Here is a 57671-nt window from a genome sequence, read left to right on the forward strand (position 1 = left end):
ACTGTAGAGAGGCTGGTCAAAGATTTCCGGTCCCTTGAAGAATAACTCGCGGTGCCGATATCCCAACTGTTTCCCGAACTGCTCCAAAGCGGTAGCACTGACTCGTAACAAGCGCACTTGATAAAGACCCTTGTCGAGTCCTTCCCCATCGTGGACTTCATCTGGATTAATCAGCGAAATACGTCCTGGGGCCAGCAAATATTGATTGCCCCGATGCATAAACCGCTGTGCACCAGCATCCACTATCCCAATATGAAAATCAGTATGCACATGCCGGTCGAAGGCAAAGCCCTGATAACGGGCTCGAACCAGCTCAATACCGGCAACCGGGGTTAATAATCGATGTTCGATGGCAGGTTCCGACAAGTTCAGTAGCGCGCTTAAATATGACAATTAAATCAGTGTAACTATGAGAACTCGCTAAAGCTTGTAAAAAACTGCACCAAACTCTGCACAAAAACTTCCACTATTCAGCACCGTTATTCTGCAGTACGTTGCAATCTTGCCAAATAAAAACCATCGAACCCACTCTTTGCCGGGCTAATGGTTTCATCATCCAGCAATTGGAAATTACTATGGTTGGCCAGGAAATTATCCACTTGTTGTCGATTCTCATCGGGCATAATGGAGCAGGTGGCATACACTAGAATGCCGTCTACTTTTAGCATTCGGCTATAACTGTCGAGAATTTGTGCTTGCAACGCCTGCAACACCGGCAAACGCGCCTCAGTATCATGCCATTTGGTATCGGGGTTACGTTTCAACACCCCCAGACCGGAACATGGCACATCCAGCAACAATCTATCAGCGGACAACTTCAGACGTTTGATGGTTTTACTGGAACTGATAAGCCTGGTCTCAACATTGTGCGCGCCTGCTCGACGGGCGCGATCTTTGAGATTGTCCAGCTTCCATTGCTCAACATCCATTGCCAACAAGCGGCCCTTGCCCTGCATTTTGGCAGCCAGATGCAGAGTTTTACCGCCCGCGCCTGCGCATGCATCAATGACGCGCATTCCCGGTGTCACATCCAGCGCATCAGCAACATGTTGTGAACCGGCATCCTGCTGTTCGAACCAACCATCTTTAAAAGCTTCTGTACGAAATAGTGCCGCATCTGATGTTACTTCCAGTGCGGTAGCCACCCCCTCAACAACTGCGGTTGCGATGCCCTCTTTTGCCAGCCGGGATTGCAGCTGGCTACGCTCACATTTAAGTAGATTAGTGCGCAGATAACGCTTGGGTGCTTGTGCCAACGCGGCCCGCTCCGCAGTCCAGTCTTGCCCCAGTAAACGTTGTCCCAGTACATCCAACCAAGCCGGACAGCCATCGCGTAATGCCGCGACATTGTTGGCATGTTGTAGCCGCTGCGTCAGCACCTCTGCATTAAGGGGCGCCGCTTGTGACCAACGAGGAGGTTGTAGTTGCTGATATGCATGCCAGGCCATCAGTAAATCGGCGGCATGTTTGCCCGCTTCCGCCAGCGATACATGTGCCAGATAGCAGTAAAAATTCAGCCGCCGGATAATCTCACCCACCACCCGCGTAATTTGGGCTTGTTGGGCTGGCGCTAATTTCTGGCCTGCGAATTGCCGGGAATAAGCACGATCCAACGGCGCACCTTCGCCAATAACCTCGCGGATAACTTGCTCTGCGAGTTCACAGGCACGAATGGACAATGAGAATTCAGACATAAAACAGCCTCGGCAGCAAAAAACCGAGGGATCATAGGAGGATGTCCGGGCCTTGGCAAGCCCGGATGCAGCAGATTAGATACCGAGTTTATCAAACAAGTCTTCAGTCACTTCGCCACTGTGACTGGCACCGGCGGAATGCATCGCCAGAATATCGTCGGGATCGAGGTCATCGTCAGCTTCCACTGCTGCCAGCCCGATGAAATCTGTGTTATCCATGGCGAATTCCAGATAGAAAATATTATTATTTTCTGTGCGAAAACTAACCCGTCGGGTAATTGGTGCATCCAGATTGGCGTTAATTGAAAGCGTGATTTCCCGATTGATGGTCAGCATCTTGGGTTGACTCTGGCTAATGGAAGTCTGCAACTCTTTAGACACCAAGTTGATGAAATGGCCCAGCATCTGGTTCATCAACTCACCCATCACATTGGCAACTTCATCCGATGTGTATTTAATGGCGAGTTCATCTTCCGGCATGCCCATGCTCAATAAATAACGACGATAGATTTCCATCGCCGCGTCAGCGGAAAAGTTGATGACCACCAATCCGGAAAAACCACCGTCAAAAATAGAAAAGCAGCCGAGATCGGGTCTTAAACGGGTTTGGTTTATGCGTTGCACCATGCCGGCGTGGCTGATTTCACTGGCAGTTGTTGTTGATAAGACCTGCGCTACCGAACGACACAATTTTAATAATATATCATCCGAATTAATTACTTGTGATGGCTGCATTTTTGCTGCTCCTGCATCGCTACCAGACTCGGCTATCCTTAGAAATATCCGATTATAAAACAACTAATTATCTTTATAGATTGCATTCTAAGCTGCGACCTTTGACAAAGGCAAAGCAATTTGCTCATTAGGGCACGTTTATGGCCGAAAAATGAGCAGGATCACCTATTGAAATACCACTTGTTAAATTCCTTTTTAAAGCCTGAAACTATGCGGTATATTCGTCGCAACCTATAGAAATATAATAAAAAGGACCACATCGATGAATCTGCTACGGCAATTGACCATTTTGCAAAGATTGATTCTGATGTTAGTGATGGCCGCTATCGGAACCTTGTGTTTCGCCAGCTTCTCTATCAAAGAACAATATAGCAATCTCATCACCCAAAAATGGGCGCAAAACGACGCTTTGTTAAATTCGGCGTTATCCATTCTCGAAGCCAGCAGACTACAGGCCAGTATGGCGAATATGTCGCAGCAGGCAGCACAACAACAGGCCATTCACCTGTTTGATGGCATGCGGTTTGGTAAAGACGGCTATTACATCGTCATAGGCAGTAATGGCGATATCTTGTCAGACAGTCAATATCCCAATCTGGTAGGAACCCACATTTCAGAGCTGAAAACGGCGGATGGCGATCGCCCGTTTGCAGCGCTTATCAGCAATGCTAAAGCCAACGCTAAGGCCACCCTTACCTATAACTACCGCAACCCAGCTTCCGGACAGGAAGAAAAAAAGCTTACTGAAGCGCGCTACGATAAAACCTGGGACTGGACTGTGCTGACCGGCACCTACCTCAGTGATATCAATGACACTATGGTCACGGTATCGCTGCACTATCTGGTGATCATGTTGATCATTTCGCTGCCGATTTTTGGATTCTTTCTGGTGCTCAATAAGTCGATCACTACACCGATTAATGAAGCAATAAACGCCATGAAAGATATTGCTCAGGGTGACGGGGATCTGAGAAAAAGACTCAACAGCCCGGGGAAGGATGAAGTATCACTGCTGGCGGATGCCTTTAATGAGTTTGTTGCCAAAATCGCCAATGCCCTTGAGCAGATGAAGCCGCTGGGAGAAAATCTCAATGTCGATGCGGGACAGCTACTTAATGCTGTACAGGAATCGAATCAGAGTGCGGATCATATTCATAAAGAAATCGCCAATGTCGCAACCGCCATCAATCAGATGCTAAGCACCACAAAAGAGATGGCAAGTAATACACAACAGGCGGCAGATTCAGCGACGAGTGTCAAACAGCAGGCGTTACAGGGTAAACAGACCATGGAAAGTACGCTTCAAGGTTGCCAGACTCTGGTCAATGAACTGCAATCTTCCGCCAATTTAACGATGTCGCTCGGACATGCTTCTGAAAAGATTGGCAGCATCCTCGAAGTCATCCGTTCTATTGCCGATCAAACCAATTTACTGGCATTAAATGCAGCCATTGAAGCTGCCCGCGCTGGCGAGCACGGCCGCGGGTTTGCTGTCGTCGCCGACGAAGTTCGAGCCCTTGCAACGCGAACCCAGCAGTCCACCAATGAAATTAACACTATCATTGCTGAGATCCAAACCGGCGTGAACAACGTGATGAAGAGCAATCAAGTCACGCAAACTGAGTCAGAAGAACTGCAGCAGAATGCCCAACATGCAGATGCTGCGATGGAAAAAATTCTGCAACTGGTTGCGGCAATATCGGATATGAATACCCAATTGGCGAGTGCGACAGAGGAACAATCACTGGTCACTGAAGAGATAAATCGCAACGTCAGCAATATTTCAGAGCAGACCGAAGTCTCAGTACAAGCCAATATCAGCAACCGTCAGGCCGCAACCGACATGGGCGACATTAGCCAGCAGATGGCATTAGCACTTGGACAGTTTAAAACCTGAACGTTATGATGGGGATGTACAGGGGTGTCGTTTACCGTAATGAAGTTTATACCTAGATATTCGATGCCCCCTGAGGAACCCGCTTTTTGCGCCCGACACTGGCTATACATCCCATACTTTATAGCGTCCACAGTTTTGCCGCAGGACCCGTTGTTCCGCCGGAAGTGTTCGCTCAACAGCATTATTCCTCGCGAAAACCCGCGAGGAGTTAGCGGTAGAGGTCGACGCTAAGTTAACACTCGATAGTCCTGAGAATGACACTAACTGGCGTTGCATTGAGATAGTTGGTGCATCAGTTTATTCGGCAACCGGCATCCATGCTAACGTGGTCACAACCCTAGCGAATGCTCATGTCAGTATTTTCGCAATTTCGACATTTGATACTGACTATATTTTGCTGAAATGGGATAAGCTGGACGCCGCGCTAAAAGCACTCCGCAGTAAAGGCTATAAGGTCATTGAATATGACCGCTAACTGCGGCATGCTAACGCCTGATAACGGCGAAATTTTAAACATGAGTCTGAAGTCTATGTATGAGAAAACCGTTACCATTACTGCGCCTCATGGCATTCATACCCGACCGGCAGCGTTATTGGTAAAGGAAGCCAAACAATTTTTGTGCGATGTCATTGTGGAATGCCAGGGTAAGCAAGCCAGTGCCAAAAGTCTGTTTAAATTGCAGACGTTAGGTTTATATCATGGTATGCAGGTGCGGATTTATGCTCAGGGTGCCCAAGCTGAGCAAGCAGTTGATCGAATCGCCGAGTTGTTAATGACGCTAAATTAAGGACGGCAAATGGACATGAAAGGAATCGCGGTATCCTCCGGAATTGCCCAAGGTAAGGCCATTCTGTTTGAGCCGTTTGATAACAGTCTTGATTATCGCCTGTTACCGCTGTCCAGTATCCCGTCCGAAAAAGCCAAGGCAACCCGTGCCATTAATAAGCTGTGCCGACAGCTCAAAAGCAGTCTTTCCTCCCTCGAACCCGGCAGCGCTAACTACCAACTGGTAGAGGCCGACTTGCTGCTACTGGAAGATACTGAATTAACCAGTCAGATTAGTAGTTCAATCAATACATTACAGTTATCCGCCGGGGCGGCGGTACAACGTGTATTCTTCCATCAAGCCAGCGAGATGGAAGCCCTCGATGACCCATATCTTAGCCGCCGCGCCCAGGATGTATTGTGTTTGTCTAAGCGACTGATTGGCACTATCAATGGTGCGGGTGGGGAGCGACTACAGCAACTGCAAGAAGACAGTATCTTGCTTGCTGAAGATCTGACACCTGCAGAATTTGCGTTATTACCCCAGGCATACATCAAAGGCATCGTTCTGAAAACGGGTGGCATTACCAGTCACACCGCCATTTTGGCGCGAGCCGCGGGGATACCCGCGTTACTTTCCTGTGACTTCGATATCGCCAATATTCAGAACGGCACGCAGTTGTTCCTTGATGGCTACCAAGGACGTTTATACGTTGAACCTAATCAACAACAATTTTCGACACTGCAACAGCAGTTAGCTGAGGATCAACTCCGCCGTGGCGCGCTTGAACGCTATCGCGATGTCCCCTGCACTACGGTTGATGGCCACAGTCTCAAGCTAATGGCTAACGTTGGCAATTTGAATGACATCGCCAGATTACCGCAATCTGGTGCTGATGGTATTGGCCTGTTCCGTACAGAATTCATGCTCATGGATGCCGTCGCCATGCCCGATGAAAAAGAGCAGTTCAATTTGTACTGTGAAGCATTACAACTGCTCGCAGGTCAATGTCTGACCATCAGAACCTTGGATGTGGGTGCAGATAAGGAATTTTCCTGTATCAATCCCCAATCTGCCGAAGAAAACCCAGCGCTGGGCGTACGTGGATTACGTTATACACTGCACCATAAAGATGTGCTGCACACCCAACTACGTGCTGTATTACGCGCGGCGGCATTTGGTAACGTGCGATTAATGTTTCCTATGGTCAGTCAACCCGAAGAATTAGATGAACTGTTTACTGAAATCGAAATCTGCCGCCAGCAACTCCTATTGGAGCAAAAAGCTTTTGCCGAGCCCGAGTACGGTATTGTGGTGGAGACCCCCGCAGCAGTGATCAATCTTAAAGCGATGTTACCCAGACTGAGTTTTATCAGCATTGGCACCAATGATTTAGCGCAATACACCTTGGCAGCAGATCGCGGCAATCCGCAATTAACTGCCAATTATCCCGCTTTTTGCCCAGCGGTATTACAATTGATATCGCAGACACTGCACACAGCTAAAGCCGTTGGCGTCACCACATCGTTATGTGGAGAATTGGCAAGCGATCCCTGTATTGCCCCGCTGTTGATGGGCATGGGATTTGATGAATTGAGTGCCAATGCCGCCGCGATCGCTGAGATTAAGGCCGCCATTTGCCAGGGGCGATTTAGTGACTTTAAGCAATTGGCAGACAATGCACTGCAATGTCAGCGAATTTCTGAACTCGAAACACTGTTATCCGGTTGTCAAATATAGAAATAATTCAGTATGCTAAGGTTATATCTTCCTGAGAATGGTGGCACAGGAAGCAATGACAGCCATAACCCTTACTAAGGACAATTAATCCATGGGATTTTTAAGCCGTATTCGGCGCCTGGTATCAGGTCAACCCAACATTGAAGGCGGTATTAAAGTCTATGCCCCTATTTCTGGTGAAATAGTCCCTATAGAAAAAGTTCCCGATGTGGTGTTTTCCGAGAAAATTGTTGGTGACGGTGTCGCTATTTCACCAGCAGGCCAATATATGTTGGCACCAATAGATGGTACTGTTGGTAAAATTTTCGAAACTAATCATGCATTTAGCATTGAATCCCCGCAGGGGTTAGAGTTATTTGTGCACTTTGGCGTTGGTACTATTGAGCTACGTGGTAAAGGCTTTAAACGCTTGGCACAGGAAGGGCAACAGGTCAAAGCTGGCGATCATATTCTTGAATTTGACCTGGATTATTTACAAGGCCAGGTCAGCAGCCTGCTGACGCCTGTGGTGTTAGCCAACATGGAAGACATCCGTTTTATGGAAAAACGTCAAGGTCCGGTAACTGCCGGAAAAGACGTTATCTTCACCGTGGAACTCTGACTCCAGACATATGCCGTAACCTGAATGGTTTTTCGGTGTGGTCAGTCTGGTGAACAGCATCACAATTTTTTATACTCATCGGCAATAGTCCGCCATTCAGAATCTTTGGCTCATTATGACATCCACGCTTTATGGCATATCACCTAAGATATGCGACACGGTAAAAAAAGCCGTTACATGGCTTGATGCCAACCATCAGCAAGTAAAATTTTTTGATTACCGAGAGCAACCACTGCCAGAAGCGACCATCGACAGTTGGATTGCCGCTATCGGCTGGGAAGCGTTACTGAATAAGCGTTCCACCAGTTTCCGAGCGTTGTCTGAGTTGGACAAACAAGACTTAACTGCGGCAAAAGCTAAACAACTTATGCTGGCAAATACTACGCTAATCAAACGCCCGGTATTACAACAAGGTGATAAAGTCATGGCAGGTTTCAATGAAGTTGCATATCGGGAGTGGTTCGGTTTATGAGTAATGATGTGTTGTTACTGGCGCAACAGCTGATAGCGCGGCCATCGGTCACGCCTTTAGATGAAGGGTGCCAGCAATTATTGGCGGAGCGTTTGGATAAACTCGGCTTTATGAATGAGTCGATGGTGTTTGAGGACACCACGAATTTATGGTCACGTCGCGGCACAGAAAGTCCCGTGTTTTGTTTTGCCGGTCATACTGATGTGGTGCCTGTTGGTGATGTCAATCGTTGGCACACACCACCGTTCGACCCGGTGGTCATTGATGGATATCTGCATGGTCGTGGTGCGGCCGATATGAAAGGCTCGCTGGCAGCTATGATTGTCGCCACCGAACGATTTGTGGCTGAGCATCCAGATCACAAAGGCTCAATCGCCTACCTGATTACCAGCGATGAAGAAGGCCCGTTCATCAACGGGACCACGCGTGTTATCGATACGCTGGAAGCACGTAATGAAAAAATTACCTGGGCTTTAGTGGGAGAGCCTTCCAGTACGCATAAGCTTGGCGATATTGTCAAAAATGGTCGCCGCGGCAGTTTAACTGGGAATCTCACAGTGAAAGGTATTCAAGGCCATGTCGCCTACCCTCACCTGGCCGATAACCCCATTCATAAAGCAGCCCCTGCGCTTGCAGAACTAGCTGCAACCCAATGGGATAATGGCAATGCTTTTTTCCCACCAACCAGTTTTCAGATTGCCAATATCAACGGCGGCACCGGTGCATCTAATGTGATCCCTGGAGAATTACAGGTGATGTTTAATTTCCGCTATTCCACAGAAGTGACCGCTGATGAGCTAATTGCCAAAGTACAACATATCCTCGATGTCCATGGGCTGGATTATGACATCGGTTGGATATACAACGGATTACCCTTCCTGACCGGTGAAGGTCCGTTGCTTGAGGCCACTCACGCTGCCATTCTGGAAACCACCGGTTTACAAACCGATGCACAAACCTCCGGTGGTACTTCTGACGGGCGCTTTATTGCGCCTACCGGAGCCCAAGTGATTGAGCTAGGTCCGGTTAACGCCACCATTCATAAAGTGAATGAATGCGTCAGTGTCGCAGATCTTGAACTTCTGGCCCAGTGTTACCAACGGATCCTGGAAAAATTATTGTGCTGATATTTCCTAAAAATCGCCTGTATGGCGTTGATGACTCGGGACTGATAATGGTGCAGAGTCATGACCAACGGCGATTTTTAATGGAACCACAAGCTGCCGCTGCCTTACAAAAATTACAACAAGCCGCAGCCGCTGACGGTATAACAGTCGATATCTGTTCTGCCCACCGGAGTTTTGAACGACAACGACAAATTTGGAATGCCAAGGCCAGCGGCCAACGCCCCTTGTTAGATGTGCACTCCAAGCCGATAACGCATATTGAAACCCTGAGCGATCAAGAACTGCTACAAACCCTGCTGTTATGGTCAGCGCTGCCCGGCACCTCGCGTCATCACTGGGGAACCGATATCGATCTGTTTGATTCTCATGCATTAACGCGCGATAAGCTACAACTCATCAATGACGAATATCAGCCGGGTGGACCTTGTCATGCCATGCACCAATGGCTTGATCAGCACGCGGCTATTTTTAGTTTTTACCGTCCATTTCAAGCTGCATTGAGTGGTACCAGTGCCGAATTGTGGCATTACAGCTACTACCCAATCGCTAACGAAATGTTGCGGGCATACGATGTTAGGCAGTTGGCTGCAATACTGATTCAGCAAGAGATCAGTCTGAAGCCTGCTATTCTTGAGCAACTAGCTGAATTAGTCCGCTATTATGTGCAAACTGTTGCACCGGTACCGGATGCTGCACAAATTACCCGTTAAACTCATGCCATTAGACTGTCCGATGTATCAATGGATCGACCAGCGTCGCCGATGCTTCTGTTAATATCACTAATTATCAAGGACAGCTCGCCCTTGCCCTCTACAAAGAGCTAATAATACCAATGAGATTACTTAAACCGCTGTTTGACAATAACCGTCGCTGGGCAGAACGTATCAATAATGAAAATCCACATTTCTTTGAGACGCTGGCCAAACAGCAGACTCCAGAGTATTTGTGGATAGGCTGCGCCGATAGCCGCGTTCCCTCAAATCAAATCATTGACTTAATGCCTGGCGAAGTGTTTGTGCATCGTAATATCGCCAACTTGGTGATCCATACCGATCTCAACTGTTTGTCTGTTATCCAATATGCTGTCGATGTTCTGAAAGTGAAACATATTATGGTGGTTGGCCATTACGGCTGTGGTGGCGTTAAAGCGGCGATATCGCCTGAACGCCGCGGGTTAATTGATAACTGGCTCGGACACATTCGTGATATCTACCGGTTACACCAACAAGAACTCGATGCCCTTGAAGGTCAGGCAAAATATGATCGTCTGTGTGAACTAAATGTCATTGAGCAGGTAGCGAACGTTGTGGGGACAACCATCGTACAAGATGCCTGGGAACGCGGTCAGGAACTCGCGGTACATGGTTGGTTATACAGCATTGAAAACGGTCTGATCACCGATTTGGATGTCACTAGCGATGGTGAACTGTGGCGAGCAGAACACGCCACAAAAAAATAACATAAGTGATGGGGGACGTTAGTCCCCTTACTTTTAACTTAACAGTCTTGGATATTGCTGTTTATTTACGCAGCTGATCGGAATTTTCCTCAATAAAACATCGCAGTCTGAAGTTGTGGCCGGTATAATTCGCCAATCTAAACGGGTGCTCTTAGTGGTCACCCCGGCATTTCCGCCCGCCGCCAAAAGGCTCCGTCCGAAAATCCGGCTCCCATGTCAGCACTGGCAATTCCAAGAGCACAATTTATATCCTAGGAGATAACTTCCCATGCCCGGTTTTGAATTATTCGGTCCTGAAGAAAAGCAGGAAGTGGCAGACGTAATGGAACATGGTTTTACCTTCCGTTACAACTTTGACCAGATGCGTCATGGTCGCTGGAAGACCCGCGATATGGAGCAGTTGCTGTGTGAAAAAATGGGCGTTAAACATGCACATCTGTTATCCAGCGGTACTGCTGCTCTGCAAACTGCCTTAAATGCTGCGGGTATTGGTGCTGGTGATGAAGTCATTGTTCCCCCATTCACTTTTGTGGCCTCTGTCGAAGCGATCGCTATTGCCGGTGCGATACCAGTATTTGCCGAAATTGACGAAACCCTGTGTTTGTCACCAGAAGGAATTGAAGCCGCCATTACTCCCCGTACCAAAGCTGTTAACTTGGTGCATATGTGTGGCTCCATGGGCAAGATTGATGAGATTAAAGCCATCTGTGATAAGCACAACCTGATCCTGCTGGAAGACGCTTGCCAAGCTATTGGTGGTAGTTATCACGGCCAGGCACTAGGTTCCATTGGCGATGTTGGTTGTTATTCCTTTGACTCTGTAAAAACCATCACTTGCGGTGAAGGCGGTGCGGTCATCAGTAATAACGATGATATCTATAACAATGCCCACATGTTTTCCGATCATGGTCATGACCATATCGGAAATGACCGCGGCGCTGAAACTCATCCCATTATGGGGCTGAATTTCCGGATCAGTGAAATGAATGCTGCATTAGGTCTGGCACAGCTGCGCAAACTGGATACCATCATTGATATCCAGCGTAAAAATAAAAAATTACTGAAAGATGCTATGGCCGAGATTGCCGAAGTGACTTTCCGCGAAATTCCTGATGTTGAAGGCGATAACGCCAGCTTTTTAAGCTTTATGTTGCCAACTGAAGCTCGTACTCAGGAAATCAGCAAAAAATTGGCCGCCAATGGCGTTGACGGTTGCTTCTACTGGTATGTCAATAACTGGCACTACCTGAAAAACTGGCAGCACATCCAGCAGATGCATAGTGCTGCCGCCCTGCCGATCTCATTAATTAAAGACCGGCCCGATTACACTAAAGTATCTGTGCCAAAATCCGACGACATCATGAGCCGGACCATCTCCATGGCAATTAAACTGTCCTGGACTGATGCACAGATTGCCGAGCGCATTGCCAATATTAAAAAGGCGTTTGCCCAATAATTTATCAGGAGCAGGTAACGATGAAATTTAAGAATTTCCAAGTTGTCCCTAAAATGATTTTCGGACGTGGTTCTTTCGCTCAGTTAGACGAAGTTCTGGCTGCCGAGCGCAAACACGCTGACGATTTTGTCGTTTTCGTTGTGGACAACGTACACCAGGGCAAACCTTTAGAAAGCCGTCTGCCGCTTAAAGCACAAGACATTCTGTTATGGGTAGATGTCACTGACGAACCCACAACTGTGCAAGTAGATGGTTTGACTGAGCAGGTCCAGAAATTCTCTGCCAAACTGCCAGTGAGCGTTGTCGGTATCGGTGGTGGTGCGACCATGGACTTGGCCAAAGCCGTGTCTCTGATGCTAACTAACGAAGGTGGTTCAGCCAAATATCAGGGTTGGGATCTGATCAAAAACCCAGCTGTACATCATATTGGTATTCCAACCATTTCCGGTACTGGTGCAGAAGCTTCTCGCACTGCCGTTCTGTGTGGCCCAGAACGTAAACTGGGACTGAACTCAGATTACACGGTGTTCAATCAGATCATTATGGACTCTGAACTAATTGCCGGGGTGCCAACCGATCAATGGTTCTACACTGGTATGGATTGCTGGATCCACTGTATTGAATCGCTGGAAGGCACCTTCCTTAATGAGTTTTCTCGCGCTTACGCTGAAAAATCGTTAGATCTGTGCCGTGAAGTCTTTATCGAAGGTCATCCAAATAAAGATGACAAACTGATGATGGCATCCTTTATGGGCGGCATGAGCATTGCTTACAGCCAGGTGGGTGCTTGTCACGCAGTATCCTATGGGCTGGCCTATGTTTTAGGCTTCCACCACGGTATTGGTAACTGTATTGCCTTCAACGTACTGGACGATTTCTATCCATCTCACATGGAAGAATTCCGCAGCATGATGAAACAGCATAACATTCAGTTACCGCAAAACATCTGTAAAGATCTGCCAAATGAAACCATTGCTGCCATGGTAAAAGTGACCAAGAGCATGGGGCCATTGTGGGCAAACGTATACGGTGATAGCTGGCAGGAAAAAGTCACCGATGAAATGTTGACCAAGCTATTCCGTCGCATCTAAGCTTGGTAATCGTTACTCTTAACTTCGTCAGGGTCCGTTAAGGACCCTGACATTTATTTATAGGTATATCCATGAAAGTTACCCTGTTAATCCCTGCACGCTATGGTTCTAGCCGCTTTGCTGGCAAGCCACTGGCACCGATTAACGGCAAGCCGATGATCCAGCGTGTTTATGAACGAGCACTACTGGCCAAAGGAATCGATAATATCTATGTGGCAACGGATGACGAACGTATCAAAAAGGCTGTAGAGAGTTTTCACGGTCAGGTGATAATGACTGATCCTGATGCAGCTTCTGGTACAGACCGCATTAATGATGCCATTGCACAACTTGGACTTGCTGATGACGATTTAGTGGTCAACCTTCAGGGTGACCAGCCATTAATCGATCCCATTTCTATCGAGCAGATCGTTGATCTTTTTAAACTGCATCCAGGTGAGTTTGAAATGGCCACCCTTGCCTATCAAATCACCGACCCAAGTGAGCTAGACGATCCTAAGCACGTTAAGATGGTGTTTGATAACAATAACTTTGCATTATATTTTTCTCGGGCACGGATCCCATTCGGCCGTGATGTCAAGGAATACCCGGTATATAAACATCTGGGCGTTTACGCATATACTCGTCGTTTCGTCGAAACCTTTGCAAAGTTACCTATGGGTAAACTGGAGAGTCTCGAAAAGCTCGAACAATTGCGAGCCTTGGAATATGGTCATCCGATCAAGATAGCCATCAGCGCCTTTGATTCGCCAGAAGTCGATACACCGGAAGATATTCGACGCTGTGAACAGCGATTAGCCGTCGATTAATACGGGTTATTATCATGTCTAGCTGGGAAGTTTGGCTCATCATATTGCTGGTAATAGGCGTTGTATTCAGCAACATTGCGGTATTGAAATACAGTGCAAAATTTAAATTGCCACCTTTTGGTCAACCCCATCAGAAAGATAGCGACAAGCCTGATAGTCAAGACTCAACGCAAAAACCACCAGACAAAGAAGAACATCGAAAGTAATAAAAAAGCCTCCATGATTGGGGGCTTTTCTATCTCATAACTCACAACTTTTGCAACCCCAGCCGACATCCAATACCGGTAGAAAGTTAGCTCTGAACCTGACCTTTCAATGGCGACGGCTAGTTCTCCATTAACCGCCACCGAGTTTTTTCAACAGGCTATCTTTCAATTTATCTTTAACTTTTTCGGTTTCGTCCTTCAGTTTATTTTTAAACAACGCATCAGTATCTAAAGAATATTTGGGTTTAGCGAATGTACCGCTGATCAACAAGGGAATTTCTACCCCAGCCAACTGATCTGTTGTTTTGCCGCCCTGGCCTTTAAGGGTGCTCACCAAAGAAGTCTTTAACCGATAATCTAAGGTCTCCTGTAGCAGGTTGGCCCCGCCGGCGCCAGATAGACGAATTAACGGAGAAGACATTAGCAAATCAGGATTGTTGGCGAGCCCGTCTTTAACCGTAAAGGAACCTGTTAGACTGGTAAAATCGGTTTTCTCTTCTTCACCACTCTGGCTACTTAAATCACCTTTGAGCTTTGCCTGCGCATTTCTGATCATTAATGGAATATTGACGCCATAAAGCGCACCATCCGCAATATTAAAATTACCACTGACATCAAGATTCTTTTTAATGTTCTCCGGTATTAAACTGCGCCCGCTGCCTTTGGCATTGATGTTAGCGGTGCCGGCCAACATATCGACGTCCGCCGCATCTTTCAGTAAAGGCTGCAAATTTACTTGCTTCAGCTCACTGTCAAAGCTGTAACTCGCAAGCTTATTTCGACCATCCACTTTTGCACTTGCGGTTAGGGAGCCTTGATAAAGATCCGCCGTTAGTTTTTGTACCTCCAAGACTCCATTATGCAATTTGGTATTGATAACCCAGTTATCGGTAGTCACACCGGCCGCTTTTAATGAAGCGATGGTGAGCCTGAGGGTCATATTAACCGCTTTCATGCCATTCAAATCTGGCTCGACTGAAGTCGCTGCAACACTTGTCGCCGCAGCTGGCTGTTCAGTCGTATTGGCTTCTGCTGCTGACATCAACTTATCGAGGTCAACTGTGCCGAAAGCCAATGTTGCATCCACTTGCGGTACTTTACTTCCGTAGGAAAGATTCAATTCACCAGAACCATTAATGTCAGCCAATGCCAATTTATTCAGCACCATGGCAACTGTTTGGGTGCCAGTATTCAGTTGAATATTGGTCGTCAGATCCGCTTTTAGCTCACCTTTTGGAAGATTCACCCCAGCAAGGTTATTGTGAATAGTGAAATCTTTAAGGAATATCTGTTTCAAATCACTCGAAATTTTAAGCTGTCCCTGCCCTTCACTACTCACGGTCATATCAGGCATCTTACCGTTAAATTTATATGTAATTGGTGCAAAACTGTCCAAAGCCAAAGCCCCTACCGTTAACGATTCTAGCGTAAAAACATTTTCAGCAGCTTGCTGGCTGTCGAGCAATTTAACCTGGGCGTTACTGATATCAATACCACCGATATTAAGTCCTTTCAGCATAATATTTCCGCGCTGACTTGAAGCGTCAGCCGGTGTCTTGCCACCTTGCCCTTCATCAGATGCCATTAACCCCTCAAAGCTGGTTCGGCCATCTTTGGTGGTCTCCAAATTCAACTGCAGACCATCAAGTTTCAGTTGTGAAATTTTTACCTGTTTGCTTAGTAAGGGTAACAGATCGACATTAGCGACAATTTCATTAACAGCAACCATCTGTTTTTCGGAGAAGTTTTTTGGATTGCTGAGTGATATACCGCCGGCCTTAATGCCTATTGTGGGAAAGAAGGTCCAACTTAAATCCTGATCAATGGCCAAGGTTCTGCCAGTTTGCTTTTCTACAGCGGCAATGATTTGCGGCTTAAAATCATTCGGATCAAAGACTACCGTCAAGTAGAATACAAACCCCACTAAAATCAGCAACACCACGCCGATTATCCACTTTAATGCTTTCATTTTTCAGTCCTTTTGATTGCATCCAGTCAATTCATCTAGCCTAACAGACTTAGATCCAAAGCCGTATTACTCACGGCCAAACCATTGTCATCTGCATAAATAAACATCCCTGGCGCAACTGTCTGCTTACCGAAAACTAACGGGCAATTAACATCGCCCAGCCCTTTACGTTCGGTCTTTATAGGGACTGTACCGAGCGCCTTAATGCCTATTGGCATCGTTGACAACGCTCCGGCATCGCGGATCGCGCCATTTATTACGACACCAGCCCAACCGTTATCGGCGGCACTTTGACCGATCAAGTCCCCCATCAGCGCTTTGTCTAGCGAACCACCCCCATCAACAACTAATACTCGCCCTTGTCCCGGTCTTGCCAGCAGTTGTTTCACCATGGAGTTGTCCTCGAAACAATACACGGTGACAACTTCCCCCCAAAAAACGTGCTTACCACCATATTGCGTCAACGGCAGTGATAAAAGTTGTATCTGTTCAGGATATGTGTCGAAAAGATCCGGAAGTAAATCCAACATAATTTATGGGCCTTTTTACAATAATTTACTTTAAGATTAGCGGTGTTATTGATAGCGCTCAAGTTATAATAAACTTCATATATTGTGCTTGAGATAATAGCGAAAAATAATATACACTTTGCTTGCTACACTAATTTATCAAGTAGCACTCCACCCTGTTTCTTTGAAGTTTACCCTATTAAGAGAATTACATGAGCAAAGAGCTTGATCTGCAAAGTGCGATAGCTGCGCTTGATGAATATGGATATGAAAAAAAGCATTCAACGGATCTTGAACAGGCGAGAAACAAACAACAGATGACTCGTTATCTCAAGTCATTGGATTATAGTATTAAGCGTATGCAGTTACTGCAGGAAGCAGTTAATGAACTCGTTGATGAAATGCAACATCAACAACTCAAGAACGAAAAAGTACAAACATTCAAAACCAAAGTAATAAACCTCTCCAAAGAACTCGATATGAGTTATGACGAGGTTGTCAATTATATGGCGACCTTACAAAAATAATAAATAAAAGCCAAACGGTAGTTGCTATTAACCACAACTACTGTTTGACTTTTGTATCTTCACTACCAATATTAAAATTATATTGTTTTCACCCGCTCATATTAGAAAAATATTGGGCCGTCATTGTTATTCACCATTTTCCCACAGAATCGCTACTAATCAATTTTAAGTACAACGTATTGGAAACTGGCGTTACCAGAAGCATACGCTAGACTTAAAACCACAATAAGAACCAAGATCTTAACTACCCTTAATCTCTGGGAAGTCGGCATATCAATAATGGAAAAGTACCTTTTGCTGCTGTTTTTGGTGTTAGGCAGTGTGCTTCTTTGGATTGGTGTTTCTGCCAATCCTGCCTATGTGCTTTTGCCTACCACGCAACCGTTACGCATAGCGGTTTCCACCTCTCCACTCTCTTCACCGGTGATTATTGCCGAACGAATGGGCTTTTTCAGGGAGCAACAACTGACCGTGCAATTGCTGCCCATAAAAGGTGGCTATGACTGTTTTAATGCGCTAACACGCGGCGATGCGGATCTGGCAACAAGCTCGGAAACGGTGGTGATGTTTAACAGCTTTGCACGCAATGATTTTAGCATCATCAGTAGTTTTGCCGAATCTGATAATGATATAAAAATCATTGCTAAAGCATCGTCCGGCATACGTCAACCTGGTGATTTACTTTCTCATAAAGTGGGAATCGTATCAGGCAGTGCCAGTGAGTACTTTATGGATGCCATATTACTTATGACCGGACATCCCCAACAGCAATTACAACGCATGGATATTGCGCCTTATGACATTGGTGACGCATTAATGGCCGGTGCTGTTGACGCAATATCGGTATGGGAACCTTTTGCTTTTCAGTTACAACAGCAATATCCAACACAGGTTTTTCAGTTCAAAACCAAAGGTATTTACAGTCTGTCATTTAATCTTTTGGCATTACGCAATAGCACTGTGACCAATCTGCAACAACACATTCAGGTACTGAGAGCGCTAAATCAAGCTATTCAGTTTATTATTGAACAACCTGAGCAATCGCAACAGATTGTCTCTGACTACCTCAAAGTGCCTGTAACAGAGGTTTCAGCCTTATGGCCAGACTATCAATTTCGTTTATCGTTAGACAATACGCTCGTAAGTAATCTGCAAGCACAGGCCCGTTGGGCTATAGAAGCGCAGTTAGTGACTACCACTAACATCCCTGATTATCGTAACTATATTGACCCATCAGCGCTTAATCGCGTTATCCACAAATCACTGGTACGTAAAGAATGAGAATATCTAAACGGTTAAAGTTACTGGTGGTGTTGTGCGTGATATTGGCTTTGGCCCATGGTATCGCCTTACTTAATCAACGTACGATGATGATCCGTTCATTTGAACTGATTAATCATCTCACTGAAGTTCAGCTAAGGGTCGATCTGCTACGTTCCAATCTCTGGCTATTGCAGCAATTTCAAGATCAGAAGGCGATCAACGACACCACAAGAGCGTTGGAGAATTTACACCACCACATTGATGTAGCCTTAGCATTACCCATGGATAGCACCGAATTAAAATTGTTGAACAGCCTGAAACGTCACGAAGATAACATTGGCGTGCTGCTTAATCTTTCCCGTCAAAATTTCATTAATCAACAACCCGTTGATGCTAATGGCACGATGGTACTGACCGCCAGATACAGCGCTATTATCCAATCCATGAGTGAAGATCTATTGCGATTACAAACCCAAGTGGTCAATAAGGCGCGTCGCATGCAGGTACAACACCTGTATTTCAACGGCATCCTGCTGTCACTTATTGCTATTCTGGTGACGCTGTTTTCGTTGCAAACACTGGCCCGTTTCAAAATGCATCTAAGTACCCTGAAAAAGGGGATCAAGGACCTTGCGGCCGGTGATCTTTTCAGTAAAGTCAAAATGCCGAAAGGTGAGGAGTTTGGAGAGGTAGCCGAAGAGTTTAATCGAATGAAACAGGAATTATTGGCTGCCACGCACAAGCGCGATCAGCTGCAGAAGGAAGTTGAAGATCAGACTCAACGGCTACAGATCCAGCAGGAAAAACTGCGGCATATGGCGGAACATGATGATCTTACCGGTGTCCTTAATCGTGGAGCGGCCAACGTCCAAATTGAATTAGCCATTGAAAGATGTAAACGGCAGCAACAACAAGCGGCACTGTTGTTCATCGACTTAGACCGGTTTAAACCAATTAATGATAGCCTTGGTCATGCGGCGGGGGACGCTGTACTGAAAGAAATCGCTAAACGTTTACAACATAGCTTGCGGGCATCTGACATGATCGCCCGTTTTGGCGGTGATGAATTTATCGTGTGGCTGGAGCCTGTGCATAAATACGAAGAAATTGAATTAGTTGCCAGTAAAATTCGCAATACTGGCGTCGCAATTCCCCTGAAGGAGCAGCACTTGGATGTCGGCTTAAGCATCGGGATCAGCGTTTATCCGTCAGATGGTCACACACTCGCCGCATTACTCAATCATGCAGATTCGGCCATGTATGAAACCAAAAAGCAACGCCACCCGACAATGCCGTCGACATCAGCATCCCACGATGCCGTGCATAGATGACCTTCATACTTTTCGCGAAAATTTACGTAATCGAAAAGATAACAACAGTAGCGCTAGCAAAATATAGAGACTGGGTTCAATGATTTCAGATTTAACGGACCAATAGTAATGTATCGTCACTAACAGTACTGCGGGATAAATGCCATAGTGCAGCTGCTGCCATCGTTTACCCATCCGCCGCTGTGCGGCTTTAAACGAGGTTAAAGCTAACGCTAAAAGGATCAACCAGGCACAGGCTCCGACCACGATGTAAGGACGCTTAATGACTTCCTGCAACAGCAATTGCCAAGCGAACAGCAGGTCAAGACTGATGTATGCCAGCAAGTGCAAACAGGCGTAGCAGAATGTCCATAAACCCAGTGGTCGCCTTAGTTGCACCAGCATTCCTTGTTTGGTCCAAGCAGCCACAGGTGACACCACTAAGGTCAGCAGCAAAAGATTCAGCGCGCCCTTTCCTAAAAAATGGATGATGTATTGCACCGGATCGCCACCGGCATCATCGCGGTAAACCGCCAGAACCAATAGTGCTATGGGTAATGCAGCGGCGACATGCAATAGCACCTTTCCCCAAAATAACGCTCGGCGAGAAATACGCCACATCAGAAGTATTTCCTTAGATCCATTCCTTGATACATCGCAGCCACCTGCTCGCCATAGCCATTAAAAGGCAGTGTCGCTATACGTTTCGCGTTGAACAGCCCACCAGCGGCGATACGTCGTTCACTCGCCTGAGACCAGCGGGGATGATCTACTTCAGGATTGACATTGGCATAGAATCCATACTCATGCGGTACGAGTTGGTGCCAGCTGTTTGGCGGTTCTTTATCTACCAGACGGATCCGCACAACAGACTTGATGCTCTTAAAGCCATATTTCCAGGGCACAACTAATCTGATAGGCGCGCCACTCTGAGGCGATAACGTTTGATCATACAAACCTACAGCCAGGAACGTCAGCTCATTCATCGCTTCATCAAGCCGCAAGCCTTCAACATAAGGATAATGAATCCCCCCTCCCATTAACGGATTACGTTGACCGGGCATCTGTTCAGGATCAAACAGCGTTTCAAATGCCACATGAGAGGCTTTGCTACTTACCCCTACTTTTTTCAATAGTGCAGCTAACGGAAAGCCTACCCAAGGGATTACCATAGACCATGCTTCTACACAGCGTAAGCGATAAATACGCTGCTCCAGCGGGATTAACTTATACAAATCGTCATAATCCAGTGTCAGCGGTTTATCAACCAGCCCTTCGATATTCAGTTGCCAGGGGTTAACTTTTAGCTTTTGTGCATTCTCAAATGGATCCTGTTTACCCGTTCCAAATTCATAAAAGTTATTATGCCGGATCACTTTATCGTATGGCGTCTGCTGTTCAGCGGTCTGATAATGCGAATTTACCGTAAAGTTTAACGCCCGAGTCGCAAATAATGGCTGATCTTCACCAAACAGATCGAAGATCCCGGCTTGCACATAACCTGGCAGACTGGCACTAAGCGCACCCAGTCCCAGCATCGCTGTAATCCGCCGACGATCGCGAAATACCGCTTCAGGCGTGACCTCGTTTTCGGCGATATCCCAAGGATGCTTGCGGCGGATGCCTCTGATGAATTTTCTGTTCATGGCGTATCCGATATTTATGCATTGGTATTGATTCTGTTTGACAACTTTAGCGCTAATCAGTTGCATTCGCTACCATGTAAATACCGTTTACCATACGCCAAAGTACAAGCCTTAAGCAGCCAAGAAACCCTATAGCAGCAAGGCCTTGAAGCCTGCCCCCTATCCATGCGACCCTAGTAAATAGTTATCATTTTATAGGAATCGTTCCATGGATTTGGTCAACGAACTACTGGTCCCACAAATTCCCGTTATTTGGCTATTTGTCGCTATCTTTTGTACTGCGCTAGTCATGCTTTGGTTGTTGCGCCATGGCAGATCTCAGGCGCAAGACGCATTAGAAAATCAGTATCAGGCACAACTGCAACAGCTAACACAACAATTGCTATCCACTCAGGAACAATTACAACAACAGATCAGTGTACTGGGTAAAGCTCAAGCCCATGCTGAAAGGGTGCCACTCCTGGAACAGCAGTTAAAAGAAGCTCAGCATAAGGTGATGGAATCACAGCTCAACTTGTCAAAATCCAATGCTGTACAACAGACGCTTAGCGCACGTTTCGAGGCAGAGCGTCAAGCATTGAACGATAAACTGGCCTTGTTAGAAAGCAGTGAATCTCGGTTAAAAGTACAATTTGAGAATCTTGCCAATAAAATTTTTGATGACAAGAGTCATAAATTGCAATCGCAGAATGCCCAGCAAATGGATGGTTTTATTGCGCCATTAAAGCAGCAACTTGAAGGATTCAGACAACAGATTAGTGAATCTTATTCAAAGGAACAAGCAGAGCGATATTCGTTAAAACATCAGTTGGAAGAGCTGAAACACCTCAACCAGCGTATGAGTGAAGATGCCGTTAATTTGACTCGTGCATTAAAAGGCGACAATAAACAGCAAGGCAATTGGGGTGAAGTGATCCTGGAACGGGTGTTATCGGAGAGCGGACTGCGCGCCGGGCACGAATATGAGATCCAGCAGGACCTTAAAAATGATAATGGCAAACACTTTAAACCTGACGTGATTGTGCATCTGCCCGATAGCAAAGATGTCGTCATTGACTCCAAAATGTCATTGCTGGCTTATGAACGTTATTTTAATGCTGATACCGATGAGGAAAAGCAGTTAGCCGCCAGAGAACATGTCAACTCCATTCGCACTCATATCAAAGGCTTGGGACAAAAGGATTATCAACAATTGCATGGCTTAAAAAGCCTCGACTATGTGTTGATGTTTATTCCGCTCGAGCCAGCGTTCTTACTGGCCTTAGAACAGGATCCGCAACTGGTAAACTACGCCCTCGAAAATAATATTATGCTTGTCAGCCCGACAAATCTGTTGGTCGCACTGAGAACGATCAATAATATCTGGCGCTATGAATATCAGAACCAGCACGCACAAAAAATCGCCCGTCAGGCGGGGAAAATATACGATAAACTTTGTGGATTTCTGGAGGATATGGATAAGCTCGGACGCGCTATTTCCAGTGCGGATAAATGTTTCAGCGGGGCGATGAGTAAATTTTCCTCAGGCCGCGGTAATCTTATCCAGCAGGCACAGCAGATTAAGCAGTTGGGTGCAGAAACCAGTAAACAACTCGATCAAAAACTGCTGGATAAAGCCCTCAATAGTGACACAGAAGATGATGAAACTGTTGAACGCCTTGATGCTGTGAAAAAAGTGGTAAATGAATCCTAAGGTGAATATCACCGATTCCATGTGGTAGGGAGTGGGAAATGTTTGTGATCAGGTGCAAAAGGAGTTTGCTGACAATTTGCGTTAGCGTACTGCTGCTATTGTCATCCTGTTTGGCTGTTGCTGCTGATATTGATTATTCACAGCAACGGCAACTTTATCTGGATGCCAGAGACGCACTCAAAAATAATCAAACAGACACCTACCAAAAGCTGCGTAAGCAGCTTAGCAACTATCCACTTGCTATCTATCTCGACTTTAATGCAAATCTGGATGCGATTTTAAACATGCATGGCAAAGAAGCCTTGCGTGCGATCCAGCCATTTGCCAGTTCTCCGTTGTATGACATGTCACGTCATCGCTATCTATTGCAGACAGCAAACGACCAACGTTGGCAGGATTTTTTGATTATTTCACCAGACCTGCCACGAGCACCAGAGCTTCAATGTTATTACTACCGCGCAAAATTGGCATTGGGCGATAAAAAGCAAGCCTACAAAGGTGCCGAGGATCTTTGGTTAACCGGCCATTCACTGCCTAAAAGCTGCGATCCATTACTAAGGGCGTGGACCCATGACGGGTTTCGTACCCAAGAACTGATCTGGTCGCGCATGCTGTTGAGTTTCGACGAGGCTGAAACCGGGTTGCTTACCTTTCTGTCGCAGAAGATAACTCGTCATAAAACACAGGCTCAGTTGTTACTGGATGTCTACCGCGATCCTCGCACATTACGTCATAGCCGCTCGTTTAACGGTAAAGCGCCCATTTATGCCGATATCGTCGCCGTTGGCTTGAAACGATTGGCAACGAAAGATCTCAAACAAGCATTTTCGTTGTATGAAAAATACCAGAAAGCCGGTCGATTCAATGATGACGACAGGCACAAACTTAACCGTTATCTGGTGTGGTATGCGCTGCTTAAACGAGAAGACGATCTGAAAGATACCGTCGACACTATGCTGCCACAGTTGCACTCGGATGATCTGACCGAACGGCGTATCCGCTGGGCGCTTGCCGATCAGGACATTGACACGGTCAAAAAGCTCATACCGTTACTTAGCGATGAAGCGCGCCACGATGCGCGTTGGCAATATTGGCAACATCGTCTCGGCATGCTGGATGATGTCGCTTATAACAAAATTGCCGACCAGCGTAATTTCTATGGTTTTGCTGTTGCCAGTGAGCTGGGGAAACCGCTCAACCTGGCCCATGATCCCACCGTCAATAAAGACAATCTGCAAGCGCGTTTAGCCGATGATCCTGGGCTTGCACGAATAAATGAATTGATGGCAATGGATAAATGGCTGGATGCCAAGCCAGAGTGGATCATGTTATTACAACGTCATAACCCGCAAATGCAGGCGCAATATGGTTTGTATGCGTTACAACAAGGCTGGGAGGCGCTTGCAGTAGACGCCAGTATTTCGGCCAAGCTATGGGATGACATGACGATGCGCTTCCCCTTCCCGGCAAAGGAAAGCTTTAATAAAGCTGGCAAAAAATTTAATACTTCGGTAAATGAATTGCGCGCAATCTCACGCCGAGAAAGTGCCTATAATACTTATGCAACCTCTGGCGTAGGTGCTCGGGGTTTTATGCAGTTGATGCCCAGTACCGCAGAGCTCACAGCAAAGAAATATCAACTTCCTTATCAAGGCGTGAAAAGCTTATATCAGCCGGAAATTAATATTCCGCTGGGTAGTGCTTATTACAGCCAGTTAGTCAAAGATTTTAATGGTAATCGGATACTCGCTACCGCCGCTTATAACGCTGGGCCATACCGGGTAAAGCAATGGCTAAAGGATAGCCAAGGTAAACTCGATTTAATGACATTTGTTGAGGTAATGCCTTTTAAGGAAACGCGAGAATATGTGCAGGCAGTGTTTACTTATCGGGCTATTTACGAGAGGAAACAGCAGCAGACACCACCATTTTTCAGCAATGCTGAAAAACAATATCGTTACTGATACCGGAGCATTAATAGCGGCTTTATTGCAATTAACCTGCTGAAAAGCTTGGCACTTGGTTGAACAGCGATTACCTTGAATACTGAGACCTGCCGTTCAGTGAGGATGTTATGCAACAAGGCGTTATCGAACAAGTTCTACAACAACTGCAGCAAGTTCTGATTGGTAAACCGAGAGTGATCCGCATGGCGTTGGCCTGTATTCTCGCCCGCGGACATTTACTGATTGAAGATCTGCCGGGGATGGGAAAAACCACCCTATCCCAGGCACTGGCACAAACGCTCGGACTCAGTTACCAACGGATCCAGTTCACCAGTGATATGCTGCCTGCCGATATCCTGGGGGTCTCCATTTTCGACAAGCAACAAGCGGAATTTGTATTTCATCAAGGGCCGATTTTCCGACAAATGATCCTGGCTGATGAAATCAACCGTGCCAGTCCCAAAACCCAAAGTGCGTTACTTGAAGCAATGGCGGAACAGCAAATTACGGTCGATGGCATTACCCACTTGTTACCACGTCCCTTTTTTGTGGTGGCGACACAAAACCCCAGTGAACAATCCGGCACGTTCCCGTTACCGGAATCGCAACTGGATCGATTTATGATGCGTTTATCCATCGGTTACCCATCCGCAGACGCTGAACTTAAAATGCTTAAAGGTGGTCAAGACCACCATGGCGACTTACCACAATGTCTCAGCGCCATGGAACTGACACAACTGCAACGCCAATGCGATCAGGTGTCTGCATCTGACGCATTGCTCAGTTACATACTGGCGCTGGTGGAAGGATCGCGTGAACTCAATGAAGGCTATGGTCTTTCCCCTCGTGCGTCTAAAGCATTGCTGGCTGCGGCTAAAGCCTGGGCATTTATCCATGGCCGCCAGTATCTGGTACCGGAGGATGTACAAGCGGTATTTGTGGCGGTGGCTGAACACCGGTTACGGCAATCCAGCCAGCAACAGGGAGAGCAACTGTCTCGACGACTGCTTAACACCATTAATCCTATCAGGTAATTGCGCATGGCCAGCGCATCTTACAAATTATCTCCGTGGCTACACCGCTGGCTCAATCGACGGATCCCGGCGGCAAAACATCAGCGTCTGAGTCACCGCAGTATTTTTATATTACCCAGCGGCTTTGGTCTGATGTGGTTACTTTTATCTTTGTTACTCTTTTTATTCGGTACCAATTATCAAAACAATCTGGTGATCGGGCTTAGTTTATTGTTGGGAAGTATTTTCGTTAGCGCTATTTTGTATAGCTACCGTAATCTTGCGGGTTTGCAATTGTCCGCACTGCCGGCGCCAGATGTATACGCAGGGGAAACGGTAGCCATTCCGCTTAAGGTGACCGCTGACAGCCAGCTGTATCAAATTAATCTCAGCTATCCCGCTGGCGACGTGGTGACAGTTAAAGAGGTCACCTCACAAGGCCAAATCGCTGCGCTGCCTTTACCCACCCGTCACCGCGGTTATTTATCGCCCGGAAGACTGCTCGTCGAATCACATTACCCATTGGGTTTATGCCGCGTATGGTCATGGGTCGATATGGATAACCCCTTGTTGGTATTTCCCGCTTATCACCCCGATAAAGTGCGGTTGCATTCCATACCCGGAGGCGGAGAGGATTCACCACTGTACCAGTTCGGTATGGATGAATTTTGCGGTCTAAAATCCTGGCACCCAGGCGAATCACTTAAGCAAGTCGCCTGGAAACAATTCGCTCAGGGCCGCGGTATGCTTTCCAAAGAATTTAGCGATCCGCACGGAGATCCCGTCTGGTTGCAACTCCCGGCCAATCTGTGCGGTGAGGCGTTGGAACAGGCACTTGAGACACTCTGCTGGCAGGTCGACCAACTAGCCAAACAAAATTGCGTTAACTGGGGATTACAACTGGATAAACAACAGTTGCCACCGGCCGCAGGTGAAGCGCAGCGCATCGCCTGCTTACGCGCATTGGCTGTATATCAGCCCTTAACTATGACGGAGGCTAGCGATGAACAGCAGTGAGCATCTCAGCCGCCGAACCTTGTTGTGGTTGTTATTGACCAACATTGCCGTATTGCTGCCTTTGCATGACAAAATCACAGTTGCATCATTGGGAATATGTGGCATCTGTTTTGTCTGGCGCTTAGGGATCTATCTTGGGAAGGTCGCACGCCCACCACGCTGGCTAGTCACGGTATTGGCAGTCGCATCAGCGGCGACATTAGCCTTGGTAAGTCGTGAGTTAGGATTACTCAATACGTTGATTAATCTGCTTATTCTTGGCTATGCCTTAAAATATATTGAGGCCCGTAGACGCCGTGATGTATTGGCCATCATTCTGGCGGGTTATTTTCTCATCGCACTGACATTTATTGATCACCAGGGGATAGGCAATGTATTACTACTGTTGCCCGTCACCGCCATCAACACCCTAACATTGGTTAGTCTCTTCCGTGAAAACTGCTCACCCGCCACCCAAAGCTGGTTAACGATTAAATTACTGCTTCAAAGTATTCCTTTGACCCTTCTGCTGTTTATCGTGGTTCCCAGGTTTGCGCCGCTGTGGATGGTACCCCAGATGAAATCTGCCAGCACCGGGCTTTCAGATGAAGTGGGATTTGGCGATATTTCGCAGTTGACTCGGTCTTCCGAACTCACTTTTCGTGCCACCTTTGACGGTGCCGTTCCCAAACCCGCAGAGCGCTATTGGCGCGCAATTGTGTTAGACGATTATGATGGAAAGCACTGGCGTCAATCGTCGGCGATTAAAACATTGCAGTCCAGGGTAAATCACCTGCTACCTGAGCGCACGTTACCAGTCGAGCGGGATAACCGTCGCAACTATAAAGTGATTGCCGAACCCTCAGGCCAGCATTGGTTATTTGCGATGGGTAATGCTTTCAGCAACACGCCCGGCGTTTTCAGCATGCCGGACTATCGTCTGTATGCAAGTCGATCGCTTGAGCAGAAATTTCAATATCAGGTTACACAATACCCGAACGCCCCCTTGCAAGAACAACTCAGCGAGACCGAATATCAACGCAATCTAACGCTGCCGGCACAAATCAACCCCCGCACTCGCGCTTTGGCTCAGCAATTTACCCTTAGATATCCGCAAGCGCTGCCGCGTTTGAACGCCATGATGCAATACTTCCGTCAGCAACCATTTTTTTATACGCTGACACCGCCAGCGACAGGCCCTCAACAGCTAGACGATTTTTTGTTTGAAACGCGCGCAGGCTTTTGTGTGCATTATGCTTCGGCGTTTACTTTTATGGCTCGCGCCAGCGGCCTACCAGCACGATTAGTGACCGGCTATCAGGGCGGCGAGTTTAATCCGGAAGCTGGATATCTGAGTGTCTACCAATATATGGCACATGCCTGGAGCGAAGTATGGCTGCCTAATCGAGGGTGGAGCCGATTCGACCCAACCGCGATGATTGCCCCGCAGCGGATCATGGATGGATTTGATGCCATGTTTGCCCCTCAGGATAGTTACCTGGCGAATACGACTTTCCCAGCTATTCGTGCCAGTGCCTGGTTTAATCAATTGCGCATGCAGTTTGCCAGCCTCGATTATTACTGGACGGTATGGGTGCTGGGGTTTGATAACGACCGGCAACAACAAGTGCTAAACCAATTGCTCGGTGAAGTTACCGCCACGCGAATCGCTTTGTTGGTATTAGGCGTGATGACAGCAGTGTTCACGATAATTGGCTACAGCGCCGGACTGCTATATCTGCCACAACGGCGCAGTCAATTAGATCGCGACTTTAGCAGCATCTGTCGCGTTGCCGCTCGCAAAGGTATTGTACGACCAATAGGTTGTGGGCCGGTGGATTTTATCACCCTGTTAACCAAACACTGGCCCGCATTACACCAGCCATTAATTGTTTGGGGCGATTTATATCTGCAACTCAAGTACGCTGAATTAACGACTAAAAAACAACGAAAACTCAGCCGACAGTTTCATCGGCAAAGCCATAAATTGTGGTTAGCGTTACTGCGTACGACACCTGAGCTAAAGGAGCGTACCCCACAAACGGGGACTATCTGACAACGTTCAGATCACAGAGATAACAACCGTAAAGAACAATAGTGGCACATTACACATCCGCTATTTAGAATAGCGCCATCCGCCACTGAAGGCTTATTGATCAGGAATCGCATGTTTAAACTGATCCAATCTAACAAAATGGAGTTGCTGTCGGCTGCACTGGCCGATCAGTTGCGTATGCCCGTCTCTGGTCAATCGCCGCTACAGCAAGAACAGATCCTCGTACAAAGCCCCGGTATGTCAACCTGGCTACGACTGGAGATCGCCAAGCATAACGGTATCGCTGCAGCGCTGAAATTTCCGCTACCGTCTAGCTTCATCTGGGATTTGTGCCACGCCCTACTGCCTGATGTTCCCAAAGAAAATGCCTTTACCAAAGAAGCAATGACCTGGAAATTACTGAGTTTGTTGCCGCGCCTGCTTGCCGATCCTGTATACCTGCCACTGCAACGCTATTTGGGTGATGACCACCAGTTATTGCCATTAAAACAGTTCCAGCTAGCAGCGCGTATCGCAGATATTTTTGACCAATATCTGGTATATCGACCCGACTGGATCGCAGCATGGGAAACTGGCGAGCTCCCCTTTGCATTATCTGAAGAACAACAATGGCAACCAGCACTATGGCGACAACTGGTAACCCATAATCAACAACTAGGCCTTAGTGGCTATCACCGCGCCAATCTGCATCATGCGTTGTTATCTACGCTTAAAGACGACAGCATCGCATTACCACAATTGCCGGCGAGATTATTTGTATTCGGCATTTCTTCGATGCCGCCACAGATGTTATCCGTGCTACAGGCCCTCGGGCATCGCCTGGATGTTACCGTATTTAATCTCAGCCCCTGCCAGCATTATTGGGGTGATATTGTGAATCCCAAAACTCGTGCCCGCATTAATCTTGCGTACGGTGATAAACGGCAACTTCCCGAAAACTGGCAAGATAGCTTAATTGTGGGTAACCCCCTCTTGGCGAATAACGGCAAATTGGGCCGCGATCTATTGGATCTCTTGCTCGAATTACCTTCGGAAGATATTCAATTAGGTGATGATCTGTTTTATCCGGTAGGTGATGGCTGTCTGTTACAAGGGATCCAGCAAGACATTCTCGAAATGGAAACCCGGGGACAATTACTCGGTCCTGACAGTGAAATATATCTGTCATTAGCTGGTCGGCGCATCATCGCCACTGACGATGACTCGCTGACTTTGCGTAGCTGTCATTCACCACTGCGTGAAGTAGAAACCCTACATGATCATCTGCAATGGATGCTGGCGCGCCATCCAGAACTCGCCCCTAAAGATATTGTGGTAATGATGCCGGACGTAGCAGCGTATGCCCCCTACATTGATGCGGTATTCGCGCGACGTGACGGCCAATATTTCATCCCTTACGCTATCGCCGATCGGGGTGCCAGTCAGGAATCACCGTTGATCAGCAGCTTTTTAACGCTGCTGGATATTAATAACAGCCGCTTTGCCTTGACGGAAGTCCTGACACTGCTGGAATTACCCGCAACGCTCAAGGCTTTTGGCCTTGATGATGAGTCATTACAACAAATCCGGCTGTGGTTAGAACAAGCCAAGGTGCGATGGGGTCGCAGCGGAAGCCAACGTCAGCAACAGCAAGTTCCCGCATTCGAGCAAAACTCCTGGGCGGAAGGATTACGCCGACTGATCTTGGGCTATGCGCTGGAAGATGATGGTGAGCTATTTAATGGTCATTTACCAGTGGCCGGGGTTGAAGGTCAGGCAGCCTTGGCTCTCGGTAAATTATTGAATTTTATTGAGGCATTGGATCAAGTCGCAGACCGGTTGGCAAAGGGACAGACTTCATCTCAAAGAATTCTTGAAATAACAGAGATTTGCCAGCAGTTTTATCAACCCATTGACGATACAGATACACAAGCTTTGATGGCAGTAAACCAGGCCATTGCTAAATTAGACTCAGAATTATTGAATGCAGGATTTGCTGGCGAACTGGATCATCAAATCCTGTTGCAGTGGTTCCGCTCGCAACTTGAGGATTCTCGTGTCGGTCAGCGTTATCTTGCTGGCGCCGTTAATTTCTGTACGTTAATGCCAATGCGTTCTATCCCGTTCCAGATCGTCTGTCTGCTCGGGATGAATGATGGTATCTATCCTCGCGTGCAGCATCCGGTGGGATTTGATCTGGTAGCGCAGCAACCACCGCGTAAAGGCGACCGTTCCCGTCGTCTTGATGATCGTTATCTGTTTCTGGAGGCACTGTTATCTGCCAGACAACAGTTGTATATCAGTTATGTCGGTCGTTCTGAACGTGATAACAGTCCGCGCAACCCGTCGATGCTAATTGCCGAGTTACTGGAATATTGCCAGCTAAGTTGCATCCCACAATTATTAGCCAATGTTTTTTCTACGGACATACTTGATGCTGAAGCGCTGACGCTGCTGGAACAATCATTATTACAATGCCTAGTGAAGCAGCAACCCTTGCAACCTTTTGATCCGGTGTTATATCAAGCTGATTTGTTAAAGGCCCCTGCTGAAGCACCATTTACTCCGTCATTTTCAAGACAGTGGTGCCCCACCGGTTCAGCGGTAGAACTCACTGATTTTCGTCAAGGAACGCCGTTACAGCTGGTCGCAGACAACGATGCCGATTCAGACAATGTCATTGAATTACAAGGGTTGGTACGTTTTTTCCGCAATCCGGCACAATATTTTTGCAACCGGAGCCTCAAGCTGGAACTGGGAATAGATCTCACCGAAGATGACAACGACGAACCATTTACACTGAACGCACTGCAACGTTACGACATTCGACTGTCTTTGCTTGAAGATGCCTTAAAACACCAAGGGGTCAGCAGTCCTGACTTCAGTGTTAAACTTAAGGCGAGCGGTAAACTCCCTAACAAACCTTTTGATGAACTGCTATTGTCACGTTATCAACAGGATGTAGCACCACTACTGGATCGAACCGTCTATCTGCGAGGTGAACAGCAGGAATCATTGACCGTCGATTTGATGTTTCCAGAACTCGATATGAGGTTGCAGGGCCGATTAGATGATATTTGTGGCAAAGGGATGCTTATCTGCCGCCCGGGTTCTGCTAACGCTAAGGATTTGGTCCGCCAGTATTTGCGTCATTTGGCGCTCAACGCCAGTGGCCGTCATAAACATAGCTACATTCTGGATATGGCAGACTACCACGTGTTCGCACCGCTCACCCCTGATGTGGCTAAAGCGGAACTCCGCCTCTGGCTGCAATTTTTCCTAATCGGGCAAACGCAACCCCTGCTATTTATCCCAAAAACATCACTGGAATATGCCAAGAGTGACGCTGACACACACGAACAGCGACTTGAGGCCGCCAGTGCCGCCTGGAACGACAAAATTGGTAATGATGGCAACATCATCTCTGGTGATGGCAGTGAACCTCATTACCAGCGCTGTTTCCGTTTCCCAGATGATTTCTCTGAAAGTAATTTCGGTGATATCGCCATGACATTACTCTCGCCGATGCTGGCACGTTACCAAACTGGGCAACTGCATGAGCTGGCGGATTTTATCAATAACGGCGGCATGCTGGAGCAAGCTCATGACTGAGATGTCTACCCATAAAACGGCTCAACCTAAACTGCTGGACCCGATGCAGTTGCCGCTGAGTGGCGCGCAGTTGATTGAAGCCAGTGCCGGCACCGGCAAAACCTACACGATTTCTGGGCTATACCTGAGACTGTTATTAGGGATCGGCGTCAGCCAACCACTGACTTGCGAACAGATCTTGGTGGTAACCTTTACCAATGCGGCTACCGAGGAACTCAGAGAACGTATTCGCAGCCGAATTCGGCAGGCATATCGCGCTTGTTTAGGCTTACCTGAACACGATCCGTTTCTACAGGAGCTTTTGGCACAAATCAGTGGCGAAGATAAGCCACAGGTGCTCAATCGACTGGATCTGGCGCTGAAGTCGCTCGATGAAGCGGCCATTTTTACCATTCATGGTTTTTGTCAACGCATTCTCAGCGACTTGGCTTTTGAATCATCGTTGCTGTTTGATGCCAAATTTACCTTAGATGACAGTGAGTTTTTGCACCATGCTGTGCGCGATTTCTGGCGTGAAGCCTGTTATCCACTAGACAGCGTTGTGGCACAGATCATTTTTGAAAAGCTGCCAGGGCCAGATGCGCTTCAAAAAAAATTACGGCCGTTGTTAGGTAACAGCAGTGCGGTTGCTACCCCCGAACTCAAACCTTTTCAACAGATTGCTCATGCACTGATGCCGGCCATTGCCAAATTGCGTAAGCAATGGCCTAGCGCTCGGGAAAGCATTCACAACCAATTGTATGCGTTGTCGCTTAACGGGCGTCGGTATGGCAAGAAAGACGACGGCTATCCACTGCTGGCAGAAGCCTTTGAACAAATGGATCGCTGGGTTGCCTCACACTATGGCCTCCCGCCAGCCATTGCACTGGATAAACTGTCACTCGAAAAGCTCAGCGTTAACAAAGGCAGCGCGCCTATCCCGAACGCCGATGAAGCGCCACTATTGGTTATGGTGGATAGCATTATCGCAATGCAAGCGCAGTTGCTCCCCGCCTTTCTGTGTCAGGCTCGGGAACACATCCGGCGACGCTTTGCTGCGGAAAAGGCCCGACGTAACACCCTGACCCCAGATGATCTGTTATCAACATTAGCCATAGCGCTGGGCTACCCATCGGCTGCTAACGAAGCAGACATTAGTAATACCCTGGCACAAGAAATTGCCCGTCGCTTCCCGATAGCATTGATCGACGAATTTCAGGATACCGATCCACTGCAGTTTGGCATTTTTTCAAAAATTTATGCTCGCAGCATAAAGCTGCCAGTCACCGACAGCCACTCGACCACTGTCGGTGGATTATTGATGATCGGCGACCCCAAACAAGCGATTTATGCGTTTCGTGGCGGTGATATCCACACGTATCTGGCAGCGCGAGCGCAAACTGACGGACAATACACCCTTGGCACCAACTATCGCTCAGCCGAAGCGATGGTCGATGCCGTAAATAGGTTATTTAAGGGGCATGATGCGCCGTTCGCCGGTGAAGATATTCCTTTTGAAACGGTCAAAGTGCCCGCTTCCGCCAGCAGCAAAAGATTGCAAAGCAATGTCGATAATCACGCATTGCAAATCCGGTTGCTCAGTGAAAATCCTACCCAAGGGCTGAATAAAGAAACCGCGCGAGTGCTATTAGCGGAAGACGCCGCCGAGCAAATCCTTACGCTGCTCAACGATAAAGCACACATCATCTCCGGCACACAGCAACGACCACTACGAGCGCGCGATATCGCGGTTTTGGTACGCGACCATATCGAAGCCTCCACCATGAAAGACGCGCTGGCCAAACGTTATATCGGCGCGGTGTTTCTAAGCCGCGACAGCGTGTTTGGGACCGTTGAAGCCAGGGAACTGGCATTGCTACTGCAGGCGCTCGCTAACCCTCGTGATGAAAAGGCTTTGCGTAGTGCCATGGCAACCCAGTTACTCGGGCTCAGCATCGGTGCTATCCACCAATTCAATCAACAAGAGGACAGCCGAGCCTTATGGTTGGAACGCTTTGATAAATGGCATCAACTATGGTTGCAACGAGGCATCATGCCCGCAGTTATGCAACTGGCAGCCGACACCGGCATGATCCAGCGATTGCTGGCAGATAACAGTGGTGAACGGCGGCTTACCGACCTGCGGCATCTGTGTGAACTGCTACAACAAAAATCCGCCGAACTGGATGGCGTGGCCGCATTACGATATTGGTTTGAGCAACAATTGCTAGATTCAGGTAATAGTGAGGAGCAGCAACTACGTTTGGAAAGCGAACAGAATCTGGTACAGATCGTGACCATCCATAAGAGTAAAGGACTAGAATACCCTGTGTGTCTGCTGCCCTTTGTCAGCCTGGCACGCAGTGGCCGCGTACCAGATCCGTTGCTGTATCACCAAGACAACCAACTGCTGTGGGATTTGGAGAAATCGGAGCAAGGTAAAGCGCAGCAAAAGCAGGAGCAACTGGCAGAAGATCTGCGCCTATTGTATGTAGCCTTAACCCGTCCGGTATATCGTTGCTACCTGTCGATTACCAATCAGTGCCGCATTCTGAAAGCCGGTATCAAGAGTGAGCTTCCACAAACTGCCATCGGCTACTTATTGGGGATCACCGACACGGCAACGGATTTTGCTAAATTGCGCCAAGCCATTGAACCACTGCAATCAGCCGCGGCATCAGTGACGGTGATCGATGTCGAGCAACCAACGGGCACGCTTGCCGTAGAAGATACCACCACTTCAGAACCTGTCCCCCTGTTACTGGAAATGCCATCTTATTTACCATGGCGCGTAGGTAGTTATAGCGGACTGGTCAAGGAGTCCGCGGCGCATCCGGTAGCAGTTAGCGATAACGTTGATGAGTTTGATGCGCCACCACAAACACCGGGGATGGATGATGAACGGTATGAGCCGCTACCAGAGCTGATGCCAATTCCGGAACAAACTCCAGCACCGCGATTCCTGTTTGAGAAAGGTGCCAATGCCGGTTCTTTTATGCATCAGGTACTGGAAGATTTGGATTTCGACGCCGAAGACAAAGTAGCGGCACTTACTGCTGTGTTACCAACGGCCATGCTGCAATACGGCATTGATAGCAAACAGCAACCGCTATTGCTGGAGTGGTATCAACAGATCCTGAGCGCACCACTCGGTATCGCTGAGCGCGATAACGGTCTGTCACTTGGAATACTGAAGGCTCCCGACATAGTCGCTGAAATGGAATTTTATCTGCCTGTCAGTGAGCTTAACTGTCGGGCGTTAAATCAGTTACTGGCACAACATGGGTACCCAGCCGGATACGATTTCGATACCTTACGCGGGATGCTCAAGGGATTTATCGACCTCACCTTCTGTTATCAGGGCCGCTGGTATATTGCAGATTATAAATCCAACCACCTGGGAAATGACTTCATCCAGTATCATGGCGATGATCTAAACCGCGCCATGCTGGAACATCATTACGATCTGCAATACCTGCTATATACCCTGGCACTACATCGCTTGCTCAGTAAAAGGCTTGCAGATTATCAGTATCAGCGTGATTTTGGCGGCTGTTACTACCTGTTCCTGCGCGGTATGTCACCGGATTATCCGCAAGCTGGCATCTATTATGACAAACCGCCACTGTCATTAATCACCGCCCTGGATGCACTGTTTAACGGCGAGCTGCAGCAAACTGCTGATGCCGCTGGTCAATTCAGTCTGGAGCTTAACTGATGGACATCCTGAATTCCCCTCTGCAACTGCACTGTTCAATGTCCCTGCCTGACATATTGAAACTGGCAGAACAGCAAGGTTCACTCACTGCGCTGGATCGTCATTTTGCGCTGCAACTCAGTGCCCTCGTTGCTGATAGCTCGCCTTTGTTGTTATTGCTCTTAGCGCTGCTTTCCAAACATTTATCTGCACAACATAGTTGTCTGCCATTAGCGCATATCGATGCAGGGAATCCGCTGGATTTAAGAAGTGCCGACGCTGACACCATGGTTATGTGTCGTATTGACTGTCCACAAGCCGCATTAGCAGAGAACATCAGCGCATTTTTACATGATTCGGCGGTGGTTTGGGTGCCAACGGCTGACGCTGCAATCGATCCTGATAACCGGCCGTTGGTTTTGCAGAATGAGCGACTTTACTTGCGCCGTTACTGGCACTACGAGAAGACTGTTGCCACAAAAATTAACTTGCTGAGTGTTGATTCCACTATTGCCAGCCAGTTGGACAGTTCTGTGCAAATGCTAAAGCAGACAGCTGAGCTACTGACGCAATTATTTCCTCACGACGGTGCTGATACCGACTGGCAAAAAGTGGCGGCGGCTATCGCGCTCACACGCCAGTTAGCAGTGATCACCGGTGGTCCCGGCACCGGTAAAACCACCACAGTCACCAAAGTGCTGCTATTGCTGTTGCACCTGCAACCAACACTTAAAATCCGCATGGTAGCACCAACGGGGAAAGCCGCCGCACGGCTGAGCGAATCGGTTAAAAATTCTAAATTGCAGTTACAGCGTACACTCACAGGAGAACTTGCGGAGTTACAACACGTACTACCACAGATCCCAGAAACCGCAGCCACAATTCATCGGTTACTGGGTGTGCGGCCCGGAGAAAGTCGTTTTCGTCATCATCATGATAATCCGCTGCTATTGGACCTGTTGATTGTTGATGAAGCCTCAATGGTCGATTTGCCACTGATGGCAAAACTGTTGGATGCACTGCCAGATAATGCTCGACTGATCCTGCTTGGCGATCAGGACCAACTGGCTTCCGTAGAAGCCGGCGCAGTGCTGGCCGATATATGCCAAGGACTTAAGCAGGGTGAACACTGGGAGATGCAGTACAGCCAACTCCAAGCCAATCGCCTGAGCGAATTGTGTAGTACTTTATTAGATGCTAGCGATACATCCACAAAACCCACAAATTTAGGTGATAGTCTATGTATGTTGCGACACAGCCACCGCTTTAAAGGTGATGCTGGTATTGGGCTGTTGGCTGCCGCCGTCAATCAGGGCAATATCGATGCTATCCAACAGATTTGGCACAAATCTTATCAAGAACTGCAGTGGCTGGAGCACACTGATGATGGTAGTGGTATGAAAGCCTTGATGTTGCAATGTCAGCAAGGATATCAATCCTATCTTGAACTCATACAGCAGCACGCAACACCACAACAGATCCTGGCTGCATTTCACCAGTTCCGTGTACTTTGTGCAATGCGCGCCGGTGAGTTTGGTGTGGATGGGATCAACATCGCTATTATCCGCAACCTTGCAGCCAAAGGCTGGTTAAAACCTACGGCCGAATTTTATGCCGGGCGTCCGGTGATCATTCGTAGCAACGATTACAATCTGGGATTATTTAACGGCGATATCGGGTTAATTCTGCCTGATCCAGCACAGAATAATCGGCTTATGACTTGGTTCGAACGTGCGGATGGCAGCATGCTCAAAGTGTTACCCGCACGATTGCCCGGACATGACACCTGCTTTGCCATGACCGTACATAAAAGTCAGGGCAGTGAATTTAACACCGTTGCATTGGTACTACCGCCTAAACCTCATGGCCCACAACAACAATTATTATGTCGGGAGTTGCTGTATACCGCGATTACCCGTGCCAGGAACCAGTTTGTGTGTTTGGGCAGTCTTCGAGGCTTTTTAGCTGCGAGCAGTCGCCTTACTCGCCGCGCGTCAGGCCTGGCACAGCGGTTATGGCACTAACGCAGAGACCCTTTTCGGCAACCACAATGTTGCATAGTGGCAACAAATTGAGGAGTTTTTCGTCAGGTTCGCGAGATTTGAGTGAATCCGCTTAACTGCGCTAGCCAATATGCGCCATAATGGCCCGCCGCACTCAGGGTCGGCCAACAACTAATACGATTAAGCTCACATTCAGAGCCGGAAGGTTACGGGAGAAATCATGACCAACGGGATCAACCTTTTGCTTTTGTGTGGTGGTGGTGGTGCAGAACATGCGATTTCACTACTATCAGCCAGTTATTTTGAAACCTGTCTTAGCAAAGTCTCGGGGATCAATCTGCTGTGGCTCGAATTAGATGGCAAAGGTCAGTACCACACCAAAGATGGTCGCAAATGTGAGTTGACCAATCGTCGCGAAATTCGTTTTGACGACGACACCCCAAGTTGGCCGGTCGATTATGTCATCCCATGCATTCACGGTTATCCCGGAGAAACCGGTGATATTCAGTCGTACTTTAACCTGATCAACCTACCCTATTTTGGCTGTGAATCCGAAGGCAGCAGCAATTGCTTTAATAAGATCACCGCCAAGATGTGGTTTACTGCCTTGGGCATACCCAATACACCCTATATTTTTGTCAACCAACCTGATGCTGAAGCCATCACCCGTTGCCAACAGGCCTTAAATAATTGGGGCTCACTGTTCATTAAAGCAGCTTCACAGGGGTCATCGGTTGGCTGCTACAAAGTGGATGATGCCACCAAAGTTGCAGCAACGCTTAAAGAGGCATTTAACTATTCCCCATATGTGGTGGTGGAAAAAACCATTCATGCCCGGGAACTGGAAGTCGCTGTCTATGAATATCAGGGAGAAGTAATTGCTACGCGCCCAGGGGAGATTGTCTGCGCCGCTAACACCTTCTACACCTATGAAGAGAAGTACGCTGACAACAGCCATGCCACCACTAAAGTGGAAGCTGAAAACCTGACCGAAACGCAAATTGCCACTATCCGCGATTATGCGGTACGGGCATTTAAAGGGTTAAAGCTACGCCACCTGTCACGCATCGACTTTTTCCTGAGCGACGAGGGTGAAATTCTGCTTAACGAGATCAACACATTCCCGGGACTCACCAAAATCTCCATGTTCCCTAAAATGCTCGCCAATCACGGCGAGGATTTTACAAGTTACCTGCTGAATAATATTGAGCGGCAACTAGGTCAAAAGATCCGCTAATGCGATAGTCCATCAGGCATTCTGCTATCCCGGAAAAGCCAGACGAGAGTCTGGCTTTTTTGACCCATATCAGTGAACTATTGTCCGCAGGGAAATTCAGATTTGCGGCTTATATCGAGTCTTTAATAACGTAACGACTTTGTTTATGACTATCACTGAGCCACAAATAACATGCAGTTACAGATAATTTTAACAGAAAATGTGCCAACGACTAGCAGAGGTGGCGAGGCCTTGCCTTGGTGGACAGCGTATTGAACTAGCCGAACAACCCCAAATTACTTTCTTAAATTTACTTTTTTTGCTAATAATTCAATGCCAAAATTATGCATCGCCTTAGCCTTCACTATTGTATATGGTATTGGAGCCGTAATGTCCTTCGCTGGGGCCTAATGATATCAGTGCTGGCATGGATGCTTTAAAAACAATCTATTGTTTAAAATGGATTATCTATTTTAATTGAAGGATCAATTATGCAGAAATCGAAGGTGTTTATAGCATTAATAATCGTCATGTTAACTGGTTGTTCGGAACTTTCCTTAAAACAACAAGCCGCTGAAGAATTGATATTTTATACAACCGGTATCACTCTAGGTCATAACCAAGCGCAATGTGACGCGATCCACGGTCGATGTAATAGAGATGGCTATTCTGAGTGGACAACTGAAGATGGAGTAATTAATTGTTCTTGTAAGAAAAATTGAACAAGTCCGCTAAAAATTTGGCATTGAAAAAAAAGCCACCCTCAACTGACGGTGGCTTTTTCGCTTACTTATGGAAGAATATCAGCGTCCACGGCAGGACGTAGGCCTGCATAACGGTGATAAAGCCAACAAATGCGCAAAAAATCAGACTGTGCTTCAGTGTAAAGCGGAACAGTTCAGATTCACGCCCAACCAACCCTGTTGCCGCACAGGCCACAGCGATCGATTGCGGCGAGATCATCTTACCGGTGACCCCACCTGTCGTATTGGCAGCAACCAGCAAATCTGGTGATACCCCAATCTGATGCGCAGTGTTCGCCTGCAATGACGCAAATAGCGCATTCGATGACGTATCTGAACCTGTCAGGAACACCCCTAACCAACCAAGGAATGGAGAGAAGAATGGGAATGCTGCCCCACTGCCTGCCAGTAACAACGCCAGCGTCGAAGATAATCCGGAGTAGTTAGCAACAAACGCAAAGGCGAGCACCAGTCCGATAGACAATATCGGGAATCTCAGTTCACGTAGCGTTTCCCCGAAAGTCTTAAGCGCATCCTTAGCTGACATCTTCAGTAAGAAGATGGAGATAATGGCGGCAATTAATATCGCAGTACCGACTGCGCTTAACAGATTGAATTTGAATACCGCGGCATAAGCAGTATCTTTAGCCACAATCGGAGCAGTTTTGATCACCAGATTGTGAAGTCCAGGCACCTGGATTGCAAAGGTAATGCTGTTCAGATAACCCTGAATGGCCTTAATACTCCACAAAGTCACCATCACTGTCAGAATGATAAATGGCATCCACGCCCGTATCACTTGTCCACTAGAATAAGAAGACTTCAGCGCGGCACTCCGAGGTTTCATCCCGGCAAAGGTGAATATCTCTTTGGGTTGCCATACCTTAAGGAACAGCGTCAGACATACCAAGCTCACCAGCGCCGAGGTAATATCTGGAAGTTCTGGGCCGACAAAGTTTGAAGTGAAGAACTGGGTGATCGCAAAAGAACCACCAGCAACCAAAGTCGCAGGCCAAGTTTGGCGGATCCCTCTCATACCATCCATCATTGCGATTAACCAGAATGGCACAATAACCGACAGCATTGGCAACTGCCGTCCGGCGATCTGACCAATATGATATGGATCCAGTGAGGACACTTGCCCAGCAACGATAATTGGGATCCCCATGGCACCGAACGCTACTGGCGCGGTGTTGGCAATTAAGCACAATCCGGCGGCATACAGCGGGTTAAAGCCTAGGCCAACCAGCAGGGCTGCGGTAATTGCGACGGGCGCACCAAAACCGGCGGCACCTTCCAGAAATGCACCGAAGGAAAAGCCCACCAATAACATCTGTAGCCGCTGATCTTCTGTAATAGATGTTACCGATGCACGAATGATCTCGAACTGACCGGTTTTAACGGTAACTTTATAGAGGAATACTGCAGTAATGATGATCCACGCAATTGGCCATAAGCCATATGCAAAACCATATATTGCGGAGGCTAATGCCATTGTCACCGGCATTTTATATACCAGCACCGCCACCAATAAAGCTAACAATAAGGTATAGGCGCCAGCGAGATGTCCTTTTAATTTAAGCACTGTCAGTGCCAGGAAGAAAAAGACAATTGGTAACAGCGCCACTAATGCAGACAGCCACAGGCTGCCTAATGGCGCATAGGTTTGTGTCCAGGTCATACGAATAGGTCTCCAAGTGCTTCTATATTTTGTTATAAAGGTGCAGGTCATTTATTAGCTAAGCGCTATGACTTTTATAAAACACCGGGATTCATCTTAGAGGGATGGCTTTTTAAGGTAATATTCACGTTTAAATTAAGTGATACATATCTCATTAAATAAATTTCTAATGTGATCTGTATTACTATTGACAATGAATTAAAAAACAGTCAGAGCAAGATTTAACCAAAATTTTTTATAACAACCAATTGTCTTTCAGAAAGTTAGTGCTAACGATTAAGTTCAATTTAGCCGCTTTATTTTCGCTAATTCATCAATACAAGCAGTATTAAATGTTAATTTTTGAACATTTATGAGTTTTATGGGGAAGTAAACTGGGCAATAGCATTAAGAGGAGGCGATTTAATTAGTCGCAGTTAAAATTTAGCGATTTACCTCACATCACTGAAACGACAAATCCATTGATGTTAACAACCATAGTGGCCGTTTATAAAACGCTAACATTCCAAAGCTTACAGCACTTCGATACGATTTCTGCCGTTATCCTTTGCCAGATACAAGGCTTTATCGGCGCGACTGAGTAATTCCGATAGACTTTCACCATGACGGTACTGCGTCAGACCAAAGCTCGCTGTCTTATTACCGACTTCAGAAAAATCAAAATGATTAATCTTTTCCTGCAATAATGCCGCAACGGTGGTGGCCTGTGCGATATCGGTATGAGGCAATAAGATGACAAACTCTTCGCCACCGATACGACCGACATGATCCTGATGTCGAACATTATTGAGCAGCAAATTAGCAAAGCTCACTAATACGCTGTCACCCACAGCATGCCCGTGCGTATCATTTACTGTCTTAAAATGATCAATGTCGAGCATGATCAGTGACATCGGATAATGATGCTGACGAATCAATGTGGTTTCGCATTCGTAAAGTTCGGCAATTTTGGCGCGGTTCCATAGTGCAGTCAAACCATCACTACTCGCGCTATGTGCCAGTGTTCGTTGCTGCATATATAAGGTTTTATTCGCCTGCTCCTGCACCACAGCATTTACCACCCCGAACAAATAAGCCGACATCAGCCACAACATATGCAATGCGTAGAACTCGCCATTAACACCTTTTACCAGCGTTATCAGCACCACAATCGACACCGAGATCGACGCAGAAATTGCAGCATAGCGTAGTGTTAATCCGGATATCGCGAACGTCCAGACAACATTCAAGTAAATCTCTGGTGAGAAAAAAGCGAAACGAGGTGAATCAATATTGAACAAAAGATTGGAAAGAAGCGCGGTAATTGGTGCAATGACCAATAACGTCCGCATAACCTGATGCAATTTCGGATAATAGGTCAAGCCACCAATCACTAATAATGATATGGGAATCAGCACACCATGCACCATCCAACGTAAAGTGGGATGAGACAGTGTCAAATCGCTTTCCAGCAGCGCATACAGTCCATAAAGCAACGCGGTGACAAAAGCAATATAACGAATTTGCTGGGTTTTGGATTGTAAATGCCACTGCTGAAAATCCATTTGATGAGGATCCAGCAAGCAAAGTTTATCTGATGAGGGTGTCAACAAATGTCTGAGTCCTGACCGGTGTTATGCTAACGGCGCCGCCCGGTTTACATTACAGATGACGGTAACTTGCCAAATGTACATGACTTATTGCCATTTGCAAATGCCAAGACTGCCAGGCTCACCGTTTCATTAGTCAAACTGACAAGCACTACTGCCGAAAGGTGCCACCTGAAATTCCGGTAATGTTTCTGCTTGCGCAGATAAAGCTGCCAAATGTGGAAAATCAGCCGCAAGGACAACGTCAGGTAACATCTGTTGACTGAAATACCAAGCGACGGCAATTGAAACGCCGGCTAAATCCGCATTGTCACTGGTCATAGTTATTGGGTGTTCAGCCAGCAATTGCTCTAGCACTTCGTACGCCGATAACAGCTGACTAATCACGCGTTGCGACCAGGCATCGTACTGCTTTTCCACCGGCCGCAACTTACGCTCATAAACCAGCTGTACGCTTTTTTCACAGGCCGCCAACGCCAGCCCCAATTGCTGCAACTGTCGTTTTAACAGTGTTGGTTCTTCAGCCAAAAGCTTTCTTGCCGGGGCGATGGCAGTGGCATATTGCAGGATCAGCGTCGAATCCATCAATGCAGTGCCATCATCGCATATCAACGTCGGCGCTTTGACCACGGGGTTGAGCTGAGCAAACGCTTCGAAAGTACTGAACACGGATAACGGCTGATGTTCAAACTTAATACCCAATAGCTGTAGAGAAATTGCCACGCGCCGTACAAAAGGTGAATCCAGCATTCCGATGAGTTTCATAAGTCAACGTCTGATTGAGAAATAGAGATGTCATTCTGCGCCATCAACATTTTCAGTCAAGACTGATTTCAACAGGTTATAAAATGTTACCTATTTTTAATGGCGTTGAATCGATAATGCCGTTTAACTCTTAATACGAAAGTTTTACAAAATAACAAACACATGGTGAACCGAATGAAATCCATATTGCCTCTAGCGCTCTGCGCCAGCTTTTCAGTCATGGCCGCAGAACCAGCCTGGGTAACGACCAGCAATCAGTATGCGATAGAGGTGCTGCAAAAATTTGCCGAGGTAAATCCTGAGAATGGTTCCGAGATCGGCATTGAAGCCTATGACAGCAAGGCCTCTAACCTCAGTTTGGCTGCCGAAAAACACGCAATGGAAGTCATACAGCAAGAGATTACAAAACTCCGCGCTGCTGAGAAAAAGGAAAGCGACACCCGAGTACAGCAGGATCTGCAAATCATGCTCGATACGTTGCAGCGCGAAGTGGATTCAACGGCCCTTTCCGACCAATATGAGTTGCCTTTTTACAATGTGGGCGAAAAAGTATTTGGCGGTATTCAGACCCTGTTGGATGACAGAAACAGCCAAACCCGCATGCAAAAAGCCGTGGCTCGTCTCAACGCTTACGCAGGGCTGGATGGTTCAGCAAATATCGCCGCACAAGCCAAAGAACGTACCGAGCAAGCGCTGGGGAACCCGCATTTAACCGCGCCTTATTATCGAGAAGTACAACAAGCCATCGACAATACACCTAAGTTTATCGATGGTATCAAGCAACTATTTAACGATCACAAATTAGAAGGATGGCAACCAGGATTTGAAAAATTGGCGGCGCAGCTAACCGACTATCAGCAATGGCTGCAAACGAAGATTCTGCCGATTGCGCGCAAGTCCAACGTCATGCCTGAAGTGTTATACAGTAACGCGTTGAAAAATGACGGTGTGGATATGCCGCCTCGAGAGCTTATCCAACGGGCACTGTTTGAATACGCTGAAATTCGCGATGAAATGCAGACAGTTGCGACCGATGTTGCCAAAGCACGAGGTTTTAAAAATGACGATTACCGCTATGTGATCCATCAGTTGCAAAAAGAACAGGTTACCGGTGACGAGGTGCTCCCTTTCTTTAAGCAACGCCTGGCAGATATCGAAAAAATTGTTAAAGCACATGATATTGTTACTTTACCTCAGCGCCCCGCCAATATTCGAGTGGCTTCCGCTGCGGAAACTGCAGCATTACCCGCGGCACACATGAATCCGCCAAGATTAGTCGGCAATACCGGAGAATATGGCGAGTTTGTTTTGCCAATGATCGAGCCGGGCAAAGCTCCCAAAGTGACCGACTTTACCAGTAAAGCCTTTTCCTGGACGCTGACCGTGCATGAAGCACGTCCGGGTCATGAATTGCAGTTTTCCAATATGGTCGAACAGGGTGTTTCGATGGCCCGCGCTATCTTCGCCATGAATAGTGCGAATGCTGAAGGTTGGGCACTGTATGCTGAAGCGATCATGAAACAATATCTGCCTAAAGATGGTCAGTTGTTTTCGCTACAAGCGCGCCAGCAACGTGCCGCTCGAGCATTTCTGGATCCGATGTTAAATCTGGGCATGATCAGTCCTGAAGATGCCAAAAAAGTTCTGACGGATGGCGTTGTGTTATCTGATGCTTTTGCGCAGCAGGAGATTGATCGCTACACCTTTAAAATGCCAGGACAAGCGACTTCTTATTTTTATGGTTATATGAACCTCAGGGAATTACGCGTCGCAACTGAGATCAAGTTAAAAGACAAGTTCAATCAAAAGGCCTTCCACGATTTCATTCTTAAGCAAGGGCTATTACCCCCAAAATTGCTGAAAAAGGCTGTCGAAGAGGAATTCATTCCCAGCGTTCAGTAAAACTGTTCGGCGCAGCTTTCATGGCTGCGCCTTACCCATCGATTTGCCTAACACGCTGGTCACAGCAAACTCACCCCGCTCCACTACACTTGAAATATCACCTCTTTCTGCGGAGGCACTATGTTACGAGTCATGGATTTAGATCATCTGGTGTTACTGTGCAGTGATATTGAAATTATGCTCGATTTCTATGGACGGGTACTTGGCGCACAACTAGAACGTCAGACACAACACCCACCGTTATGGCAACTGCGACTCGGCAACGTACTGATCGACTTACAACGCCGAGACCAGGCTGACAAAGGTGTTAATGTCGAACATTTTTGTCTTAACATTGCCGAGATTGACGAATCATTAGTGGTGGATTTTTTACACCGCCAAGGCGTAATGTTTGAGCCGTTCAGTGAAAAATACGGCGCTCGCGGCTACAGTCGTTCGCTATATATGTATGATCCGGAAGACAACAAAATCGAATTAAAAATACTGTCAGGCAGCCAGAAATAGCCTCGACGCTATTCCTGGCATCCGCGCCCTATACGGCTTTCAGTTGATTGAGAATGCGTTTTTCTGAGATTGGATACGCAGTGCCCAGCGTCTGTGCAAAACAGCTGACCCGATATTCTTCCAGCATCCAGCGGACTTCAGCGAGCGTCTCAGGCACCGCCTGTGACTTAGGTAATTTCGCCAGTGTCGCCTGGTATTCCGCGGTGGCATTATGAATGCTGAGTAAATGCAGTTTGTCGCGATTTGGGTCAACCGGCAGTTTATCCAGTCGAATTTCAATCGCCTTCAGATATCGGATGACATCCGCTAACCGTTTCCATCCGGTCGCTTCCACAAAACCTTTAAACACCAACTGCTCTAACTGGCTTTGAATATCACTCATGGCAAAGGCAATATTGAGGCTGATTTTGCCCTTGAGACGTTTACGGATACGTTGATGGGTGGTAAGGATTTCTTCCACCTTCAGCGCAATGCTTTCGGCAGTACTGTTCAGTTCCTGCCGCACAATGTCCCTTGCCTGCGCAAACGCGGCAGGTGAACGTACATCCAATACCTGTTCATCCAGGATCTGCTGCACGGCTGCATGGATAATGTCATCTATCAATAACTGCACCTGACCAAATGGATTAAAATACATTGCCAGCTTAGCTTTGTTCGGCAATGCCTGTTGCAGGTGCTTCACTGGTGACGGGATATTGATCAGCAACAGTTTCCGCACGCCTTGCCGATGCAGGGATTGCGCCTGCTGTTCGTCATCAAATAATTTGATGGCAACACTGTCACCTTCATCCACCAGCGCCGGAAACGCCTTCACTTCATAACTGCCGCGGCGGCGTTGATACTCTTTTGGTAGCTCACCAAAACTCCATTCGGTCAGCGCCTGTTGTTCAATACCTTTATCCGCTACCTGACGGATAGCCAGTTTCACCTGGCCTTGTAGTGCAGCTTTCAACTCATCGAGACTGCGACTTTGCGCAATGAGTTTGCCCTGATCATTCTCAATTTTGAAATTGATATTCAGATGGGGCGGCAGCGTTGTAACATCAAAATCTTCTGGTGCGACCTTGGTGCCGCTCATGCGTAGTAACTGCCGGCACAAACTCTCTAATAGTGGCTGCGCTAGCGGTTTCATGGCTTGCACACAGGCACGAGCATAATCAGGCGCGGGCACAAAATTGCGCCTGAGTGGTTTCGGTAAAGATTTGATCAGGGCGACGCATTTTTCTTCTCTCAGCCCAGGCACCTGCCATTCAAAGTCTTTATCTTCAATCTGATTCAGCAGCGCCACTGGAATATGCAACGACACACCGTCATCTTCTTCACCCGGCTCAAAGCGATAACTCAAAGGTAAAGTCAGCTTGTCCTGCTGCCAGCTATCGGGGAAATCCAGTGCCGACACATGGGTATCGTCGCGCTGCATCAGCAATTCACGACTGAAATTCAGTAACTCCGGAGTAAGCTGTTGCTGTTGACGCCACCACTTATTGAACAGTGGCAGATTGAAGATCCCGGCCGGAATCCGCTCATCATAGAAAGCGAATAAGGTATCTTCATCGACCAGAATATCGCGTCGCCGTGATTTATGTTCCAGCGACTCCACTTCTTCAAGCAGTGCCAGATTCTGTTTATAGAAGACGTCGGTGAGATGTAACTGCCCTTCGGCCAGGCCGCTGCGGATAAAAATCTGCCGCGCTTCTATCGGTTGTACGGGCCCAAACTGCACCTTACGGCGGTTGACTACTGTCAGGCCATATAACACCTGGTTTTCCAGTGCAATGACCGAACCCTGTTTGGCTTCAAAATGCGGTTCTACATAGTGTTTTTTAATCAGATGGGCAGCTAACGATTCCAGCCATTCCGGTTCTATCGCCGCACAACTACGGGCGAACAAGCGTGAAGTCTCGGTGAGTTCGGCGGCCATCACCCATTTCGGGCCTTTTTTCGCTAATGGTGAGCCGGGGAAAATATAGAACTTACGGTTACGGGTGCCCTGATACTCGTTATTCTGATCTTTAAAACCAATGTGACTCAGCAGCCCAGACAGCAACGCCTGATGCAACGGATCATAACTTGCGGGCTCACTGTTTAGCCGCCATTTTAAATCATGGACGCTCTGCCGCAGCTGCGCATACAGATCCTGCCACTCGCGGATCCGCAAGTACGACAGATACTCGTCCTTCATCTGCTTGCGGAACTGATTACCGGACAACTGCTGTTGCTGCTCTTTAAGGTAATTCCATAAATTGAGTAATGCGACAAAGTCAGATTTCTTATCCACAAAGCGATTATGCGCTTCATCAGCCGCCTGTTTTTTGTCCATTGGCCGTTCGCGCGGATCCTGAATCGACAAGGCAGCGACAATCACCATGACTTCCTGCAAACAACCGAGCTTATTGGCTTCCAGCACCATGCGTGCCAGCCGTGGATCGACCGGAATTGTCGCTAATTCATGTCCCTGTCGGGTTAGCCGCAAATGACCTTTGTAGCGCTCGACCGCTTGCAGTTCTTCCAACAGCAGGAAACCATCACGAATATTGCGTTCATCCGGCGGTTGGATGAATGGAAAGCCACCAATATCCCCCAGGCCGATAGCTAACATTTGTAAGATTACTGACGCCAGATTGGTGCGCAGAATTTCCGGATCGGTAAACTGCGGGCGGTTATTAAAATCGTCCTGCGCATACAACCGGATACAGATACCAGGGCCGACACGACCACAACGCCCCTGACGCTGATTGGCACTTGCCTGAGAAATCGGCTCAATTGGCAATCGCTGTACTTTGGTGCGATAACTGTAGCGGCTAATTCTGGCAGTACCGGGATCGATAACATAGCGGATGCCGGGCACCGTCAATGATGTTTCTGCCACGTTAGTGGCGAGCACAATGCGACGGCCAATATGCGATTTGAATACTTTGGATTGCTCACCGTAAGACAGACGTGCATACAACGGCAAAATCTCAGTATCTCGCAAGTTGCGCTTATTCAGTTGATCCGCCACGTCACGGATTTCGCGCTCACCATTAAGGAATACCAGAATGTCGCCAGGACCTTCAGCGGTAAGTTCATCGACTGCGTGAAAAATCCCTTCCATCAGGTCAAGATCTTCATCTTCATCACGCAGCAGCGGCCGGTAACGAGTTTCCACGGGATAAGTACGGCCACTCACTTCTACCACGGGAGCGTTATTAAAATGACGCGAGAAACGCTCCACATCAATGGTGGCGGAGGTAATGATCAGCTTGAGATCCGGGCGTTTAGGCAGGATCTGTTTCATATAGCCGAGAATGAAATCGATATTAAGGCTGCGCTCATGCGCCTCATCGATGATTAAACAGTCGTACTGCGACAGCCATTTATCGGAGGCCAGTTCCGCCAGCAAGATACCGTCGGTCATCAGCTTGATATAAGAATCACTAGACACGGCATCAGCAAACCGCACTTTGAAGCCGACGGCCTGCCCTAATTCCGTTTGCAGCTCCTCTGCGACCCGCGACGCAACGCTGCGGGCAGCCAGACGCCTCGGCTGAGTATGTCCGATAATACCACGGCTACCGAATCCCAATTCGAGGCAGATTTTCGGCAATTGTGTGGTTTTACCGGAACCGGTTTCTCCGGCGACAATCACCACCTGATGATTGATGATGGCAGACGCAATCTCATCACGCTTTTGCGATACCGGCAGTTCCTCTGGATAGTGGATTTTCGGCCGATGTTGCAAACGCTGTTGTACCCGTTCGAAGGCTGCCTGAGCCTGTTCTGCTAACTCTGCCAATTTGGCGGCTTTGACTGTTTCATCCTGCTGATGTTGCAGTTTAGCCAAGGCACGACGAATACCCGCGGCATCGGCTTGAAAGCACTGCGCCAGATATTCTCGGGAAAGTGGGGACAACTTGCGATTCAAAACAATAACATCCAGTAAATGGAAAACGGCGATCCTAGCAAGGATACGCCGTTTTGGATACGGTTTGTAAATCTCGTTATGTAACTGCTGGCTTTATCGACAATCAGGCGGGAGTCTTATAACAATGTTCGGTGTAACTGCGAATAGCTGACAGCACATTGAAACGGTCAATCACCCCAACCACCTGCCCGTTTTCGACCACAGGATAGATTTTAGGCTTCTGCCCCAGCATCTGTTCTGCCAGTAACAATACGCTGTGGTCAGGATTAACCCACAACACATCAGTACGCATACGGTCTTTCACCAGGTCAGCTAAATCACAGTAATAGCTGCTTTTCAGCATAGCCGCCATGCAATCTTGTTGTGAGAGGAAGCCCACCAACTGGCCATTTGCCGCCACAACCGGTGCTCCGGCCTTATGTTGGTTGAGCAGATGATCTACTGCTTCGGCTATGGTCATCTCCGGCGATAACAACACCGGTTTACGATCCATATGGTCACTGACTTTGATATCCATTACATTTTCCCCAAAGATGAAAGTTTACTTTTTAAGTGTAGTAGTGATTCAGAGCTCGGGGGAAACGCGAATAGTCGATTGCCTTAATTAGTTTTTACTGATCACGCCAGATCATCACTAACGGCTCTTCACCGTTTTTACGGCTGGCGCGATACATGCCTTCAGTGTTGAACGGCGTGGCGATGTTACCTCGTTGGTCAAGTGCAATAACGCCGCCAGTGCCACCAGCGCTAACCAGTCGCTGGTTAATCACTTCGTCTGCCGCTTCAATAATCGATTTATGCAGATACTTCACCCGGGCACAGATATCGCCCGTCACATGGTAACGAATGAAATATTCTCCCCAACCTGTTGCAGATACTGCGCATACGCCATTTTCAGCATAGGTGCCCGCACCAATGATCGGAGAATCACCAATACGACCATAACGTTTGGCGGTCATCCCACCCGTAGACGTTGCCGCAGCGAGATTTCCCTGTTTATCCAGTGCAACAGCCCCCACAGTACCGAACTTGTAATCCAGGTTCTGCGGATTGACTTTGGCTTGATAGTCCTCCTTTTCTGCCGCAGTGATTTTGGCTTTGGCATCCAGCAGTTGCTGGTAGCGATAGTCGGTATCAAAGGTGGTAGCAGGCACTAATGTAAAACCTTGCGTCAATGCAAATTCTTCAGCCCCGGCGCCTGAAAGCATCACATGCTCAGATTTTTCCATCACCGCGCGGGCGAGATCGATAGGATGTTCAATGTGACTCACACCAGCAACAGCACCCGCGTTCATGGTACTGCCATCCATCATCGAGGCATCCATCTCATGTTTGCCATCCCAAGTATATACGGCGCCTTTTCCGGCATTAAAGAGCGGACTGTCTTCCAACACATTGATCGCCGCTTGCACTGCATCAATACTCTTGCCGCCATCATCCAGAACTTTATATCCGGCATTCACGGCTTCGGTAAGCTTGGCGCGGTATTGTTTAAGCTGATCATCGGTTAACTTCGCTTTTGAAATGGTACCCGCGCCGCCATGAATGACGATGGCAAAAGGTGGCTCAGCAGCCATCGCCGGTAATGATGGGACAGCCAGCAGAGCTAATGCTGTCCAGAGTTTTTTTATTTTGGTTTTCATTATTTTGCTTCCACGTTAACAACTACAAACCTTTGTAACGGTTTTGCCTGCTAAAAACAATCTGCTGCTTGCTTGGTAATGGAGCAAAGGTAACAATATCCTATAGGGATAGTGGATAAACGGATTGCATTTTTGTCGGTCAAACGCCTTATTTTTATATGTTTATGGCTGTTAACAGCTGTGACACTAACACTACCGCTGTCATCCTTTGCAACAGCGAAAGAGCTATTGAAGCTACAAATAGACGGTGTTGATGGTGCGCTAAAGCGCAATATTCTTGCGCATCTAGGACCGCTCCCCGAAAACGATGCTCAACGCCGCGCCTGGCTGTTTGATGCCAGCAACAGTGTTCAGGATGCGCTGCAGTCCCTCGGCTACTACCATGGTAAACTTAAACAGCAGCTGGTAGAGAATGACAAGGGCCCCTGGCAGTTAACACTCACTGTGACGCCCGGTGATGTTACCCATATTCAATGGGTCGATATCGTGCTGGATGGAGAGATCCTCAACGATCCGGTGGTCAATCAATGGTTAGATCAAGTATCTATCAGACCTGGTGATAATCTAAATCACGGCAGTTATGAAAGTGTAAAAGCGCAGTTGGCAACGTTGGCTTTGTCGCGTGGTTATTTTGATGGCCACTATACCGTGGCAGAAATCCGCGTTAATCGAGAGCTTAATCTGGCCAAAATTAATTTGCGTTATGACTCAGGGAAACGTTATCACTTTGGTCACATCAGTTTCGAAGGCCAGACTCTTGAAGCAGGTTTTCTGGATAAGTTAGTCCCGTTTGAGCCGAATGCCACCTACAGCGCCCGCCGCTTATCATCGCTAAATCAGCAGCTAGTGGATACCGGCTATTTCGACAGCATAAAGGTGCTGCCCCAGGTGGACAAATTAAGCGATGACCAAGTCCCAGTAAAAGTGGAGTTATCGCCCAAACCCGATCACTCCTTCCAAGTGGGCTTAGGCGCAGATATTGGTAACAGTGCGGGCAGCGAAATCGAACCGCGGGTAAAGTTGATTTGGCGAACACCACAGATCAATCGGTTTGGTCATTTTCAGGAAACCAGTATTGAGTGGTCGCCCGACAGACCCAAGATGTTATTTACCTATACCATTCCATTAAGTCATCCTTTAGATGATCAGCTAAAGCTGCGCTTTGGTCTGCTATGGGATAAATATGGTGTGACCCAAGAGCTCGACAGTGCCACCCAACAGTTCAGTAATACCGGACAATTGGAGTCCCGCAAGCGTTTGATTGGTGTCGGCCGCAATAAACGACTAGGTCATGGTTGGTTATTTAACTATTCGTTAGATGCTCTGCGAGAGCAATATACACAAGCAGATGTCACCTATGATCCGCAGTTCTTTTTGTTTGGTGCCAGCATCAGTAAGACGGTGCGCGGGGATGCGAGTCTCGACCCTAAATCCGGTTACCGGCAACTCTATAGTGTGGCTTATGCCGACCCGACGCTAGGTTCAGATGCGCGCCTCAGTAAGTTTGAGGCACGCTTCAAATGGATTGACACCTTCTTCGATAAACACCGCTTCGTTGCCCGATTAGATCTGGGGCTGAATGTGGTGACAGATAATGATCTGATCTTGGTGCCTCCGTCCTTGCGTTATTTTGCGGGCGGCGATCAAAGTATTCGGGGATACAGTTATCAAGAGCTTGGACCATATCGCGAATTTACTAACAGTGACGGCGTGTTATCGCGTGAAGTGATTGGCGGCCGCTACCTCGCTGTTGGCAGTGTTGAATATCAGTATTACCTGACACCTCAATGGCGTGTTGCCACCTTCGTTGACGCGGGTAATGCCTACGATAACGGGCAAATGGCGCCTATCGTATCGGTTGGTGGCGGTGTTCACTGGATTTCACCTTTGGGGCCAATTAAGTTGGATATCGGATTTGGGGTGCATGACCCAGATATCGACTACCGCCCTTGGCGTATCCACCTGACCATGGGGACTGAACTATGACGGCGGAACATGATGTGCCGAGGAGTTCACCGCGGCCGGAGAAAAGACCCAGAACGACATTATCGAAAACCATCGCTTGGTTAATTCGGCTGCTGGTTTATCTTCCAGTATTGATATTGTTATTAGTGGCGTTACTGGTTGGCACCGGTATTGGCACGCATGTGCTTGTCAAACTCGCAGACTGGTCAGTGCCAGGACTCAATATCAGTTACCAGAGTGGAACTCTTAATAACAAATTGGCGTTAAATAGTGCCTCTTGGCGCATGGCGGGTGTCGATGTTAATGCTGAAAAATTAGTATTGCAGTGGCGCCCTGCCTGCCTGCTACAAGCACAACTTTGCGTGGATGACCTGCATGTCGGTAAAACCCAGGTTAATGTGAATACAGCGGATATTGCGTCAGCGGCAGATGCTGTAGCCGAATCGCCCGCAATTAAGGAGTTACAACTCCCATTCGGGATCCAGCTCAAGAATGGGCAGTTGCAGGATGTGTCGGTGCAAGTCAATGATATGCACTTTGCAGCGACTGACATCAGCCTCAGTGCCGTTTGGCAGCGAACCGGGCTGATGGTAGAAACGCTAAAAGCGCAAGGGTTATCCGCCGACATTCCGTTAAATAGCGAAGATAAAGCGGTTAATGTAACCCATAATACCGTGCAATCCTGGCCTTTAGCCGCGTTGCCCACGGTATCAATGCCGTTTCCGCTTAATGTGCAGTCTGCTGTTCTAAGCGATTCAACCCTGAGTCTTGGTAAGCGCCAGGATAAATTTCCAGGGATCGATTTGCAGGGCAGTTTTATCGGAAATCAAATTTCTATACAACATCTTACGGTTCGTCACGATTATGGTGAAGGTACTCTCCAAGGCGAGCTTGCGTTGTCTGGTGCCTATCCGCTGACCATCCATAGCCATCTGAACATTCAACAGATTCCGCAATTCCCTGGGTTACAGCAACAACAAGTGACCGCAACATTGAGTGGCGATTTCGATTCCCTGCAAGCGGATATCCAACTCCAGGGAGATCAACAGGCAGATATCACTGGCAAAATAGCCTTATCCAAGAGCACCCTGCCCTACGAACTTACCGTAAAACAAGGCCAGTTACATTGGCCGCTTGCGCAACCCCTATATTCAGTCTCTGCCCTCGATTTGCAAAGCCAAGGCTCACTTACTCAACAACACATCAAGGTGAGCGGAAACGTTGATACCCCTTGGGTACAACGAGTGGAACTGAGCAGTGATCTGACTCATCGGCAACAACAGTTAACGCTGACAGCATTTAAAGCGTGGTCTGCAGCCGGACAAGTCACCCTGAAAGGAAACTTGGATTATGCCAAAGGCATTAACTGGCAGGCACAGGTCGGATTGGAAGAACTGAACGCCACTAAAATTACCCTGCCCGCCAATGCGTTTGATATTCCAGAAAGTAGTATCAGCGGCAGCTTCAGCACCGAAGGTTATGTTGACGATAAGCGCTGGCGGGTAGCGGTTAGCAATGCCGACGTTAGAGGTTCAGCCGCTAAAACACCGTTTGTATTAACCGGAAGTGCCGATGTTGATCAACAGTGGCATATTCACAGTAAAGGCTTACAACTGACCGCCTTCAACTCTCATCTTTCCCTTGATGGTAATGCAGGCGATAAATGGGATCTCAACGGTCAATTGTCCATCCCAGAACTGGCGATGTTTTATCCGCTGGCACACGGCAGTATTAATGCTGATATCAACGTGCGTGGGGATGAGCTGCATCCGAAGTTAACACTGAATGGCAATGCCGCCCAACTCAGCTTTAAAGAGTATGCGTTGGACAATGCTAGCATTAACGGTCACTACTTACCTTTAGATCAACATGCGTTCGCCTTACAGCTGATCGGGAAGGCTCTTACCGTAAACAATCAGAAATTTGATCTTCTGACAGTAAAAACTGACGGCGATATCTATCAGCAACAGGTGACGGTTGAGGGTAAAGGCAGCCAAAGTGTCAATGCTAAGCTGGCTAATCAATATGATCCGTCGAAACATCAATTAAAAGCCAAGCTAACCGAATTTTCTTTGGATACCCCGATTGGTTATTGGCAATTACAATATACCGCTTCTCTTGACTGGGATTTATCCAAACGCCGAGGATTATTGTCACCCTTGTGTCTGCAAGCAACGGATAACCTTGTCTGTTTGCAACACCCCGTGAATCTCACAGATAAAGGCCAGGCCGTTATTCATTACGCCGGAACGCCAGCCCCCTTATTAGCCAATGTCTTGCCGGAAGGCATTACTTGGCATGGGCAAGCCAAGATGGATGCCAGTATCAGTTGGCAACCGAAATCCAAGCCAACCGCTGAACTGCTGTTTAATATTGGTTCAGGTCGTCTCACCCTTCCAGACGGGAAGGGAAAGCAAACTGCGATTGATTTTGATGGTGGCTATATCAAAGCCTCGCTAAACCAGCAATCACTGACAACTCAAGTGACATTCACCGCTGGAGATATTCTGCAACTTCACAGTCAATTATCCATCGCGGTTACACCTGAACATGCATTAAAGGGGACGGTGAAAATGCAACGGATCAATCTGCAGCCATTGCAAAAATTGCTCCCCCAATTACAAACACTCACAGGGCTGGTAAATGCAGACGTCAACATTGGCGGGACATTAAATGAACCTCAATTTAGTGGTCAATTACAGGTTGATAATGCTGAACTGGTGAGCACCAGTAACCCAACCGCAATCAAACAACTGCAACTACAGCTGGTATTTGCTGGACAACAAGCCACGGTTGCCAGCCACTGGATAATGGGCGAAGGCAAAGGTCAGATGCAAGGAACAATCCGTTGGACTGATGGTCGATTTACTGGCGATTTGGCAGTGACGGGTAACGATCTGACCATCATCCAACCGCCACTGGCAATCTTAAAAGTATCGCCAAATCTGCAACTGCATGTCACACCACAATTACTTGATGTTAAGGGTAATGTAAGTGTGCCATCCGGCACAATTACCATAGTGCAATTGCCTGATGGGGGCATCAACGTATCGCAAGATGTGGTGTTTGATGACAATATTGCGGCTGCACAAAAGCGGTCACCGCCAATGGCCATCAATGCTGACCTTAGTGTGAATGTCGGCAATAAAGTCGCCATTGATGGCTATGGTCTGAAAGGGATATTGAGCGGCACACTTCGTTTGCAGCAACTCGCCAACAAACCTGCACAGCTATTTGGTAACATCCGCGTTTTAGATGGTAGTTACCGCTTTATGGGACAAACTTTAACCATCACCACCGGTGAGTTGCAGTTTGTCGGACCGCCACAGGTACCTAATCTTAATATCGAAGCTATACGAGAAATCAAAGATGAGGATGTGGTCGCGGGTGTGCGCGTCACCGGAACACCTCGGAAACCTGTGGTCACGCTGTTTTCCAACCCCACCAAAGAGCAGGCTGAGATATTATCCTACATTGTGCAAGGCAAAGGTTATGACGCTAGCCAGA

The 57671-nt window shown here is 47.6% G+C and carries 43 protein-coding genes (2 of these 43 cut by a window edge); 30 read left to right on the forward strand and 13 right to left on the reverse strand.

Annotated features, from left to right (window positions below):
- The 3 genes from PY479_RS08940 to PY479_RS08950 all read right to left on the reverse strand — a co-directional run.
- A protein-coding gene (locus PY479_RS08940; RefSeq protein ID WP_275483539.1) for an AraC family transcriptional regulator crosses the window boundary here: on the reverse strand, positions 1 to 393 show its 5' portion. 465 nt of this gene lie to the left of the window's left edge; only the first 393 of its 858 coding nucleotides appear in the window; it begins with the start codon at positions 391 to 393; its stop codon lies off the left edge, out of view.
- Between the two features lie 86 nt (positions 394 to 479).
- Positions 480 to 1694, reverse strand: a complete 1215-nt coding sequence (locus PY479_RS08945) for an RsmB/NOP family class I SAM-dependent RNA methyltransferase (RefSeq protein ID WP_275483540.1) — start codon at positions 1692 to 1694, stop codon at positions 480 to 482.
- Between the two features lie 75 nt (positions 1695 to 1769).
- Positions 1770 to 2429 (reverse strand): DUF3334 family protein, encoded by a 660-nt coding sequence (locus PY479_RS08950; RefSeq protein ID WP_275483541.1) that lies wholly within the window; start codon positions 2427 to 2429, stop codon positions 1770 to 1772.
- A gap of 262 nt (positions 2430 to 2691) precedes the next feature.
- Between PY479_RS08950 and PY479_RS08955 the strand changes: the two genes are divergently transcribed.
- The 13 genes from PY479_RS08955 to PY479_RS09015 all read left to right on the forward strand — a co-directional run bounded on the left by PY479_RS08955 (position 2692) and on the right by PY479_RS09015 (position 14054).
- A complete protein-coding gene (locus PY479_RS08955) occupies positions 2692 to 4326 on the forward strand; it encodes a methyl-accepting chemotaxis protein (protein ID WP_275483542.1) in 1635 nt (544 codons plus the stop codon).
- Positions 4327 to 4639: 313 nt separating this feature from the next.
- Entirely contained in the window at positions 4640 to 4801 is a 162-nt protein-coding gene (locus PY479_RS17575; protein ID WP_343377251.1) for an ACT domain-containing protein, read from the forward strand.
- 55 nt (positions 4802 to 4856) lie between these two features.
- The gene (locus PY479_RS08965) at positions 4857 to 5114 is read left to right on the forward strand and encodes an HPr family phosphocarrier protein (protein WP_212596583.1); all 258 of its coding nucleotides are present in this window, start codon (positions 4857 to 4859) and stop codon (positions 5112 to 5114) included.
- Between the two features lie 9 nt (positions 5115 to 5123).
- Positions 5124 to 6833, forward strand: a complete 1710-nt coding sequence (gene ptsP, locus PY479_RS08970; protein ID WP_275483543.1) for a phosphoenolpyruvate--protein phosphotransferase — start codon at positions 5124 to 5126, stop codon at positions 6831 to 6833.
- A 91-nt stretch (positions 6834 to 6924) separates the two neighbouring features.
- On the forward strand, positions 6925 to 7434 hold the full coding sequence (gene crr, locus PY479_RS08975; RefSeq protein WP_212596404.1) for a PTS glucose transporter subunit IIA: 510 nt from the start codon (positions 6925 to 6927) through the stop codon (positions 7432 to 7434).
- 115 nt (positions 7435 to 7549) lie between these two features.
- Entirely contained in the window at positions 7550 to 7906 is a 357-nt protein-coding gene (locus PY479_RS08980) for an arsenate reductase (protein WP_212596403.1), read from the forward strand.
- Complete coding sequence (dapE, locus tag PY479_RS08985) at positions 7903 to 9033, forward strand: succinyl-diaminopimelate desuccinylase (RefSeq protein WP_275483544.1); 1131 nt, start codon at positions 7903 to 7905, stop codon at positions 9031 to 9033. The genes PY479_RS08980 and dapE overlap by 4 nt, the downstream gene beginning before the upstream one ends.
- The gene (locus PY479_RS08990) at positions 9027 to 9743 is read left to right on the forward strand and encodes a M15 family metallopeptidase (RefSeq protein WP_275483545.1); all 717 of its coding nucleotides are present in this window, start codon (positions 9027 to 9029) and stop codon (positions 9741 to 9743) included. Before dapE ends, PY479_RS08990 begins: the two co-directional genes overlap by 7 nt.
- Positions 9744 to 9865: 122 nt before the next feature.
- Positions 9866 to 10492, forward strand: coding sequence for a carbonate dehydratase (gene can, locus PY479_RS08995; protein WP_212596401.1), 627 nt, complete (start codon positions 9866 to 9868; stop codon positions 10490 to 10492).
- Positions 10493 to 10760: 268 nt separating this feature from the next.
- The gene (gene kdnA, locus PY479_RS09000) at positions 10761 to 11948 is read left to right on the forward strand and encodes an 8-amino-3,8-dideoxy-alpha-D-manno-octulosonate transaminase KdnA (RefSeq protein ID WP_212596400.1); all 1188 of its coding nucleotides are present in this window, start codon (positions 10761 to 10763) and stop codon (positions 11946 to 11948) included.
- Positions 11949 to 11968: 20 nt separating this feature from the next.
- Positions 11969 to 13039: a 3-deoxy-alpha-D-manno-octulosonate 8-oxidase KdnB gene (kdnB, locus tag PY479_RS09005; protein ID WP_275483546.1), complete on the forward strand. Its 1071-nt coding sequence runs from the start codon at positions 11969 to 11971 to the stop codon at positions 13037 to 13039.
- Positions 13040 to 13110: 71 nt separating this feature from the next.
- Entirely contained in the window at positions 13111 to 13848 is a 738-nt protein-coding gene (gene kdsB, locus PY479_RS09010; protein ID WP_212596398.1) for a 3-deoxy-manno-octulosonate cytidylyltransferase, read from the forward strand.
- Positions 13849 to 13862: 14 nt separating this feature from the next.
- The gene (locus PY479_RS09015; RefSeq protein WP_212596397.1) at positions 13863 to 14054 is read left to right on the forward strand and encodes a DUF2897 family protein; all 192 of its coding nucleotides are present in this window, start codon (positions 13863 to 13865) and stop codon (positions 14052 to 14054) included.
- Positions 14055 to 14184: 130 nt separating this feature from the next.
- Here the strand turns inward: PY479_RS09015 and PY479_RS09020 are convergent, their stop codons facing one another.
- A complete protein-coding gene (locus tag PY479_RS09020; RefSeq protein WP_275483547.1) occupies positions 14185 to 16023 on the reverse strand; it encodes an AsmA family protein in 1839 nt (612 codons plus the stop codon).
- A 35-nt stretch (positions 16024 to 16058) separates the two neighbouring features.
- Positions 16059 to 16553, reverse strand: coding sequence for a putative 4-hydroxy-4-methyl-2-oxoglutarate aldolase (locus PY479_RS09025; protein WP_275483548.1), 495 nt, complete (start codon positions 16551 to 16553; stop codon positions 16059 to 16061).
- Between the two features lie 191 nt (positions 16554 to 16744).
- On the opposite strand from PY479_RS09025, the gene PY479_RS09030 reads away from it, so the two are divergent.
- The 3 genes from PY479_RS09030 (at position 16745) to PY479_RS09040 (ending at position 19653) form a co-directional block, all read left to right on the forward strand.
- Complete coding sequence (locus tag PY479_RS09030; RefSeq protein WP_212596394.1) at positions 16745 to 17059, forward strand: hypothetical protein; 315 nt, start codon at positions 16745 to 16747, stop codon at positions 17057 to 17059.
- A gap of 279 nt (positions 17060 to 17338) precedes the next feature.
- Complete coding sequence (locus PY479_RS09035; RefSeq protein ID WP_275483549.1) at positions 17339 to 18340, forward strand: ABC transporter substrate-binding protein; 1002 nt, start codon at positions 17339 to 17341, stop codon at positions 18338 to 18340.
- Complete coding sequence (locus PY479_RS09040; protein ID WP_275483550.1) at positions 18337 to 19653, forward strand: diguanylate cyclase; 1317 nt, start codon at positions 18337 to 18339, stop codon at positions 19651 to 19653. The genes PY479_RS09035 and PY479_RS09040 overlap by 4 nt, the downstream gene beginning before the upstream one ends.
- Positions 19654 to 19656: 3 nt before the next feature.
- Here the strand turns inward: PY479_RS09040 and msrQ are convergent, their stop codons facing one another.
- Together msrQ and msrP are read right to left on the reverse strand one after the other, a co-directional pair.
- Positions 19657 to 20253, reverse strand: coding sequence for a protein-methionine-sulfoxide reductase heme-binding subunit MsrQ (gene msrQ / locus PY479_RS09045; protein ID WP_275483551.1), 597 nt, complete (start codon positions 20251 to 20253; stop codon positions 19657 to 19659).
- The gene (msrP, locus tag PY479_RS09050) at positions 20253 to 21278 is read right to left on the reverse strand and encodes a protein-methionine-sulfoxide reductase catalytic subunit MsrP (protein ID WP_212596390.1); all 1026 of its coding nucleotides are present in this window, start codon (positions 21276 to 21278) and stop codon (positions 20253 to 20255) included. The genes msrQ and msrP overlap by 1 nt, the downstream gene beginning before the upstream one ends.
- 208 nt (positions 21279 to 21486) lie before the next feature.
- On the opposite strand from msrP, the gene rmuC reads away from it, so the two are divergent.
- From rmuC to PY479_RS09100, 10 genes are all read left to right on the forward strand, one after another.
- Entirely contained in the window at positions 21487 to 22971 is a 1485-nt protein-coding gene (gene rmuC, locus PY479_RS09055) for a DNA recombination protein RmuC (protein WP_275483552.1), read from the forward strand.
- Positions 22972 to 23036: 65 nt separating this feature from the next.
- Complete coding sequence (locus PY479_RS09060) at positions 23037 to 24935, forward strand: transglycosylase SLT domain-containing protein (RefSeq protein WP_275483553.1); 1899 nt, start codon at positions 23037 to 23039, stop codon at positions 24933 to 24935.
- 110 nt (positions 24936 to 25045) lie between these two features.
- On the forward strand, positions 25046 to 25951 hold the full coding sequence (locus PY479_RS09065) for an AAA family ATPase (protein WP_212596387.1): 906 nt from the start codon (positions 25046 to 25048) through the stop codon (positions 25949 to 25951).
- A 6-nt stretch (positions 25952 to 25957) separates the two neighbouring features.
- Positions 25958 to 26947 (forward strand): DUF58 domain-containing protein, encoded by a 990-nt coding sequence (locus PY479_RS09070; protein ID WP_275483554.1) that lies wholly within the window; start codon positions 25958 to 25960, stop codon positions 26945 to 26947.
- Positions 26934 to 28982 carry a transglutaminaseTgpA domain-containing protein gene (locus PY479_RS09075; RefSeq protein WP_275483555.1) on the forward strand — a complete coding sequence of 683 codons (2049 nt, stop codon included), beginning with the start codon at positions 26934 to 26936 and terminating at the stop codon, positions 28980 to 28982. The genes PY479_RS09070 and PY479_RS09075 overlap by 14 nt, the downstream gene beginning before the upstream one ends.
- Positions 28983 to 29093: 111 nt before the next feature.
- Complete coding sequence (gene recC / locus PY479_RS09080; protein ID WP_275483556.1) at positions 29094 to 32573, forward strand: exodeoxyribonuclease V subunit gamma; 3480 nt, start codon at positions 29094 to 29096, stop codon at positions 32571 to 32573.
- Positions 32566 to 36270, forward strand: a complete 3705-nt coding sequence (gene recB, locus PY479_RS09085; protein WP_275483557.1) for an exodeoxyribonuclease V subunit beta — start codon at positions 32566 to 32568, stop codon at positions 36268 to 36270. The genes recC and recB overlap by 8 nt, the downstream gene beginning before the upstream one ends.
- The gene (gene recD / locus PY479_RS09090) at positions 36270 to 38273 is read left to right on the forward strand and encodes an exodeoxyribonuclease V subunit alpha (protein ID WP_275483558.1); all 2004 of its coding nucleotides are present in this window, start codon (positions 36270 to 36272) and stop codon (positions 38271 to 38273) included. Before recB ends, recD begins: the two co-directional genes overlap by 1 nt.
- A gap of 199 nt (positions 38274 to 38472) precedes the next feature.
- The gene (locus PY479_RS09095) at positions 38473 to 39489 is read left to right on the forward strand and encodes a D-alanine--D-alanine ligase (RefSeq protein ID WP_275483559.1); all 1017 of its coding nucleotides are present in this window, start codon (positions 38473 to 38475) and stop codon (positions 39487 to 39489) included.
- Positions 39490 to 39959: 470 nt separating this feature from the next.
- Positions 39960 to 40190, forward strand: a complete 231-nt coding sequence (locus PY479_RS09100; RefSeq protein ID WP_275483560.1) for a hypothetical protein — start codon at positions 39960 to 39962, stop codon at positions 40188 to 40190.
- A 64-nt stretch (positions 40191 to 40254) separates the two neighbouring features.
- Here PY479_RS09100 and PY479_RS09105 read toward each other — a convergent pair whose 3' ends face one another.
- The 3 genes from PY479_RS09105 to PY479_RS09115 all read right to left on the reverse strand — a co-directional run bounded on the left by PY479_RS09105 (position 40255) and on the right by PY479_RS09115 (position 44246).
- Positions 40255 to 41892, reverse strand: a complete 1638-nt coding sequence (locus tag PY479_RS09105; RefSeq protein ID WP_275483561.1) for a lactate permease LctP family transporter — start codon at positions 41890 to 41892, stop codon at positions 40255 to 40257.
- Between the two features lie 512 nt (positions 41893 to 42404).
- Entirely contained in the window at positions 42405 to 43436 is a 1032-nt protein-coding gene (locus PY479_RS09110) for a GGDEF domain-containing protein (protein WP_275483562.1), read from the reverse strand.
- A 177-nt stretch (positions 43437 to 43613) separates the two neighbouring features.
- Positions 43614 to 44246 carry a glutathione S-transferase gene (locus PY479_RS09115; RefSeq protein ID WP_275483563.1) on the reverse strand — a complete coding sequence of 211 codons (633 nt, stop codon included), beginning with the start codon at positions 44244 to 44246 and terminating at the stop codon, positions 43614 to 43616.
- A gap of 174 nt (positions 44247 to 44420) precedes the next feature.
- On the opposite strand from PY479_RS09115, the gene PY479_RS09120 reads away from it, so the two are divergent.
- Complete coding sequence (locus PY479_RS09120) at positions 44421 to 46148, forward strand: DUF885 domain-containing protein (RefSeq protein WP_275483564.1); 1728 nt, start codon at positions 44421 to 44423, stop codon at positions 46146 to 46148.
- A 120-nt stretch (positions 46149 to 46268) separates the two neighbouring features.
- Entirely contained in the window at positions 46269 to 46652 is a 384-nt protein-coding gene (locus PY479_RS09125) for a VOC family protein (RefSeq protein WP_275483565.1), read from the forward strand.
- Positions 46653 to 46680: 28 nt separating this feature from the next.
- Here the strand turns inward: PY479_RS09125 and hrpA are convergent, their stop codons facing one another.
- The 3 genes from hrpA to PY479_RS09140 form a co-directional block, all read right to left on the reverse strand.
- Positions 46681 to 50562 (reverse strand): ATP-dependent RNA helicase HrpA, encoded by a 3882-nt coding sequence (gene hrpA / locus PY479_RS09130; RefSeq protein WP_275483574.1) that lies wholly within the window; start codon positions 50560 to 50562, stop codon positions 46681 to 46683.
- Positions 50563 to 50659: 97 nt separating this feature from the next.
- Complete coding sequence (locus PY479_RS09135) at positions 50660 to 51073, reverse strand: CBS domain-containing protein (protein WP_212596373.1); 414 nt, start codon at positions 51071 to 51073, stop codon at positions 50660 to 50662.
- A gap of 94 nt (positions 51074 to 51167) precedes the next feature.
- A complete protein-coding gene (locus PY479_RS09140) occupies positions 51168 to 52133 on the reverse strand; it encodes an isoaspartyl peptidase/L-asparaginase (protein ID WP_275483575.1) in 966 nt (321 codons plus the stop codon).
- 246 nt (positions 52134 to 52379) lie between these two features.
- Between PY479_RS09140 and PY479_RS09145 the strand changes: the two genes are divergently transcribed.
- Positions 52380 to 54185 carry an autotransporter assembly complex family protein gene (locus tag PY479_RS09145; protein WP_275483566.1) on the forward strand — a complete coding sequence of 602 codons (1806 nt, stop codon included), beginning with the start codon at positions 52380 to 52382 and terminating at the stop codon, positions 54183 to 54185.
- On the forward strand, positions 54182 to 57671 hold the 5' portion of the coding sequence (locus tag PY479_RS09150; protein ID WP_275483567.1) for a translocation/assembly module TamB domain-containing protein. 326 nt of this gene lie beyond the right edge of the window; the window shows 3490 of its 3816 coding nt (coding positions 1-3490); its start codon is at positions 54182 to 54184; its stop codon lies off the right edge, out of view. Before PY479_RS09145 ends, PY479_RS09150 begins: the two co-directional genes overlap by 4 nt.

The organism is Shewanella sp. A32 (assembly GCF_029167175.1).
Classification (GTDB): Bacteria; Pseudomonadota; Gammaproteobacteria; order Enterobacterales; family Shewanellaceae; genus Shewanella; species Shewanella yunxiaonensis.

Coding starts and splice junctions, on each gene's coding strand:
- kdsB (WP_212596398.1), top strand. CDS start 13,111: ATGAAAGTTACCCTGTTAATCCCTGCACGCTATGGTTCTAGCCGCTTT.
- PY479_RS09025 (WP_275483548.1), bottom strand. CDS start 16,553: ATGTTGGATTTACTTCCGGATCTTTTCGACACATATCCTGAACAGATA.
- PY479_RS08965 (WP_212596583.1), top strand. CDS start 4,857: ATGTATGAGAAAACCGTTACCATTACTGCGCCTCATGGCATTCATACC.
- recB (WP_275483557.1), top strand. CDS start 32,566: ATGACTGAGATGTCTACCCATAAAACGGCTCAACCTAAACTGCTGGAC.
- PY479_RS09115 (WP_275483563.1), bottom strand. CDS start 44,246: ATGAAACTCATCGGAATGCTGGATTCACCTTTTGTACGGCGCGTGGCA.
- PY479_RS09095 (WP_275483559.1), top strand. CDS start 38,473: ATGACCAACGGGATCAACCTTTTGCTTTTGTGTGGTGGTGGTGGTGCA.
- PY479_RS09075 (WP_275483555.1), top strand. CDS start 26,934: ATGAACAGCAGTGAGCATCTCAGCCGCCGAACCTTGTTGTGGTTGTTA.
- PY479_RS08980 (WP_212596403.1), top strand. CDS start 7,550: ATGACATCCACGCTTTATGGCATATCACCTAAGATATGCGACACGGTA.
- kdnA (WP_212596400.1), top strand. CDS start 10,761: ATGCCCGGTTTTGAATTATTCGGTCCTGAAGAAAAGCAGGAAGTGGCA.
- PY479_RS09065 (WP_212596387.1), top strand. CDS start 25,046: ATGCAACAAGGCGTTATCGAACAAGTTCTACAACAACTGCAGCAAGTT.
- rmuC (WP_275483552.1), top strand. CDS start 21,487: ATGGATTTGGTCAACGAACTACTGGTCCCACAAATTCCCGTTATTTGG.
- PY479_RS09140 (WP_275483575.1), bottom strand. CDS start 52,133: ATGGCTGCTGAGCCACCTTTTGCCATCGTCATTCATGGCGGCGCGGGT.
- crr (WP_212596404.1), top strand. CDS start 6,925: ATGGGATTTTTAAGCCGTATTCGGCGCCTGGTATCAGGTCAACCCAAC.
- PY479_RS09035 (WP_275483549.1), top strand. CDS start 17,339: ATGGAAAAGTACCTTTTGCTGCTGTTTTTGGTGTTAGGCAGTGTGCTT.
- PY479_RS09105 (WP_275483561.1), bottom strand. CDS start 41,892: ATGACCTGGACACAAACCTATGCGCCATTAGGCAGCCTGTGGCTGTCT.
- PY479_RS09020 (WP_275483547.1), bottom strand. CDS start 16,023: ATGAAAGCATTAAAGTGGATAATCGGCGTGGTGTTGCTGATTTTAGTG.
- PY479_RS09120 (WP_275483564.1), top strand. CDS start 44,421: ATGAAATCCATATTGCCTCTAGCGCTCTGCGCCAGCTTTTCAGTCATG.
- PY479_RS09070 (WP_275483554.1), top strand. CDS start 25,958: ATGGCCAGCGCATCTTACAAATTATCTCCGTGGCTACACCGCTGGCTC.
- can (WP_212596401.1), top strand. CDS start 9,866: ATGAGATTACTTAAACCGCTGTTTGACAATAACCGTCGCTGGGCAGAA.
- PY479_RS09030 (WP_212596394.1), top strand. CDS start 16,745: ATGAGCAAAGAGCTTGATCTGCAAAGTGCGATAGCTGCGCTTGATGAA.
- PY479_RS09100 (WP_275483560.1), top strand. CDS start 39,960: ATGCAGAAATCGAAGGTGTTTATAGCATTAATAATCGTCATGTTAACT.
- PY479_RS08950 (WP_275483541.1), bottom strand. CDS start 2,429: ATGCAGCCATCACAAGTAATTAATTCGGATGATATATTATTAAAATTG.
- PY479_RS09040 (WP_275483550.1), top strand. CDS start 18,337: ATGAGAATATCTAAACGGTTAAAGTTACTGGTGGTGTTGTGCGTGATA.
- recC (WP_275483556.1), top strand. CDS start 29,094: ATGTTTAAACTGATCCAATCTAACAAAATGGAGTTGCTGTCGGCTGCA.
- ptsP (WP_275483543.1), top strand. CDS start 5,124: ATGGACATGAAAGGAATCGCGGTATCCTCCGGAATTGCCCAAGGTAAG.
- kdnB (WP_275483546.1), top strand. CDS start 11,969: ATGAAATTTAAGAATTTCCAAGTTGTCCCTAAAATGATTTTCGGACGT.
- recD (WP_275483558.1), top strand. CDS start 36,270: ATGGACATCCTGAATTCCCCTCTGCAACTGCACTGTTCAATGTCCCTG.
- dapE (WP_275483544.1), top strand. CDS start 7,903: ATGAGTAATGATGTGTTGTTACTGGCGCAACAGCTGATAGCGCGGCCA.
- PY479_RS09015 (WP_212596397.1), top strand. CDS start 13,863: ATGTCTAGCTGGGAAGTTTGGCTCATCATATTGCTGGTAATAGGCGTT.
- PY479_RS09110 (WP_275483562.1), bottom strand. CDS start 43,436: ATGGATTTTCAGCAGTGGCATTTACAATCCAAAACCCAGCAAATTCGT.
- msrQ (WP_275483551.1), bottom strand. CDS start 20,253: ATGTGGCGTATTTCTCGCCGAGCGTTATTTTGGGGAAAGGTGCTATTG.
- PY479_RS09125 (WP_275483565.1), top strand. CDS start 46,269: ATGTTACGAGTCATGGATTTAGATCATCTGGTGTTACTGTGCAGTGAT.
- PY479_RS08945 (WP_275483540.1), bottom strand. CDS start 1,694: ATGTCTGAATTCTCATTGTCCATTCGTGCCTGTGAACTCGCAGAGCAA.
- PY479_RS08955 (WP_275483542.1), top strand. CDS start 2,692: ATGAATCTGCTACGGCAATTGACCATTTTGCAAAGATTGATTCTGATG.
- msrP (WP_212596390.1), bottom strand. CDS start 21,278: ATGAACAGAAAATTCATCAGAGGCATCCGCCGCAAGCATCCTTGGGAT.
- PY479_RS09135 (WP_212596373.1), bottom strand. CDS start 51,073: ATGGATATCAAAGTCAGTGACCATATGGATCGTAAACCGGTGTTGTTA.